Raw genomic sequence first — 55,081 nt, forward strand, 5'->3', positions numbered from 1 at the left:
GGCAGGCGGCTTAGCCGGCCCAGGTCTTGTCCAGGTCCTGGGCATAGAAGCGGATTGGCTTCTGGTAGGCCTGGATGGTTTCGTCGCCGCTGGTTCTGGCCAGCAGCTCCAGCAGGCTTTGCGTCGCCTCCTTGTGCTGGCCGCGGTTGTACAGCGCCATCGCCAGGAAAGCCTGTAGCGCCGGGTTTTCCGGGAAGTGCTGCAGGCCGAGGCGCAGGGACGCCTCCGCCTCGGCGAATTGGCCCAGCGCGCGCTGGCTGCTGCCCAGGCCCAGCCAGGCATGGGAGGCGGTGTCGCCACTCAGGCCCAGTTCCAGCGCCTGCTGATAGTGCGGGATCGCCGCCGCCTCCAGGCCGAGGTTGTCGTGGATGCAGGCAGTCAGATAATGCAGATCGGCGTGCAGCGGCTGGTGCTGGAGCAACTCCAGCGCGTGCTTGCGGGCGGTTTCATGTTCGCCGCGCTGGCGCAGTTGCTGAATCTTTTCCAGAGCGATATGCATTTTGGTTTTCCTGTTGCTGTTTGAATGACTTGGTCATTCTGCGGCAAAATCCACCAGCTCGTCACCATCATTGACCTGCTCGCCGGCTTCAAAATAGAAATCCTGTACCACGCCGTCGCCTGGCGCGGTGATGGTGTGCTCCATCTTCATCGCCTCCAGAATCAGCAGCGGCGAACCTTTGGCTACTTTTTCGCCTATGGCGGCCAAGAGCGCCACCACCCGGCCGGGCATCGGCGCCTTGAGATGGGTTTCGCCGTGGACGCCGGTTTCGGTGAAGGCGTAGGGATCAATGAACTCCACCGCCAGCCGTTCGCCGCCGGCGAACAGCACGCGCTGAGCGCCGTGGCGCACCACGCTGGCCTGGATTCTGGCGCCGTCCAGCACCGCCGCCAGCGCATTGCCGGACAGCGTCGCGCTGGCTGCCAGCGTGTGGCCGGCCACGCGCAGTTGGTAGCCGTCGCCCTGATGGCTCAGTTCCACCTCGCAGTCTTGTTGCGGATGCTGGAAGGTGAAGCGGCGGGTCAACTGGCCGTTCAGCCGCCAGCCGGCCGCCGCCGGGTAGCGCTGCTGGCCCGCCAGCGCCTCGGCCAGCGCCAGCAGCGCAAGCTGCCGGACGGAGGGGGCGGCGGGCGGCGGCAGCAGTTCGTCGTGGTGGCGGGCGATCAGGCCGGTATCGACATGGCCGCCGGCAAAGCTGCGGTGGCGGACGATGCGGCGCAGGAAGGCGATATTGGTGGCGGGGCCCACCACCTGGTACTGGCCCAGCGCCGCGTCCATCTGTCGCAGCGCCGCTTCGCGGCTTTCGCCCCAGACTATCAGCTTGGCTATCATCGGGTCGTAGAACGGCGAGATGGCGTCGCCTTGTTCCACGCCGGTGTCGATGCGCACGCTGCTTGATTCTGGCGGGGTGGCCAAGTGGACCAGGGTGCCGATGGAGGGCAAAAAGCCCTTGTCCGGGTCTTCTGCGTAGATGCGGGCCTCTATCGCGTGGCCACGTATCGCCAGCTGCTCCTGCGCGAGCGGCAGCTTGCCGCCAGCGGCCACCTGCAGTTGCCAGGCCACCAGGTCCTGGCCGGTGATCATTTCGGTCACCGGGTGTTCCACTTGCAGCCGGGTGTTCATCTCCATGAAGTAGAACTTGCCGGGCTCTCCATTTTCCTGGACGTCCATGATGAATTCGACGGTGCCGGCGCCGACATAGCCCACCGCGCGCGCGGCGGCCACTGCGGCGTCGCCCATCGCCTGGCGAGTGGCTTGCGGCAGGTGCGGGGCAGGGGCCTCCTCCAGCACTTTCTGGTGGCGGCGCTGCACCGAGCAATCGCGCTCGAACAGGTAGACGCAGCCGCCGTGGCTGTCGGCGAAAACCTGGATCTCCACATGGCGGGGCTTGGTCAGGTATTTCTCGATCAACACCTTGTCGTCGCCGAAGCTGGCGCGCGCCTCGCGCTGGCAGGAGGCCAGCGCCGCCGCGAACTCTTCCGTTTTCTCGACGATGCGCATGCCTTTGCCGCCGCCGCCGCTGCTGGCCTTGATCAGTACCGGGTAGCCGATGGCGTCGGCCTGCTTTTGCAGCAACGCCGGGTCCTGGTCGTCGCCGTGGTAGCCGGGCACCAGCGGCACGCCGGCTTTCTGCATCAGCGCCTTGGCGGCGGATTTGCTGCCCATCGCGGCGATGGCGGCGGCCGGCGGGCCGATGAAGGCGATGCCTGCGGCCTGGCAGGCGGCGGCGAAGCCCTCGTTCTCCGACAGGAAGCCGTAGCCGGGATGGATGGCCTGGGTGCCGCTGTGTTTGGCGATGTCCAGGATCAGGTCGGCGCGCAGATAGGATTCGGCGGCCGGGGCGGGGCCGAGGCGATAGGCCTCGTCGGCCAGCTTGACGAAGCGGGCGTCGGCGTCGGCGTCGGAATAGACGGCGACGGTGGCGATGCCCAGCGCCTTGGCGGTTTTGATGACTCTGCAGGCTATCTCGCCGCGGTTGGCGATCAATATCTTATTGAACATGGTGGTCTCCCGCGGCGAAACCGCTCCGACGCTGGCGCGCCGGCGAGCGATTTTGCTTCGCAGCTGCGCAGCCCTGCGGCTGCTGGTCGCCGCGGTTGGCGATCAGGATTGTATTAAACATCGCTTTATCCCTATTGTTGTTGCCAGTTCGGCGCGCGTTTTTCGAAGAACGCAGCCAAACCCTCGCGCGCCTCTTCGCCGGCGCGGATGGCGGCGATGCGGCCGGCGGTGCGTTCCAGCAACTGGTCGTCCCACGGCGAGCCCTCGCGCAGTTCGGAGAGCAGCAGCTTGGCCTCGCGCAGCGCCCCGGGCGCGCCTTTGGCAAGTTCGTCGGCGATTTCGGCCACGCGCGCGTCCAGCAGCTCGTCGCTGACCAGCTCGTGGATCAGCCCCAGCTTCAGCGCGGTGCCGGCGGTGATGCGCTCGGCCGACAGGAAGTAGCGGCGGGCCTGGCGCGGGCCGATGGCGTCGGCGACATAGGGCCCGATGGTGGCCGGGATCAGTCCCAGCCTAACTTCGGTCAGCGCGAACTTGGCGGCGTCGGTGGCGATGGCGATGTCGCACACCGCGGCCAGCCCGGTGCCGCCGGCCATCGCGGCGCCATGGATGCGGGCGATCACCGGCTTGGCGCTGCGGTAGATGGCCTTCAGCATGCCGGCCAGCTTTTGCGCGTCGGCCAGGTTTTCCTGTTCGCTGTAGCCGGCGGCGCGGCGCATCCAGTCCAGATCCGCGCCGGCGCAGAAGCTTTTGCCGCGGCCGGCCAGCACGATGACGCGCACGGCGTCGTTGCGGTTGAGCTGGCGGATCGCTTCGGTCAATTCTGCGATCAACACCTCGTTCAAGGCGTTGTGCAGCTCCGGGCGGTTCAGCCAGATGGTGGCAACCTTGCCGCTGTGTTCGATTTCAAGCGTGGAATGGCTCATGGCTCTGCCTCACATGCGGAACACGCCGAAGCGCGTCGGCTCCAGCGGAGCGGACAGCGACGCCTCCAGCGCCAGCGCCAGCGCGTCGCGGGTCTGGGCCGGGTCTATCACGCCGTCGTCCCATAGCCGCGCGCTGGCGTAGTAGGGGTGGCCCTGCTCTTCGTACTGCTGGCGCACCGGGGTCTTCAGCGCTTCTTCCTGCTCGGCCGTGAACGCGTCGCCCAGCTGTTCCTTTTTCACCTGGGCCAGCACGCCGGCGGCCTGCTCGCCGCCCATCACCGAGATGCGGCTGTTGGGCCACATCCACAAGAAACGCGGCGAATAGGCGCGGCCGCACATGCCGTAGTTGCCGGCGCCGAAGCTGCCGCCTATCAGCACGGTGAACTTGGGCACCCTGGCGCAGGCCACGGCGGTGACCAGTTTGGCGCCGTCCTTGGCGATGCCGCCGTTTTCGTACTTCTTGCCCACCATGAAGCCGGTGATGTTCTGCAGGAAGATCAGCGGGATGCCGCGCTGGCAGCACAGCTCTACAAAGTGCGCGCCCTTCAGCGCCGATTCGCTGAACAAAATGCCGTTGTTGGCGAGGATGCCGACGCGATAACCATTCAGGCGGGCAAAGCCCGTCACTAAGGTCGTCCCGTAGTTCTGCTTGAATTCGTCGAAGTCCGAATCGTCCACCAGCCGGGCGATGATCTCGCGCACGTCGAACGGTTTTTTGGCGTCGGCCGGGATCACGCCGTAGATTTCCTCAGCGGGGTAGCGCGGCGGTCTCGGTTCGGCGCGGTCCAGCTCGCCCTGTTTCTTCCAGTTGAGGTCGGCCACGATGCGGCGGGCGATGGACAGCGCGTGGGCGTCATTCTGGGCCAGGTGGTCGGCCACGCCGGAGATGCGGGTGTGGACGTCGCCGCCGCCCAGCTCTTCGGCGCTGACCACTTCGCCTGTCGCCGCCCTCACCAAGGGCGGGCCGCCCAGGAAGATGGTGCCCTGTTCCTTGACGATGACGGTCTCGTCGCTCATCGCCGGCACATAGGCGCCGCCGGCGGTGCAACTGCCCATCACCACCGCGATCTGCGGGATGCCGGCGGCCGACAGATTGGCCTGGTTGTAGAAGATGCGGCCGAAGTGCTCCTTGTCCGGAAACACCTCGTCCTGCAGCGGCAGGAAGGCGCCGCCGGAGTCCACCAGGTAGACGCAGGGCAGGCGGTTTTCGCGGGCGATCTCCTGCGCCCTCAAGTGCTTTTTCACCGTCATCGGGTAATAGGTGCCGCCCTTGACGGTGGCGTCGTTGGCGATGATCAGGCAGTCGACGCCGCTGATGCGGCCTATGCCGGCGATCATGCCGGCGCCGGGCGCGTCGTCGCCGTACATGCCGAAGGCTGCCAGTTGTGACAGTTCCAGGAAGGGGCTGCCTGCGTCCAGCAGCAGGTCGATGCGCTCGCGCGGCAGCAGCTTGCCGCGCGCGGTGTGCTTGGCGCGCGCCTTGTCGCCGCCGCCCAGCGCGGCCTGGGCGACTTTCTGTTTCAGATCGCCCACCAGCGCGCGCATCTTGTCGGCGTTGGCGAGGAAGTCGGCGGCGCGGGGCGAGAGCTTCGATTCGATGGTGGGCATGGCGGTCCTTGTTATTCGCTGTCGACAAACCACACGGCGGATATCAGGCCGTCCGCGTTGACGTCGTAAATCGCTACCGCGTGTTGGGTCTGGTTCTCATCGAGTCTCACCCATTCGTGGTCGATGACCCGGTTGCCGTGGACGATACGGTGCAGCACATCGGCGTGCAGCAGGGGCAGGTTGAAACGATGATTGCCGTAGCGCTCCGCCATCGCAGCCCGGCCTTCCAGCATCAGCTGCATCGAGGGGAGACGGTACACTTTGACGTCCTCGGTGTAGCAGGCGAGGAAGGCTGCCAGATCGCGGGCGTTGTAGGCGTCCAGTTGGGCTTGGGCGATGCGTTCGGGGGCGGTCATGTTCTTGTTGTCCTCGGTGTGGATGGGGAGTGGTTGGAAAATCCTCCGGGGCAAGGCGCGCCGCCGATAAAGTACGGCCAGGCGGCGCAACGCGGCATCGGACGATTTAGCCACCATGCTTATCGGGTTTCGGCCATTAGTTCGCGGCCTATCAGCCAGCGCCGGATCTCGCTGGTGCCGGCGCCGATCTCGTACAGCTTGGCGTCGCGCAGCAGGCGGCCGGTGGCGTATTCGTTGATGTAGCCGTTGCCGCCCAGGCACTGGATGGCGTCCAGCGCCAGCTGGGTGGCGCTTTCCGCCGCGTAAAGGATGGCGCCGGCGGCGTCCTTGCGGGTCTGGCGGCCGGTTTCGCCGCGGTCCAGCGCCTGGCCCACCGCGTAGACGTAGGCGCGGCTGGCCGACAGCTTGACGTACATGTCGGCCAGCTTGCCCTGCATCAGCTGGAAGTCGCCGATGGCCTGGCCGAACTGGCTGCGGTCGCTCAGATACGGCACCACGATGTCCAGGCTGGCCTGCATGATGCCCAAGGGACCGGCCGCCAGCACCGCGCGTTCGTAATCCAGGCCGCTCATCAGCACCTTGACGCCGTTGCCGACGCCGCCCAGCACGTTTTCTTCCGGCACGAAACAGTTGTCGAAGAAGATGGGGTAGGTGTTGGAGCCGCGCATGCCCAGCTTGTCCAGCTTGCTGCCGTGGCTGAAGCCGGCGAAGCCCTTTTCGACGATGAAGGCGGTGATGCCGCGCGCGCCCGCTTCGGCGTCGGTCTTGGCGTAGACCACCAGGGTGTCGGCGTCGCCGCCGTTGGTGATCCACATCTTGCTGCCGTTGAGCAGGTAGCCGCCGTCGGCCTTGTCGGCCTTCAGCTTCATGCTGACCACGTCGGAACCGGCATTGGGCTCGGACATCGCCAGCGCGCCGACGTGCTCGCCGGAAATCAGCTTGGGCAGATAACGGCTGCGCTGGGCCGGGTTGCCGTTCTTGTAGATCTGGTTGACGCAGAGGTTGGAATGCGCGCCGTAGGACAGGCCCACCGAGGCGCTGGCGCGGCTGATCTCTTCCATCGCGATCATGTGGGCGAGGTAGCCCATGTCGGCGCCGCCGAACTCTTCGCTGACGGTGATGCCCAACAGGCCCAGTTCGCCGAACTTGCGCCACAGGTCGGCCGGGAACAGATTGTCCTGGTCGATGGCGGCGGCGCGCGGGGCGATTTCGCTCTGGGCGAAGGCGCGCACGGTTTCGCGCAACATGTCGTAGGTTTCGCCGAAGGCAAAGCGCAGGCTGCTGTACATGATGTTTCTCCCTTGTTCTGATCGTGTGGCGCCGCGTGCGCCGCTGCATGCCACATCATCGCTTACGTTTACGTAAGCGTCAATATGGCCGGATGGCGGCAAACTGGCCTTTATCCGCGATCGACGACGTGGCGCAGGCGGCGGTCGTCGTCCAGCAGCAGCTCTTTCACCGGCAGGGGCAGCACATGCAGCGCCGCCAGCTGCCCGCGGCTGAACCAGTTGAATTCGAACGGCACGCCGTTGTCGGTGACGAGAAAAGGGGAAGCGCGTCGCGGCAAGGTGGAGTCTTCCGCCAGCCTAGCCTGGAAATACAGGCCGAGCTCATGGTTGGCTTGCCCCGCCACGGCAAAGAAGTTTTCAATCAACATGACGAGATGGCCGCAATCCACGGATTCATCCAGTTCTTCTCGCATTTCCCGCGCCACGGTGGCGGCGGCGTCTTCGCCCGGCTCGACCCGGCCGCCGGGCAGCGTCCAGAAGTCGTCGCTGGCCGCGCGATGCAGCAGCACCTTGCCCTGGTGTTCGATGATGGCGGCGGCGCGCAGGTTGAAGCGGGTGCCGGCGACGTTGAAGCAGATCATTTTAAATTCCCATGTCATTTTGCGGGGCCGCGCAGCATAGCGCGCTTGCCGCAGGCGGGCAAGGCGCCGCCGCGCCGGGTATCATGGCGACCTGACTTGTTTTTTTATGAGAAGAAACCGCCATGACGATCTGGGTAGACGCCGACGCCTGTCCCAAGGTGATAAGGGAAGTGCTGTGCCGCGCGGCGCAGCGCACGGGGAGGGAACTGGTGTTTGTCGCCAACCAGCTGCTGACGGTGCCCAAGGCGCCCAATATCCGCGCGCTGCAAGTGCCCAAGGGCTTCGACGTGGCCGACAACGAGATCGCCCGCCGCATCCAGCCGGACGATCTGTTGATCACCGGCGACATCCCGCTGGCGGCCGAGGTGCTGGCCAAGGGTGCGCAGGCCCTGAACTGGCGCGGCGACGCTTTTTCCAAGGAAACCATAGCCGCGCAGCTGACCATGCGCGATTTCATGGACAATCTGCGCGCCAGCGGCGTGCAGACCGAAGGCCCGCCGGCGCTGAGCCAGGCCGACCGCCAGGCCTTCGCCCGCCAGCTGGATATTTGGTTGGCGAAGAAGTAGGGCGCAAGCTCGGTTTTGCCGGGTGTTTCTCTCCATCCCGTGCCCGTTGCGTGGGTGATATGGAACGCTGATTCCGCCCGGCGGGCGGGTCGGGGGGCTGCGCGGCCAGCCCCCCGACACCCCCAGGCCGCCCCTGCCGTCCGCGAAACCCCGCCAAAAAAGCGCCTAGTCAGGAGCCGCCGAAACTAGCCGCGCGCTACCGTCGCGCGGCGTCGAACAAATCGGCGTCTTAAAACCTGGCTAGGTACTTTTTTACCGGCGCGTGCTGAAGGGGGTATGGCCGCGCGGGTGATCATGTGTCTAATTGGAAAGCCAATAACCTGTAACTACGATATCGCATGAGAAAAGCCCCCGAATCCGGGGGCTTTGTCTTGTCTGGGAGGGGAGAATCTCAGGCTTTGCCCAGATGCGGCTCGGCGTCGAATTCTTCTTTCTTGGCTTGGGCCGCGCCCGGCTGGCGGATGGTCAACGAGAACAGCAGGGCGACGATCAACAGCGCCAGGATCAGGTGGAAGGTGGCCAGGAAGCCGCCGAACAGCGAGGCGACGATGGAGCCGACGATGCTGCCGATGCCGAAGCCCAGGTAGATCACGCCATAGTTCTTGGTCAGGTTGTTCAGGCCGAAGAAATCGCTGACCAGCGACGGGTAGACGGTGATGGTGCCGCCGAAGCTGAAGGCGACGCAGGCGATGGCGGCGAAGAACAGGCCTGCGCTCAGCGGGGCGAACAGCAGGGTCAGCATGCCGGCCAGCGCGGCGATCTGGGCGAGGGTGATGACGCGGATACGCGGCATCTTGTCGGACAGCACGCCCAGCGCCAGGCGGCCGGACAGGTTGGCCACCGCGATCACGGCCACCGCGTTGGCGGCGGTGGCCGCCGACAGGTGGACGAAGCTCTCGCCGATGTCCTTGGCCACGCCGATCACGTACAGGCCGCTCATGCACACGGTCAGGAACATCAGCGCCAGCATCCAGTACTGCGGCTGGCGCATCGCCTCGGCCAGCGTGAAGTCGCGGCTGCCGCCGGTTTGCGCGGCGGCCGGCTGTTGGGGCGCGTCAGTCATCAGCAAGGCGCCTGCCACCACCATGGCCATCGCGATCAGGCCCCACAGCTGGAAGGTGGCTTCCAGGCTGAAATGCGACAGCAGCGCCAGGTTGATGAACTTGAAGCCCAGGCTGCCCAGGCCGTAAGCGCCGATGGCGCAGGCGGAGACCAGGCCCTTGCGTTCCGGGAACCATTTCACGCAGTTGGACAGCGACATCAGGTAGCCGGCGCCGTCGGCGAAGCCCACCAACAGGCCGGCGCACAGGTAGAGCATGATCAGGTTGCCGGCATGCGAGGTCAGGTAGAAGCCCAGGCCCAGCAGCAGGCCGGAGGCGATGGCCACCTTGCGCACGCCGAAGCGCTCCTGCAATTTGCCGGCCATCGACGACGCGACCGCCAGCGCGAGGCTGAGCAAGCCGAAAGCGAAGGCCACCTGGCTGACCGGCTCGGACAGCTTGTGCGACAGCTGGGCGTTGAACAGGCTCCAGGTGTAGACGGAACCCAGCGCGAACTGGGTGAGGATGGTTCCGATCAGGGTTTGATAGCGGATGCGGTTGAGTGCGGGGTTCATGATGCGGCTCGCTAAAGTCATTACTATTAACGTGACTATAAGCGTGCGCTAATGAATGTGGCGCAAGCCAGGCATGAAATGCAGGCGGCGCGGAATGAACTGCAATCAGAGGTGCATCAGCTGCCGGAACGCCTTGATGTTGCTGCGGCTGACCGGGATTTCCGCCTTCAGGTCGTACAGCTTGATGATGTAGGTGCTGTTGAGCCAGGGCGCGATCTCGCGGATCTTGTGGATGTTGACGCAGAAGGAGCGGTGGCAGCGGAAGAAGCTGTCGGCCGGCAGCCGGCCGACGAACTCGCTGATGCTCATCGCCATCACGTAGCGGTCGTGCGCGGTGTAGACCAGCGTGACTTTCTCGTCGGCCTCGACGTAATAGATGTCGTCGCAGGGGGCGACGATGATGCTGTCGCCCTTGGCCAGGTTGACGGTGCGGCTGGCGGCCTGGGTTTCCGGCGCGGCGACAGGAGGCGGCGGCGCGGCTTCCAGCGCCTCCAGCTTGTGCAGTACATGGGCGATGCGCTGCTCGTTGTAGGGTTTGAGGATGTAGTCGAAGGCTTCCACTTCGAAGGCTTCCACCGCGAATTCCTTGTAGGCGGTGACGAACACGATGCGCGGCGGCCGCGACGACTTGTGCAGGTTCTTGGCCAGCAGCAGGCCGTCTATCGACGGGATGTTGATGTCCAGGAACACCACGTCCACCTCGTTTTCCTGCAGGAACTTGAAGGCCTCCAGCCCGTCCTCCACGCTGGCCAGGATCTCGATGCCGCTGAATTCGCGTATCAGGTAGGCCAGTTCCTGGCGCGCCAGGTATTCGTCTTCCACTATCAGCGCCTTCAGCATGCCGCTTCCTCCGCCGGCAGGTCGAAGCATACCGCGGTGCCCGGCTCCAGCCGCGTCAGCCGCAGGCCCTCGCCGTACAGCAGCTTCACCCGCTCGTTGACATTCATCAGGCCTATGCTGCGGCTTTCCACCTTGCCTTCGGCGATGCCGTCTATCACTTCCTGGCTGATGCCGTAGCCGCTGTCGCGCACGCAGACATGGATGCGCGCGCCGTCGCGCTTCACCGCGATGCACACCTCGCCCGGCCCCTTGCGCGGCTGGATGCCGTGCAGGATGGCGTTTTCCACCAAGGGTTGCAGCAACAGGCTGGGCACCCGCACATGCACGTCGTCGACGTCGAACACCACCTTGAGCTTGTCGCCGAAGCGCGCCTGCTCGATGGCGATGTAGTCGCGCACCTGTCGCAGCTCGTCCTGGATGTCGATCAGGCCGTCGTCCAGCGCCAGGTTGTAGCGCAGGTAGTCGGCCAGCTTGGCGATCAGCTGGCGCGCCTCCGACGGCTGGATGCGAATCAGCGACGAGATGGCGTTCAGCGCGTTGAACAGGAAGTGCGGGTTGATCTTGCTTTGCAGCGCGGTGAACTCGGCCTTGCGCGTCATTTCCTGCAGCTGCTTGATGCGCGACACCTCCATCTGGGTGGAGATCAGCTGCGACAGCCCCACCGCCACTTCGCGCAAGGAGCTGGTGATGCCGTGGCTCTTGCGGTAGAAGATTTTCAGCGTGCCGGTGACGCGGCCGTTTTCGCGCAGCGGGATGATGATCACAGAGTGGAAGTCCGCCAGGTGGTACTGCTGCAGATTGTTTTCGATGATGATCTGGTCGCGCTCCACCGCCTGGCGGGTGATCTCGCCTATGGCGGAGTGGCCGTGCTGGCGGTAGTAGTCCTTGCCCAGGCCGACATAGGCCAGTACGTCGGCGGTGTCGGTGATGGCCACCGCGTCTGCGCCGATGTGCTGGCGGATCACGGTGCAGACTTCAATCAGCGCGTCGCGGTCCAGGTTCTGGAAATAGGGCAGGGTCTGGTTGGCGATGGTCAGCGCCAGCTTGGCCTGGCGCGCCGCCAAGAGTTCCTTCTCGTCGTCCAGGTCCTGCACCAGCCGCACGATCAGCCCCACGCACACGGTGCCCAGTATCATCGGGTAGGCGATGTGGCCGACGATGGCGGCGCCGACGCCGGGATCGGTCAGCAGCAGGATCAGCGCCATGGTCAGCCCTTCGCAGAACATGCCGGCCACCACGCCGTACAGCCACAGCCGGGCCTTGCCGGCGCGGTAGTGGATGAAGGTGCCGATCAGGCCGGCGGCGACGCTGGAGATCAGGCAGGGGACCGAGGTATAGCCGTGGATGTCTATCAGGTAGCGGTGGACGCCGGAGACGATGCCGGCCGGTATTCCCACCCAGGGGCCGAACAGGATGCCGCCGGACAGCACGGCGATGATGCGCACATTGACCAGCGAACCATCCACCGGAATGCCGGTGTAGGTGCTGAACAAGGCGAACAGGCAGAACAGCAGCGACACGCCGGCCAGTTCGGCCGGGCTGTGGTCCTGCTTGCGCAGCAGGTGCTGGAACGGCCGGAAGCGGCTGAGGAAGAACAGCGCCATCAGCAGCAGCGCGGCGCGCTCGAACACTGCCAGCAGCAGCATGGATTGGTTTTCTATCATGGGCGGGCTTAGGCTGCGGCGGGCTCGAGCGCGCCGCAGCGGAAAACGGGGTTTGCGAACCGTCGGCGGCTCAGGGTGTTGCCCGGTATTTTAATGCATGGGGAAGACTTGCTTGCTGTTAGGGAAGAGAAAAGACATTGGCATGATGCTTGCTACAGTTTCAGCTCCAGTTCGCCGCCGCCTTGCGCCGGATAGGCGCAGCACAGCAGGATCTCGCCGTCGGCCGGCGCGTAGGCGGGGGTTTGCAGATAGGTTGTGGCGCCCGCCAGCAAGCGGGTGCGGCAGCTGCCGCAGCTGCCGCCGCGGCAGCTGAAGTCCGGCGACAGGCCGCAGGATTCGGCCAACTCCAGCAGGCTGCCGCCGCCGGGTTGCCACTCGGCTTCGCGTTCCGCGTCGGCAAAGCGCACCCTCACTGCGTGCTCGGCCGCAGGCGGCAGGGTTTGGGCCGCCGTGCCGGCGCGAACCAGTCCGGCCGGACCGAAGGCCTCGGCGCGGATGCGCTCGTCGGCCACGCCGGCGGCCAGCAATGGGTTGTATAGCGCCTGCATGAAGCCGGCCGGGCCGCACAGGTAAAAATCGCCGGACAGATCCGCGCCGGTCCGGCGCAGCAGATCGATGTCGACATGGCCTGCGTGCTGGTAATCGACACCGGCCCGGCTGGAGGTTTCCGGCCGGCTGACGGCCTTCACGATGGTCAATTGTCCGGCGGCCTGTTGCCGCAGTTGTTCCAGCTCGGCGTCGAAAGCGCGCTCGGCCACGCTGCGGGTGGCGTACAGCAGCAGCGTGGGCGGCATCGCGTCTGGACTGGCGGCCAGTTGGTGCAGCATCGCCAGCAGCGGAGTGATGCCTATGCCGCCGGCGATGAGCGTAATCGGCCGGCCGGATGGCGTCAGCGTGAAGTCGCCGCGGGGCGGCAGGCTTTCCAGCATGTCGCCGGCCACCATCTGGTGCAGCCGGGCGGACGCCTTGCCCTGCAGCTTGACGCTGATGCGGTAGCCGCCGGTCTGCGACAGCGTGTAGTTGCGCAGCCGCAGCCCGTCTACGCCGGCCACCCGCACGCTCAGATGCTGGCCTGGCAGGAAGGGCTGGGGCGGGCTGCCGTCTGCCGGCGCGAGATGGAGCGAGCGCACCAGCGGGCTTTCCTCTACCACGCGCTCCACCCGCAACGGCTGCCATTCGCGGCGGGCGGCGCGTTCCGGCCAGGCGCCGGTGGCCAGGGCGAAGGGAGAAAATTCCAGCAGCTGCCAGCGCAAGGCCAGCGCGTTGCGGCGGCGCACCACCCGTTCCACTTTCAGCCGCCACAGCCGCTCGGCGCCAGTAAACGTCCGCGCTTCGTCGCTGTCCAGCGCCAGCTCGACGCTGCCGGTGAGCTGCAGCGTGTCGCCGCCGGCGAAGTCGACGAACAGCAGGCCGGCCTTGGGATGAAGCAGCAGATTGCCCAGGGTGTTGAAGTAGCCGTTGCCGGCGAAATCGGGGATGGTGAGCGTATCGCCATCCACGCGGACAAAGCCGGGTTTGCCGCCGCGATGGGACGCATCCATCTGCCAGCCGGGGCGTGCTTCGTCGCCGGGCGCGGCGCTGGCGACGAAGAAGGTGTCGGCGGAAGAGATGGCGGCGCGCGCATCGTCGTCCAACCGGTCCATCCATTCCACCGTGCCCAGGATGCGGCCGCTGGGCGGGCGGGAAAAGCTGAACTGGCGCTGCTGGATGTACTTGGGGCAGTTGCCGAAGGCTTGGCCGACGCCGACCGCGAAGCCGCTGTCGTCAAGTTCGTTCAGCGCGCCGTTCAGGCGGTTGCGGCGGCGGGTGTGCAGCTCGATTCCCAGCAGCCCGATGGCCGCTCCGGGCAGAAGGCAGTCGCGCAACGGGTCGGCGCGGCTGGGCAGGCTGTCCAGCCGCAGCCGCCCGGGATCGGGCGAGTGCGCGAAGCCGGGCAGGCCTTCGATAAGCCCGGCCCATGGCCGGCTGGCATCGTCGACCGCTGCCGCGATGAGGAAGGGCAGTTGGCTGAAGAAGGCGCGGTGCTGTTCCGGCATATGGTCGCGGATATTGCGCGCGCCGACGGCCGCCATCTGCGCCAAGCTGCCGGCGCGGCGTTGCATGTCCAGTTCGCCCGGGTGCCAGGGGAAGCGGGTATCAGCCATCGTGTTCTCCAGTCTGATCGGCGGGTTCGGACCGCGGGGCCGGCAATGGCCGCGGCCCGTCGCCGCGCCTGGCCTAAATGCTTGAGCTTAAGGCATCCCGGCTGTTTGCGCTCGCCGATATCCGCCGGATGCGAAAGCCTGGCGGGAGAGCCCGGATGAGGAAGGGCATGGAGCGCATGATAATCGCCTTGCGCATGTTGATTGAAATATTGATGCGCAAATTCAACTGATAAAAAGCATGAATTACCATTTATCAATTAAATGCAATCATCCTGTGCCATTTGTTTGGTGGGTAGCGATGGATTCTTTCTGCTTAAATATTTCGGAGCCTGTGATGAAAATTCGACATGCAGTGTTGGCTGGTCTGATTGGGTGGATGGTTGCGGGAGAGGGCGGCATTGCTTTGGCCGCCGAGCGTATCGACTTGGCGACGCCGGCCGGCGCGTCGTTTCCGGGCGTGCAGCAGGCCGGGCTCAAAGCGCTGCGCAGCGTCCAGTTTCCCGATGGCAAGGTGGTCACCCGTTACCAGCAGTACTATCTGGGCGTGCCGGTATGGGGCGAAGCGGTAGTGGAGGAGACGCGTGCCGGCCAGCCGGCGAAATTGAGCGGCAACTATATCGCCGGGATCCAGGCCGATCTGGCCTCGGCGCAGCCGACTGTGAAGCGCGACGCCGCGCTGGCCCAGGCCAAGGCCTTGACCGCGAATGGCTATCCTACGCGCAACGAGCAGGCCGACCTGGCGGTGCGCTTGAACGAGAGCAACGTGGCGCAGCTGGTGTATCTGGTTTCCTTTGTGGTGGAGAGCGGCAAGGGCCCCAGCCGTCCCAATTTCATCATCGATGCGCATAACGGGCAGGTGCTGCAACGCTGGGAGGGGCTGGCCCATGCGGAGGCGGGCGGGCCCGGCGGCAACGCCGGCACCGGAAAGTACTTCTATGGCAAGGACTATGGCCCGCTGATCGTCACCAGCGATTGCCGAATGGATAGCGGCGACGTGGCGACCGTCAATCTGGCGGGCGGGACCAGCGGCAGCGTGCCGTTCAAGTTTGCCTGCCCCACGAATGACTATGGGGAAGTCAACGGCGGCTATTCGCCGTTGAACGATGCGCATTTCTTCGGCAATACCGTGGTGAAAATGCACAAGGACTGGTTCGGCTCCGCGCCCCTGCGGCAAAAACTGTATGTCAAAGCGCATTATGGCCATGGATCCGAGGCGGTATTCTGGGATGGCCAGGCGTTGTATGTCGGTGATGGCTCGCGCCGGTTCTACCCGCTGGCGGTGCTGGACGTGATCGTGCACGAGGTGCACCACGGGTTCACCGAGCAGAATTCCGGTCTGGCCTACAAGGGACAGTCGGGCGGCATCAACGAGGCGTTCTCCGACATGGCCGGCGAAGCCGCGGAGTACTACCTGAGGGGACGGAACGACTGGCTGGTCGGCGCGGAAATTTTCAAGAAGGGCGGCGCGCTGCGCTATTTCGCCGACCCGAGCCGGGATGGCCGTTCGATCAGCCACGCCAAGGACTATCGCGACGGCATGGATGTCCACTATTCCAGCGGCGTGTACAACAAGGCGTTCTATCTGCTCGCCACCCGTCCGGGCTGGAACACCCGCAAGGCGTTCGAGGTGTTCGCCGACGCCAACCGTCTGTACTGGACCAGCACTTCGACGTTCAATGACGCCGCCTGCGGTGTGATGCGGGCGGCAGAGGCGCGCGGCTACCGCCGGATCGACGTCGTCCAGTCTTTCGCCGGCGTCGGGGTGGCTTGCGCCGCCTGAGTCAAGGGCCGAGGCGAACCGGAGGGTTCCAGGCGGCGGTCGAAGAGATTCGGCCGCCGTTGTTCTTCGTCCATCTATGGCCCCGCCTCGCCGTTGGGCTGGCCGAGATCAGCGCGCGGCCTGCTCCAGGCTGGCCAATAGTTCCGCCAGCCGTTTTTCCAGCGCGTCTAGGCTGCGGGGCGGCAGCGCCGCCAGGATCGCGTGTTCATTGGCGACGTGCGCTTCCAGCGCCCGCTCCACCAATTCGAATCCGGCCGCGCTCAAGCGCACCAGCGTGCTGCGCGCGTCCTGAGCGCTTGCCTCGCGCGCAATCCAGCCCTTTCCCTCCAATACTTTCAGCCTGTGGGTCATGGTGCCCGATGTGACCATCAGCGACGAGAACAGCTCGGTCGGCGCCAGGCAGTAGGGCGCGCCGCTGCGCCGCAGCGTGGCCAGCACGTCGAACTCCCAGCTGCTGAGCCCGTATTGGCAGAACACGCTGTCCAGTCTTTGCCCCAGCAGCGCGGCGCAGCGGCTGATCCGGCCTATCACCGCCATCGGGCTGGCGTCCAGATCCGGCCGCTCGCGCCGCCATTGCGCCAGGATGGTGTCCACCGCATCCGGGGTTCCTGGTTCTTCCATTGCGCTATCCTTTTCTTGAATTCAAGATAAATTTGCCTTGAATTCAAGATAAATGTTATCTTGAATTCAAGCTAAGTATCTGCCGATTATATTCGGGATGGAAAGGACTGCCCATAATGTCTTCCGCAAAATCGACAAGCAATTGGCGCGATGTGGCGCTGACTGCGCTGGCCCCCGCGGTCTGGGGTTCCACCTATATCGTGACCACCCAGCTGTTGCCGCCGGATCGGCCGTTCACCGCGGCGCTGCTGCGGGTGCTGCCGGCCGGCCTGCTGCTGGTTCTGGCCGGGCGCTGGCTACCGCGGCGCGGCGACTGGGGGAAGTTGTTGCGGTTGTCTGCGTTGAACATCGGCGCGTTTCAGGCGCTGCTGTTTGTCGCCGCTTACCGCCTGCCCGGCGGCCTGGCCGCGGTGGTGGGGGCCATCCAGCCATTGCTGGTGATGGGTTTGGCCTGGGGGCTGGATCGCAACCGTCCCGGAGGCTGGCCGCTGGCGGCCAGCCTGACAGGGATCGCCGGCATGGCTGCGCTGTTGCTGTCGCCGGGTTCGGCCTGGGACGGGCTAGGCGTGCTGGCGGCGCTGGGCGGCGCGGTTTGCATGGCTTGCGGCACCTTCCTTACCCGCCGCTGGCGGCTGGCGGCGCCGATAACAGCGCTGACCGGCTGGCAGTTGTTGTTGGGCGGCTTGATGTTGCTGCCTTTGGCCTGGCGGCTGGATGCGCCGTTGCCGGCATTGGGCGCTGTCCAGATCGCCGCTTACGGCTATCTGTCGCTGTTTGGCGCGCTGCTGGCCTATCTGCTGTGGTTCCGCGGCATTGCCCGGCTGTCGCCGGTGGCGGTGTCGTCGCTGGGGCTGCTCAGCCCGCTGACCGCGGTGCTGCTGGGCTGGCTGTTGTTGGGACAAGCCTTGTCGCCGCTGTCGCTGCTGGGCCTGGTGACGGTGCTCGCCAGCGTGCTTGTGGTGCAATGGAATATGGCGGCGGCCGTGCCGGCCAGGCAGTTCTGAACCCGGGCCCGATGCCGGCAGTTTTGCCGCCGCTTGCCGGTGCCTGGGCGGCGTAACCGGCCAGCCGGCGGTGCTGTTGCCGGGCGGGTCAGGAAGCGTTGTCCGCCAGCCAGCGCGCCATCTGCAGCACGTCCTGGAAATGGCCGTCCAGGCAGATGGCGTTCTGCTTGCGTCCTTCCAGTTTGAAGCCATGGCGTTGATACAGGCGCTGCGCGCGCAAGTTGTCGGCGTGGACGGTCAGCTCCACCCGGCGGTAACCGCGCTGCCTGGCGACTTCCAGCGTGTTCTCCAGCAGCCAGCCGCCCAGTCCCATGCCGCGGTGGCTGGGCAACAGGCCGATGCCCAGCACGCCGCCATGGCGGTAAAACGGGCTGGCGTGCGGCTGGATGTCGCACCAGCCGACCACCTGGTCGCCATCCAACAGCAGCAGGTGCGGGGCGTTCTGTTCCAACTGCCGGCTGACATAGGCGGCGGATTGCGCTTGCGAGAATTCCGGATACGCCAGATAGCGGCGTTCGCGCGCCACACTGTCGGTCAGCCGCCAGAAAACGGCGGCGTCATCGGGGATGAGGTGGCGCAGGCTGAGCGGCGCGGTATACGGGCTGGGCATGGCGGCATAGTCTTGCGGAACGGCCGGCCATTCTGCCCAACGGCAAATGACATTGCAATAGCCGGGCGCGATTCAGGCGGTGGCTTCGCCGCTGGCGATGACCTGGCGGCAATGGCGCTCCAGCGTGCCGATTTCATCCAGCACCGCGTCGATGTCTTGGCGCTGCGATTCCAGCTGGCGGCGGCGCGCCAGCAGCAGGTCCAGCAGCTTCTGCGACTGGCTGGCCTCATCGTGGGCCAACTGGTACAAGTCGATGATTTCGCGGATTTCCGCCAGCGACAGGCCGATGCGCTTGCCGCGCAAGATCAGCTTCAGGCGCGCGCGGTCGCGGCGCGAGAACAGGCGCTGGCGGCCGTCGCGCTGAGGTTCTATCAGCCCTTGCTCTTCGTAGAAGCGAATGGTGCGCAGCGTGACGTCAAATTCTTGCGCCAGATCGGAGATGGTGAAAAATTCGGCTTGGTTCATATGTTTTCCTTCAGGCGGCGATTGTAGCGTTTTTCCCACGCCAGCTGATGAAAGCTTGATTTACGTTTACGTAATCGTCAACCTGTGTTTTTCGCCACGAAACAGGGAGCCGCAGATGCAGCAGGCCAGCTATGCCCAGGGAGCCGGCAGTCCGCCGCTGTTGGAGTTGACCATAGGACGTTTCTTCGACCAGGCCTGCGCGCGTCATGGCGAGCGGCCGGCCCTGCTCGCGCGCCAGCAGGGCATTCGCTGGAGCTACGCCGAGTTGCGGCAACGGGTGGACAGCCTGGCCTGCGGCCTGTTGCGGCTGGGTCTGCAACCGGGGGAGCGGGTGGGCATCTGGTCGCAGAACCGCGCCGAATGGGTGCTGATGCAGTTCGCCAGCGCCAAAGCCGGCCTAGTGCTGGTCAACATCAATCCGGCCTACCGCCGCGCGGAGCTGGAATACGCGCTGAACAAGACGGCTTGCCGCGCGCTGGTGTTGTCGCCCAGTTTCAAGAGCAGCGACTACGTGGAAATGATGCGGCAGCTGGCGCCGGAGCTGGACCATTGCCAGCCGGGCCGGCTGCAAGCCGCGCGGGCGCCGGATTTGCGCTGGGTGGTGCGCATCGGCCAGCAGGCGCTGCCAGGCATGCTGCCGTTTTCCGCGCTGCTGGCCGAGCCGGAGAGCGGGGAGCTTGCGGCCTTGCAGGCCTTGGGCGAGACCCTGCAGTTCGACGAGGCGGTCAACATCCAGTTCACCTCCGGCACCACCGGCCAGCCCAAAGGTGCCACGCTGTCGCACCGCAACATCCTCAACAACGCCTGGTTTGTCGGCGCGGCGATGCGCCTGAGCGAGGAGGACCGGCTGTGCATTCCGGTGCCGCTCTACCATTGCTTCGGCATGGTGATGGGCACGCTGTGCTGCCTGTGCCACGGCGCGGCGATGGTGTTGCCCGCTGAAGGCTTCGATGCGCTGGCGGTGCTGGAAACGGTGGCGGAAGAGCGTTGCACCGCTTTGCACGGCGTGCCCACCATGTTCATTTCCCTGCTGGAGCACCCGCGCTTCGCCGAATTCGACCTCTCCAGCCTGCGCACCGGCATCATGGCCGGCAGCCCTTGCCCGGTGGAAGTGATGAAGCGGGTGCTGGCGCAGCTGCACATGGCCGAAGTGACGATCTGCTACGGCATGACCGAAACCAGCCCGGTCAGCCTGCAAAGCGCCGTCGACACGCCTTTGGCGCAAAAGGTGGGCACGGTGGGTTTCGTCCATCCGCATGTGGAAGTGAAGATCGTCGATGCCGAAGGCCGCGCCGTGCCGCGCGGACAAAGCGGCGAGCTGTGCGTGCGCGGCTATTCGGTGATGCTGGGCTATTGGAACGACGAGGCGATCAGCCGCGAAGCGATAGACGCCGACGGCTGGATGCACAGCGGCGATCTGGCCGAGATGCATGAGGATGGTTCGGTCAATATCGTCGGACGACTGAAGGACATGGTGATACGCGGCGGCGAGAACATCTACCCGCGCGAGATAGAAGAATTTCTCTACCGTCATCCCAAGATACTGGAGGTGCAGGCGGTCGGCGTGCCGGATGCGCGTTACGGCGAGGAACTGTGCGTGTGGATACGGCTGCGCGACGGCGAAACGGCGACGGCGGAGGAGATCCGCGCCTTTTGCCAGGGCGAGATCGCCCATTACAAGATCCCGCGCTACATCGAGTTTGTCGATGGATTTCCGATGACTGTCACCGGCAAGATCCAGAAGTACCAGATGAGGCGGCAGATGCTGGAAAAGCTGGGTCTGCCGGATGTCCAAACGGCCTGATTCCGGACAAACGGGGCAGCAAAATGCCGGCTAGAACAGCGCTTTTGGCTTACAATGCGCCCAGACCTGATTCACCTTGAGGAATACATCATGACCGTTACCGCTTTCAACGATGCCGACCTGGCCCGTCTCGAAACGCTGTTGACCCCGTTGTCCGCCAGCGGCAGCACCATGCGCCCGGACGAAGTGCAAGGTTTCTTTGCCGCGTTGGTCAGCGGGCCGGACGAGGTCGATACTGATTTCTGGCTGCCGGAAGTGTTGGGCGACGCGCCGGCTTTCGCCAATCAGGCTGATGAAGCCGAACTGAAGTCCCTGCTGCAGAAGCTGTTCGACACCACCCGCGACGTTCTGGCCGCCGGCGAAGAGCTGGACATGATCCTGTACGCGGAAGAGGACAGCGAGGAAGAGGGCGAGCCCGACTACTGGCCGTGGACAAACGCCTACCTGTACGCGCTGGACCTGGTCGATACCGACTGGTTCGAAGTGGCGGAAGAGGATGAAGGCTTTGAAAGCCTGATGATGCCGATGCTGGTGCTGGGCGGCGCTTTCGAAGAGGAGGACGGCGAAGACCTGCTGACCTTCACCGACGAGGAAGTGGAAGGCTACAAGGAAGAGCTGACCGATTCCCTGCACGCGGTGTTCGCCTACTGGCGCGCCAAGGGACAGGCTCCCTCCACCGTGCGTCGCGAAGGCGACAAGGTGGGCCGCAACGACGCGTGCCCGTGCGGCAGCGGCAAGAAGTACAAGGCCTGCTGCGGCAGCAACTGAGCGGCAAGCCTGATGGCGTGAAAGGCGGACTGGGGTCCGCCTTTTTTCATTTGCCGCCGCATCCGTGGCCGCCGATGCGCCAGTTTTCGGATGGGAGCGGATTTTTTGCCGTGAAGATGTTTTTGTCATGACATTTTGGCTGGATGGCATGCCGGCTTTGGCGCAGCTGCCTGGCTGAAACAGGAAAAAATCATGAATCCCGCTCTCGTCTTCGATTATCACAATCCCACTCGCTTACGCTTCGGTGCCGGCAAGCTGGCCCAGCTTTCCTCGCTGCTGCCGCGCGAGGCCCGCATCCTGCTGCTGTATGGCGGCGGATCGATCAAGCGCAATGGCATCTATGACCAGTTGCGGCAAGCCTTGCAAGGGCTTGACTGGGCCGAGTTCGGCGGCGTGGCGCCCAACCCTTCGCAGGAGGCGCTGGCCGGCGCGGTGGCGCAGATCCGCGAACAGCAGCGCGATTTCATCCTGGCGGTGGGCGGCGGCTCGGTCATTGACGCCGCCAAATACCTGGCCGCGGCGGCGCTGTACGACGGCGACAGTTGGGACCTGGTATCCGGCAGGACGCCGGTGACGGCGGCGCTGCCGCTGGGAGCGGTGTTGACGCTGGCGGCCACCGGCTCCGAGGGCAACGGCACCTCGGTGATTTCCCGCTTGTCCAGCCAGGAAAAGCTGTCTTTCCGTTCGCCGCTGTTGCGCCCGAGCTTCGCCATTCTCGACCCGGATACGCTGGCAACCTTGCCGGACCGGCAACTGGCCAACGGTGTGGTGGACGCCTTTGTCCATGCCTGCGAACAATATTTGACCTATCCGGTGGGCGCATTGGTGCAGGATGGCTGCGCCGAGGCCGTGCTGCGCGCGCTATACCAGCTGGCCTGCCGTTTCGATGAGCGCCATACGCCGGACTGGCGCCAGAACATGATGTGGGCGGCCAATCAGGCGCTGTCAGGCTCCATCGGCCTGGGCGTGCCGCAGGACTGGGCCAGCCATGGCATCGGCGGGTGTTGACCGCGCTGTACGGCATCGACCATGGCCGTACCCTGTCCATCGTGCAGCCGTCGTTGTTGCGCGAGTCCTGTTTGGACAAGGCCGCCAAGTTGCGGCAGGTGGGCGCGCGGGTGTTCGACGCGCCAGAGCTGGCGGCGGAAGAGGTGATAGAGCGGATAGTGGGGATGTACCGCGGGCTGGGCATGCCGGTGCGTCTGAGCGAAGCGGGAGTGTCGGACGCGGCGGCGGCGGAGAGCGTGCTGGCGCTGATGCGGCGGGCTGGCCAATTGCAGCTGGGGGAGCGGGGCATTCTGGATGAGGCGCGCATCGGCCGCATCGTGCGGGCGTTCTGCCGCTGATTGTTCTGCCGAGGCGCCGGGAGGCGGGGCTTGGCGGCGCCGTCTATGGGCAGATTTCGTCCGCGGCGGCTCAGTCCAGGCCGAAACGTTCGCGCAGCAGCTGGCCCGTCAGCTGGCACAGGGCTTGCAGATGGCCTGCCGTAGCCGGCGGGCAGGCATTCAGCTGGCGCAGCACTTGGCAGGTTTCCTGGTAGCCGCGTTCCAGTCCGGCCTGCGCCATCGGGATGAAGATTTTTTGCGCGTCCTGCGCCGCTAGCTGGGGGTGGCTGCCGCGGTAGTGCTCAAACAAGGCGACGATGCCCAGGAGCAGGTGCCGGCTGTGGCTACCGTCGGGGATGGCGCCCGCCTGCAGCTGCGCGGGGTCCACATCCAGGCCGGCCAACTGGGCGATCTGGTCCATCGTGGCGCTGTAAAGCAGCGCCGCCGCCTGCCTGCCATGGCTCAGGCTGATGTCGGCGCTGTCGTCCATCTGCTGGCCGCCGCCGCCATGGCCCTGGAAATGGGCAAGGGCATGCACGCCGCGCGCGCCGCCAGTCCCTCCCGCGCGCGGATGGACGCCGCCTATCGGCGCGACGATGATTTCGTCATTAATTGCCATTGCCCGTTTTCCCCTCGCTTACCATTCAGCCGCCGGCGCTGTCGCTGGCGGCGGATTGCGACGACTGCGTGCTGGCGGACTGGTTCTGCTGCAGGAAGGCGTCCAGGCCTTGTTCCACCAGATCGTGGGTCTGCTGGATGCCGCTGGCCACGTCGCCGTTGAAGACATTGAGGCTCTTGAGCACGCCGGTGGCCTCCTGATAGCCTTGCTCGAAGCCCTGGCGGATCAGGCCGACGAAGTTTTGCGCCTGCTGATCGGAACTCAATTCCGGATGCTGCTGCTTGTACAGGGCGAACAGGCTGGTGGCGCCGTCCAGGATGCGCTTGGAGGTGGCTTGCGGCGAGTTGTCGTCGTCGCTCTGGCCGCTTTGCTGTACCGAGATGCTCACTTGGGTGCTGCTGATCTGGAGCGAGCCGCTGTTTTGCTGTCCGTTCTGCTTGGCGGCGTCGGCGTTGAGAATCTGGTTGATATTGGTGATGGAGGCTTGGAACAGCAGGGTCTGCGATTGCTTGCCGCTGCTGATGGACACGCTCAAGGATTCCACCAGCACCGAGTTGAGTTGGTTGCGCGCGTCCTGCGGGCTGTAGCCGCTGGTCTGGTTAGCGCTGCTGCTCTGGCCGGTCTGGGACGTGTTCAAGGATGATATCGACATCACGGACTCCTGTCGGCGCGCCGTTGCTGTCTGGTGCGCTGTGGCGGGTTGAGAAGACAACGTAAGTATGATCATGATTTCGGCCGCGGCGCGGAAAACTTGGGGCTGGACGACGAAACTTAGGTAGTTTTGCGCAAGAAAAAGACACAGGCCGCCTTTCCGGGCGGAAAGGCGGCCTGCGGCGCAGCCGTGCGGCTTAGAAGGCGAAGTGTTCGTCTTCCAGCGTCATCAGCGGCTTGGCGCCGGACTTGATGCTGGCTTTCAGCGCCTCCGCTTCCGGCAGCAGCTTGGCGTAATAGAAGCGGGCGGTGCAGATCTTGGCGTTGTAGAAGGCGTCATCGCCCTGGCCGAGCTTGGCGAACGACACCTCGGCCATCCGCGCCCACAGCCAGGCGTAGGCCAGGTGGCCGATCAGGCGCAGGTAGTCGCTGGCGGCGGCGCCGGCTTCGTCGCGGTTCTGCATGCTGGCCATGCCCACGCCCATTGTGATTTCGCCGACTTCCTTCAGCAACTTGGACAGCGGCGCGACGAATTCCGCCAGCTTGTCGTCGCCTTCGCGGGCCTGGCAGAACGTATGGATCAGCTTGGTGAACTTGCGCAGCTTGGCGCCCTGGTCCAGCAGCACCTTGCGGCCCAGCAGGTCCATCGCCTGGATGCCGTTGGTGCCTTCGTAGATCTGCGAGATACGGCAGTCGCGCACCAGCTGCTCCATGCCCCATTCGCGGATGTAGCCATGGCCGCCGAACACCTGCATGCCCATATTGGCGGCGGTGTAGCCGTTGTCGGTCATGAAGGCCTTGGCCACCGGGGTGAGCAGGGCCACCAGATCGGCGGCGTCTGCGCGGGCGGAAGCCTGCGGATGCTTGTCTTCAATGTCCAGTTGCAGCGCCAGCAGGGCGGTCAGCGCACGGCCGGCCTCGGTATAGGCCTTTTGCGTCAGCAGCATGCGGCGCACGTCGGGATGGACGATGATGGGGTCGGCCGCCTTGTCCGGGAATTTGGCGCCGGCCAGCGCGCGCATCTGCAGGCGCTCGCGGGCGTAGGCCAGCGCGCCCTGGAACGAAGCTTCGCCTATGCCCAGGCCCTGCATGCCGCAGCCGAGGCGGGCGGCGTTCATCATGGTGAACATGCAGGACAGGCCTTTGTTGGGTTCGCCTATCAGCCAGCCTTTGGCGCCATCCAGGTTGATCACCGCGGTGGCGTTGGCCTTGATGCCCATTTTGTGTTCCAGGCTGCCGCAGGACACGGCGTTGCGGCTGCCGTCCTGATGGAACTTGGGCACAATGAACAACGAGATGCCCTTTACGTCCTTGGGCGCGTCCGGCAGGCGCGCCAGCACTAGGTGGATGATGTTGTCGGACAGGTCGTGCTCGCCGGCCGAGATGAAGATCTTGGTGCCGGTGATGTGGTAGCTGCCGTCGCCGTTGGGCTCGGCCTTGGACTTGAGCAGACCCAGGTCGGTGCCGCAGTGCGGCTCGGTCAGACACATGGTGCCGGTCCAGCTGCCGTCCACCAGCTTGGGCAGGTAAGCCGCTTTCTGTTCTTCCGTGCCGTGGGCGTGGATGGCGGAGTATGCGCCGTGGGACAGGCCGGGGTACATCGACCAGGCGACATTGGCCGAACACTGCATCTCCATCACCGGGAAGGCCAGGCTCTTGGGCATGCCCTGGCCGCCGTAGGCCGGGTCGCAGTCCAGCGCCGGGAAGCCGAGCTCGCAGTATTGCCGGTAGGCTTCCTTGAAGCCGGCCGGCGTGGTGACCGATTTGGTGGCGCTGTCGTACTGGCAGCCTTCCTCGTCCGCGTGTCGGTTGAGCGGCGCGAGCTCGGACTCGCAAAACTGGGCCGCCGCCTCCAGATAGGAACTGAAGATGTCTTGCGTGGCCTCTTCGTAGCCGGGCAGGGCGGGGATGACGTCCTGTACCTTGATCAACTCGTTGAGAACAAAGTCGAAGTCGCGCAGCGGTGCTTTGTAGACAGGCATTCGGTTTCTCCGGTGGGTTGGTGCGGCCTGGTGCGTGCCAGGGCGATACGTTTTATGATGACCCCTGACCTGGGGCGGGTTAATTCAAACGTTTGTTTAAATTATTCTCGGCCTTTTGACAACAAATTGCGTTGTGGCGGCGCCGAAGGTGTGGCTTTACGGCAACGTTGCGGTATGAAAATGGAATGACCTGGCTCAAGCGAAAAATGCGGCAATTCGCCGAACGGCGCCACCAGTGGTTCGCCAGGCCGGGCATGCGCCGCCTGGCGCCATATCTGGATCGGCCCGCCTACTGGTCGTTCAATCGCCGCAAGGTGGCGATGGGGGTGGCCGTCGGCCTGTATTCCGGCGTGATGCCCGGTTTCACCCAGAAGGCCACCGCGCTGGCGCTGGCGCTGCTGCTGCGGGTCAATCTGCCGGCGGCGATGGTGGTTTCTCTGTACAGCAATCCATTGACGGTGTTGCCGCTTTATTATCTAGCCTACTGTTATGGCAAATGGTTGCTGGGCGATGCCGCCGCCGCAGCGCTGGCGGCGCCTCCCAGCCTGGCGGGGCTGGGATTGACCGCTTGGCTGCTGGGAACCGCGCGCTGGCTGGCGGATATGGGCTGGCCGCTGCTGGTGGGCATGCCGGCTCTCGGCCTGACTCTGGGCGCGGCGGGCTATCTGGCTACGCGGGTGTTGTGGCGTTGGGCGGTTGTCAGCGCTTGGAACAATCGAAAGGCGAAATGTGGATCTGCTTGAAAAAAAATTGACGTCGGAGCTGGTGTATCAGGGCAGCTTCCTCAACGTGCACAAGGACCAGGTGGCCCTGCCGGACGGCAAGGAGGCGCAACGGGAATACATCGTCCATCCCGGCGCGGTGGCGATACTGGCGCTGACCCCGCAGCGCGAGCTGGTGCTCGAGCGCCAGTACCGCTACCCGGCCGGTCGCGAGTTCATCGAGATTCCGGCCGGCAAGATCGATTCCGGCGAGCCGCCGGAGGCGACCGCGAGGCGGGAGCTGCTGGAGGAAACCGGTTATCGCGCCGCCAACTGGACTTATTTGGGCACCGCCCACCCCTGCATCGGCTATTCCAATGAAAAAATCAGTTATTACCTGGCGCAAGACCTTATTCTTAGCGAAAGGCGACTGGACGAGGGCGAGTTTCTGGAAGTGCTGACCTTGCCGCTGGATACGGCAATGGACATGGCGCTGACCGGCGGGATCTGCGACAGCAAATCGATAGTCGGCCTGCATTGGCTGGCGGCTTATTTGAGCGGGAGGATGCGGGGTGTCCCGATTTGACGCGTATTACGACCGCCGGCGTGGCCGGCGCGTCAGCATGGGGTGCAAGGCTCGCATCAAGTCGCTGTTGAGCGGCCAGACCTATTACGGCGAGTGCGTGGACCTATCGGTGGACGGCATGGCCCTGCGCTCCGCCTTTGTGCCGCAATATGGCGAGAAGCTAAACGTGATCGTGCTGGTTCCCGGCGTCGGAGGGGTGCCGGGAAAGCCTTTCGAGGCCGAGGTGGAGGTCAAGCGCTGCAATGAAGTGCAGCGTGGGCACATATACGAAATCGGCGTCCGCATTCTGCTCAGAAAAAGCTGACAAGTTATTGTAATCTCAGATTTTTATATCCAATTATTCCTACCGACATTACAAGAATTTACTAAGCTTCATCAATTGTTACAAAATTCTGTATTTAAAAATCCCTATTGATTCAACAACTTTTCCGACGCAACGCAAGCAGTACTGGTGGATTCCGGTTTTTGCCGGCTTTTGTCCGGTCATTTCGTGCTGCTATGCTATACCCAAAAAAAGAACCGGAGACAAAGTCAGTACTCTAATTCAGCAAGGGGAACGGCCTAATGCGATGTGCATCGCGCCCAAGCCCCTGCTACCAGCCAGGAGAGAGTCATGCACCCGGATATCTTCAGTCACTACGCAGTGCGCTACGACAAAACCCGCGAGGAAGAGTACACGATCCAGGAGTATCTGGAACTGTGCAAGCACGACTCCGGTGCCTACGCCACTGCCGCAGAGCGCATGCTGGCCGCCATCGGCGAGCCGGAGCTGGTGGACACCCGCCACGATTCCCGCTTGTCGCGCATCTTCTCCAACAAGGTCATCAAGGTCTATCCCGCTTTCCGCGACTTCTACGGCACCGAGGAAGTCATCGAGCAGGTAGTCGCCTACTTCCGCCATGCCGCCCAGGGGCTGGAGGAGAAGAAGCAGATTCTCTACCTGCTGGGACCTGTCGGCGGCGGCAAGTCCTCCATCGCCGAAAAGCTGAAAGAGCTGATGGAGCTGGTGCCGTTCTATTGCCTGAAAGGCAGCCCGGTCAACGAGTCTCCGCTGTCGCTGTTCAATTACGATGAAGACGGCCTCATCCTGGAAGAGCAGTACCATATTCCGCGCCGCTACCTGAAGGGCATCCCCAGCCCGTGGGCAGTGAAGCGGCTGCACGAGTTCAACGGCGACATCGGCCAGTTCCGCGTGGTCAAGCGCTACCCGTCTGTGCTGAAGCAGATCGCGGTGGCCAAGACCGAGCCAGGCGACGAGAACAACCAGGACATCAGCTCGTTGGTGGGCAAGGTGGATATCCGCAAGCTGGAAAAATACGCGCAGGACGATCCCGACGCCTACAGCTACTCCGGCGGCCTGTGCCTGGCCAATCAGGGCCTGCTGGAATTCGTCGAAATGTTCAAGGCGCCGATCAAGGTGCTGCACCCGCTGCTGACGGCCACCCAGGAAGGCAACTTCAAGGGCACCGAGGGCTTCGGCGCGATTCCGTTCGAGGGCATCATCCTGGCGCACTCCAACGAGAGCGAGTGGAAGCAGTTCCGCAACAACAAGAACAACGAAGCCTTCCTCGACCGCATCTACATCGTCAAGGTGCCGTACTGCCTGCGCGTCAACGAGGAAATCAAGATCTACGACAAGCTGATCCGCAACTCCTCGCTGGGCAAGGCGCCGTGCGCGCCGGGCACGTTGAAGATGATGGGCCAGTTCGCCGTGCTGTCGCGGCTGAAGGAGCCGGAGAACTCCAGCCTGTACAGCAAGATGCAGGTGTACGACGGCGAAAACCTGAAGGACACCGACCCCAAGGCCAAGTCGCTGCAGGAGTACCGCGACTATGCCGGCGTGGACGAGGGCATGAGCGGCCTCTCCACCCGCTTCGCCTACAAGATCCTGTCCAAGGTGTTCAACTTCGATCACAGCGAGGTGGCGGCCAATCCGGTGCATCTGCTGTACGTGATCGAACAGCAGGTGGAGCGCGAGCAGTTCCCAGCGGAAACCGAGCAGAAATATCTGACCTTCCTCAAGGAGTATCTGGCGCCGAAATACGTCGAATTCATCGGCAAGGAAATCCAGACCGCGTATCTGGAAAGTTATTCCGAATATGGCCAGAACATATTCGACCGCTACGTGACCTTCGCTGATTACTGGATTCAGGATCAGGAGTACCGCGACCAGGATACCGGCGAGATATTCGACCGCACTTCGCTGAATGCGGAACTGGAAAAGATCGAGAAACCCGCCGGAATTTCCAATCCAAAGGATTTCCGCAACGAGATTGTCAACTTCGTGTTGCGGGCGCGGGCCAACAACGGCGGCAAGAATCCGACCTGGACCAGTTACGAGAAGCTGCGCACGGTGATAGAGAAGAAGATGTTCTCCAACACCGAGGAGTTGTTGCCGGTCATCTCCTTCAACGCCAAGGCCAGCGCGGAGGACGCCAAGAAGCACGAGGACTTCGTCAACCGGATGGTGGAGAAGGGCTATACCGCCAAGCAGGTGCGTCTGTTGTGCGAATGGTATCTGCGGGTGCGCAAATCGTCATAAGCCGCCGTAGCCTCCCCGGCCCGGAGGGCGGGGGAGGCGGGAGTGCCCAGCGATTCCGGCTGGGTGGCAAGGAGACACAACCGCGCGCGGTCTTGGGCAGCGGGTTCCGACCGAACCGGCTGCCTGCGATTGCGCGCTAGAGAGGTGGCTATGTCCCACATCATAGACAGACGCCTCAACGGCAAGAACAAGTCGGCGGTCAATCGTGAACGCTTTCTTCGCCGTTTCAAGGCGCAAATCAAGGAAGCCGTCTCCAAGGCGATCAAGGGGCGGAGCATTACCGATATCGAAAGCGGGGAAAAGGTCTCGATTCCGGTAAAGGACATTTCCGAACCCAATTTCCATCACGGCAAGGGCGGGGTGTGGGAAAACATCCATCCCGGCAATGAGGAATTCATCAAGGGAGACCGCGTGCCGCGGCCGCAGGGCGGGGCCGGCGGCGGTGGCAGCAAGGCCAGCCAGGATGGCGAGGGCGAAGACGATTTCGTGTTCCAGCTGTCGCGGGAAGAGTTCATGAACGTGTTCTTCGACGATCTGGCCTTGCCCAATCTGATCAAGACCCAGCTGGTGGGAATTGAAGAACTGAAAACCGTGCGCGCCGGCTACACCAACGACGGCACGCCAGCCAACATCAATATCGTCCGTTCGCTACGCGGCGCGCTGGCGCGGCGGGTGGCGATGGCGGCGCCGACGCTGTCCAGCCTGGACGACGCCGAGGAAGAACTGGACACGTTGATCGAGCTGGACGACGACAACGCGCTGGATGTGCGCGAGAAGCGCCAGCGCATCCACCAGATGCGCGAGCGCCTGGCCAGCATTCCCTTCATCGACCCTTTCGATCTGCGCTACAACAACCGGGTCAAGCAACCCAAGCCGACCAGCCAGGCGGTGATGTTCTGCATCATGGACGTGTCCGGCTCGATGGACGAGCAGAAGAAGGACATGGCCAAGCGTTTCTTCATCCTGCTGTACATGTTTCTGCAGCGAAACTACGAGAAGATCGAAGTGGTGTTCATCCGCCATCATACTAGCGCGGTGGAGGTCAACGAGCAGGACTTCTTCCATTCGCGCGAGAGCGGCGGCACGGTGGTGTCGTCGGCGCTGAACTTGATGAGCGACATCATCCACAAGCGTTATGCCAGCAGCGAATGGAACATCTATGCCGCCCAGGCGTCGGACGGCGACAACTGGGACAGTGATTCGGCCAACTGCGGCCACATCCTGGAGGAAAACCTGCTGCCGTACTGTCAGTACTTCGCCTACATCGAGATCACCGAAGGCGAGCCGCAGAACCTGTGGTACGAGTACCTTAAGGTCAAAGCGCAATGCCCGCAGTTCGCGATGCAGAAAATCCGCTCGGCGTCGGACATTTACCCGGTATTCCGGGAGCTGTTCAAGCGCCAGCCGGTCAATGGGAGGGTCAGCGCATGAAACGGGCGAGCAAAGGGGCAAGCGCCATGACGCCGATTTCCACCGGGTCTGAATGGACCTTCGATCTGATCGGCGAATACGACAGGCAGATCCGCACCATCGCGGTGGACGAGTTCAAGCTGGATGTCTATCCCAACCAGCTGGAGGTGATCACCGCCGAGCAGATGATGGATGCCTATGCCGCGGTGGGCATGCCGGTGAATTATCATCATTGGAGCTACGGCAAGCATTTCGTCTCCACCGAGAAAAGCTACAAGCGCGGCCAGATGGGCTTGGCCTACGAGATCGTCATCAACTCCAACCCCTGCATCGCCTATCTGATGGAGGAAAACTCGATGACGATGCAGGCGTTGGTGATCGCCCACGCCGCCTATGGCCACAATAGCTTCTTCAAGGGCAACTACCTGTTCCGCTCCTGGACCGACGCCGCGGCCATCATCGACTACCTGGTGTTTGCCAAGAGCTATATCAGCAAGTGCGAGGAGCGCTACGGCATAGATGAGGTGGAGGAGCTGCTGGATTCCTGCCATGCGCTGATGAATTACGGCGTCGACCGCTACAAGCGGCCGCAGAAGCTGTCGCTGGCCAAGGAGCAGGCCAAGCAGGAGGAGCGCGAACAGTATCTGCAGATGCAGGTCAACGATTTGTGGCGCACCATCCCTAAGCGCGACAAGGATGACAGCGGCAAGGCCGCGCCGCGTTTTCCGTTGGAGCCGCAGGAAAACCTGTTGTACTTCATCGAGAAATCGGCGCCATTGCTGGAGCCGTGGCAGCGCGAGGTGGTGCGCATCGTGCGCAAGGTGGCGCAGTATTTTTATCCGCAGCGGCAGACCCAGGTGATGAACGAGGGCTGGGCCACCTTCTGGCATTACACCATTCTCAATCGCCTGTACGACAAGGGCATGGTGACGGACGGCGCGATGCTGGAATTCCTGCAAAGCCACACCAATGTGGTGACGCAGCCGCCGGTGACGGCGCGCTGGTATACCGGCATCAATCCCTACGCGCTGGGCTTCTCGATGTATCGGGACATCAAGCGCATCTGCGAGCAGCCCACCGACGAGGACCGCGCCTGGTTCCCCGACTTGGCCGGCAGCGATTGGCGGGAATCGCTGGAGTTCGCGATGCGCAACTTCAAGGATGAAAGCTTCATCTCGCAGTATCTGTCGCCCAAGCTGATCCGCGATTTCCGCTTCTTCGCCATCCGCGACGACGACAAGGACGACAAGCTGGAGATATCCAGCATCCACGACGAAGAAGGCTACCGCGATATCCGCAGCAAGCTGGCCGAGCAGTACAATCTGGGTTCGCGCGAGCCCAATATCCAGGTGTGGTCGGTCAATGTGCGCGGCGACCGCAGCCTGACGCTGCGCCACACCATGCATAACCGCCGTCCGCTGGAGGAGCAGAGCGCGCAGGAAGTGCTCAAGCATGTCTGCAGGCTGTGGGGCTTCGATGTGCGCCTGGAGAGCGTGGACGGCAGCGGCGAGGTCAAGCAATTGTATGAGGTGCAGGCGGCGCGAGACCCCGCGCAGGTTTGATCGCCGCAGCGGCGGGGCATATAAATCGGGTAGCGCTTGGCTGCCCGATTTTTTATTTGTTTCCCAACCGTGACGGTTTCCCGCAGATGAAGGCGAGATTTCAGGCGGTGCCGGCCACCGGCGACATGGTGCAGCGCGAGCGGTCTTCAAAGTTGCAGTTCGGCAGGCCCCAAGCATGGGTGTAGAGCATTTGGCCGTTGGCTTCCAGCCGGATGGTGATTTCTTGGCGGAATTGCTCGCTCAGGCTGCGCGGCGCGCTGGCGAATACCACTTCCAGGGTGCCGTGGCCGCCCTCCGCCAGGCGCACGGCCGGGTGGGGCAGGATAAAGGGCAACTCCTCCATTACCGGCCACAGGCACATGGTGCCGTCGGGCAGATAGCCCAGCAAGGTGGTTTCGCGATGCAGGATTTCGCCATGGATGCCGCTGGCGCTGTAATGCAGCAGCAGGGCTCTTTGGCCTGGCAGCGCCTGCCAGTGCAGGCAGCCGGTGAAGGTTTGGTCTTCGTGGTTGATGCCTTCGCCACAAAACTGATTGGGAAGCGATTGCAAAGCGGCAAGCAGCGGCATATTCAATCTTCCAGTCGCAAATGCGAGACGGTCAGGATGGCAGGTTTGCCGCCGGAACGCAATATGGATCAGCCCGGCGGCGGCAGTGGGCCGGGCAGGGGGATGAAGGCCCGCCAGGGCTGGTCGGGATGGGTCAGCTCGGCCAGCCGGACGCCGTATACCGCCTCCAGCCGCTCGAGCTGCATCATCTCTTGATTGCCGCCGTAGCCCGCCGCCCGCCCGTTGTCGAGCAGCAGCACCTTGTCGGCGTGTCGCAGAGCCAGGTTGAGGTCGTGCACCACGGCCAGGCCGCCGATGCCCAGGCGATGGCACAGTCGCCGCACCTGGGACATCAGTTCGTCGGCTACCGCGAAATCCAGCGCGGCGGTGGGTTCGTCCAGCAGCAGGTAGCGTTCGGGCTGCGGCGACAGCAGCAACTGGCATAACGCGCGCGCCAGTTGCAGCCGCTGCCTTTCGCCGCCGGACAGCTCGGCCAGGGGGCGGCGCGCCAGCGGCTGGCCGCCGGTTAATTCCAGCGCCTGGCCGATGGCCTGGCGGATCTGGCTGGCATGCGCGCCGGCATAGCGGTAGGCGCCGGCGGCGACCAGCTCTTCGCCGACCCAGCCCGCGGGTGTGACCGGATGCTGCTCGACCACCGCGCGCCAACTGGCCAGTCCGGCGGCCGGCATGGCGCGGAGCGCCTGGCCGGCAAGGTGGATTTCTCCAGAATCGGGCTGCCACAAGCCGGACAGCAGCTTGAGCAGGCTGCTTTTGCCCGCGCCGTTGGGACCCAGCGCGATCAGCAATTCGCCGGGCTGCAAGGCCAGGCTGATGTCGGTGAGCAGACGCCTGCCGTTGCGGTCCAGCGTCAGGTGGTCTGCTTCAAGCATGGCGCGGCTCCTGTCGGCGTAGCAGCCACAGGAAGAAGGGCGCGCCCAGCAGGCTGGTGATGACTCCCACCGGCAGTTCCGCCGGGGCGAGCAGGCCGCGCGCCAGCCAGTCCGAGGCGACGGCTAGCCAGGCGCCCAGCAGGGGGCCGGCGATCAGCAGCCGGCGCGAGTCGCTGCCCAGCAACTGGCGGGCCAGGTGTGGCGCCATCAGGCCGATGAAACCTATCATGCCGCAACCGGAAACGACCAGGCCGGTGGCCAGCGCCGCCAGCATCACCACCTGCCATTCCTGCCGGCGGACTGCGAACCCCAGATGAAAGGCGGCGCTTTCGCCGAGCTGCAATGCGTTGAGGAAGCGCCACTGCCGGAACAGCGCCAGCCAGATCGGCGGGGCGGCCAGCAGCAATAGCAAGGCCAGCGGCCACTCCACGCCGGCGAAGCTGCCCATCAGCCAGAAAGTGACGACGCGCAGCGATCCGTCGGGCAGCATGGTGATCAGCAGGGTCAGCAGGCTCCCCAGCAAGGTGCTGACCGCCAGCCCGCTCAGGATCAAGCGGTTGCCGTCCTGGTCGGCACCCAGCAGCCGCACTAGCAGCAAGGCCGCAATGCCGCCGCCAAAGGCCGCGGCGGCGACGCCGTACAGACCGGCGCCCAGGCTTAGCGCCAGGGCGGAAGCCAGTGCCGCGCCGCTGTTGATCCCTATCAGGCCGGGCTCGGCCAGCGGATTGCGAAAGCGCGCCTGCATGGCGGCGCCGGCGCTGGCCAGCAGGGCGCCTGCGCTGGCCGACGCCAGCAGCCGCGGCAGGCGCAACTCCACCAGCAATTGCCATTCCAGCGCCGGCTGCGGTTGCAGCCGCCATAAACTGGCAAGCAGCAGATTGCTGTGATGTAGCAGGGACGCGATGCAAGTTAGCGCGAAGAGGACCAGCAGGGTGAAGGTCAGCGTGAGCGTGCGCATGGGGGAAGAGGGAGGGGAGCGGCCCCCTCCGTTGGATCAGCGCAGGCCAAGCACGTCCTGCATGTCGAACAGGCCGTGCGGCTTGTCGGACAGCCAGCGGGCGGCGCGTACCGCGCCATTGGCGAAGGTGGCGCGGCTGGAGGCCTTGTGGCTGATCTCCACCCGCTCGCCCAGCGCGGCGAACAGCGCGGTGTGATCGCCAACGATGTCGCCGCCGCGGACGGTGGCGAAGCCGATGGCCTTGGGATCGCGCTCGCCGGTGACGCCTTCGCGGCCGTAGACCGCGCATTGCTTGAGGTCGCGGCCCAGCGCGTCGGCGATCACCTCGCCCATGCGCAAGGCGGTGCCGGACGGCGCGTCCACCTTGAAGCGGTGGTGGGCCTCGGTGATTTCGATGTCGTAGCCTTCGTTCAACACGCGGGCGGCCATGTCCAGCAACTTGAAGGTGAGGTTGACGCCTATGCTGAAGTTGGATGCGAACACAATGGCGATCTTGTCGGCGGCGGCGCGGATGGCGGCCTTGCCGACGTCGTCGAAGCCGGTGGTGCCGACGATCATCTGCACTTTGTGCTCAACGCAGGCGATCATGTGTTCCAGCGTGCCTTCCGGGCGGGTGAAATCTATCACCACATCTGCGCCGGCCAGCGCGGCGATGAAGTCGGAGCTGATGCTGACGCCGCTCTGCCGGCCGCAGAACAGGCCGGCGTCCTGGCCGATGAAGCCGGAGTCGGAACGCTCTATCGCCGCGTGCAGGCGGGTGCCGGGCGTGCTCAGCACCGATTCGATCAGCACCCGGCCCATGCGGCCGGACGCGCCGACGATCACGATGTTCTGCACGCTCATGGCTTCTTCGCTTCCTGCGCCGGCATGGAGGCATCCAGCTGTTTGGCCGGCGGAGCGGGCTGGGCGGCGCCTTCGACTCGCTCGAGCACATCGCCTTTGAAGTAGACGGTAAGCAGCTTGTCGCTGGAACTGTCCAGCTTGCCTTGCTTGATGTCGCTATACTTGTAGTCCCAGCGGTCGGCGTGGAAAGCGTCGGTCAGCAGCGGGGTGCCCAGCAGGAAGCGCACTTGCGAGCGTGTCATGCCCGGCTTCAGCTTGGCGACAGCGTCCTGGGTCACGTAGTTGCCCTGCTGGATTTCCACCTTGTGGGTCCAGTCGAGCGGGTTCATCGAACTGCAGCCGGAGACGGCGATGACGGCGGCGAAAATCAGGGCGCGCATGATACTCCGATTGACTCAAATGTTTATGAGGCTGTAATTAGGCAAAGCCGTCAAAAGGCTTTATCATGATTCGAAATCGACCCACTTTATATCACGATGAGCAAAGCCAGTCACCTCAAAGATATCGGCCTGAAAGCCACCGGCCCGCGTCTGAAAATCCTCGACCTGTTCGAGGAGGCAGACTCCGGCCACATGTCCGCTGAAGACGTTTATCGCAAGCTGCTTGCGGAGAACATCGACATCGGTCTCGCCACCATTTACCGGGTGCTGACCCAGTTCGAGCAAGCCGGCATTCTGGTGCGTCACCACTTTGAGACCGGCAAGGCGGTGTACGAACTGAATCAGGGCGGTCACCACGACCACATGGTCTGCGTCAGCTGTGGCAAGGTGGTGGAATTCTTCGATCCCGAGATCGAGGCGCTGCAGGACCGCATCGCTGAGCAGCAGGGTTTCCGCATCGTCGACCACGCGCTGTACATGTATGGCGAGTGCCCGGACTGCCTGGCCAAGGGCGGCCGCCGCGGATGATTCCCTGGCTCGGTCCCGAGCCTGTCTTCCCGCCGGTAGAGCAGGCCCTGAGTCATCCGAACGGCTTGTTGGCCGCCGGCGGAGACTTGTCCCCCGGGCGCATCCTCAGCGCCTACTCCGAAGGCATTTTCCCCTGGTTTTCCCATGGCGAGCCTATTTTATGGTGGTCTCCGGCACCGCGGATGGTGTTGTACCCCGGGCAGTTGAAAGTCAGCCGTTCGCTGGGCAAGGCCCTGCGCAAGCTCGATTACGAAATCCGGCTGGACAGCGCTTTTGTCGAGGTGATGCAAGGCTGCTCCCAGCCGCGTCCGGGGCAGGACGGCACCTGGATCGTGCCGGAGATGGTGGCCGCCTACTGTCGGCTGCATGCGCTGGGTTATGCGCACAGTTTTGAAACCTGGATGGACGGAGAGCTGGTCGGTGGCCTTTACGGCATCGCCATCGGCCGCATGTTCTATGGCGAGTCGATGTTTGCGCGCCGGACCGACGCCTCCAAGCTGGCCTTCGTGCACATGGTGCGCCATCTGGCGGGCCAGGGCGTGGAAATGATTGACTGCCAGATGCATACCGCGCATCTGGAGAGCCTGGGCGCATGTCTGGTGCCGCGCGATGTTTTTCTTGCTACTCTGAAGGAGAAGATCCGGCAGCCGCAGCCTAGTCAAATGTGGGACTACCATTACCGCCATGAGTCATCGTGAAGCCGGCCAGGTCGCGGCGATCCATTTCTACGCCACCGCGCCTTATCCATGCAGCTATCTGTCGGGACGCCAGGCCCGTTCCCAGGTCGCCATTCCGGCCGAGGCGATAGACAGCGGCGTTTACAGCCAGTTGGTGAGGCTGGGGTTCCGCCGCAGCGGGCTGTATACCTATCGTCCCTATTGCGATGCCTGTCAGGCCTGCATCCCGGTGCGGTTGCCGGTGGAGCAGTTCCATCCCAACCGCACGCAGCGCAAGGTGTGGCGGCGCGGTGGCGGGCTGACGGCCAGATGGCTGCCGTTGGCGTTCGATGCCGAGCATTACGCGTTGTACCGGCTGTACCAGCAGACGCGTCACGCCGGCGGCGGCATGTCTGACGACGACGCGCAGCAATACTCCGAATTCATCCTGAAGAGCGGTGTGGACAGCCAACTGGCCGAGTTCCGCCTGAACGGCGAGTTGAAGATGGTGAGCCTGGTGGACCGGCTGGCGGATGGCCTGTCGGCGGTCTACACCTTTTACGACCCGGCCGACGCGCATATGAGCCTCGGCGTGTTCAATGTGCTGTGGCAGGTGGAGCAGGCGCGCCAGATGGGGTTGAGTTATGTCTACCTTGGCTACTGGATAGCGGATTGCCGCAAGATGGCCTACAAGGCCGACTACCGGCCGCTGCAGGCGCTGCAGGGCGGACGATGGCAGGGCTTGTCCGATCAGGCTTGAGCCAAGCTGGACGTAAAACAGGCCGCCCTTGGGCGGCCTGTCTATTGTGGCGCTGGCTTAGTAAGGCACGACTCGGTCGTTGCCGCCGCCGCTCAGTACTTTCACGCGCTGGTTGGGGCTGAAGGGGATGTCCGCTTCCTGCACGATGGAGATCACCCGTCCGGTATCCAGCTTGACGGTGATTTCCAGCGCATTCTTGCCCAGCGCCTCTTGGGCGGCCTTGGCGCCGTAGCCGCCGGCCAGCGCGCCGACGATGCCGCCGGCGATCTGCCCCTTGCCACCGCCGATATTGCTGCCGGCCAGGCCGCCCAGCGCGGCGCCGCCCAGGGTCAGCAGTTCATTGTTCTGGCCTTCCATCTTGACATTCTGCGCCGAGATCACGGTGCCGAACTGCACGGTCTGCGCCTGGCGCATTTGACCCTTGGAGTAGACGGCGGCGGAGTCGGAGGTTGCGCATCCGCTGAGCGCGCCGGCGCTCAGCAGGGCGATTACGGTCATGCGGCTGAGGGTTGTCTTCATTTTTTGCTCCATTCTTTCTCATGTGCGAGCTTGTAGATACTGGGCTGCCGCCTTGGCGCATTCGCCGACCAGTTCCGGCCCGCGGTAAATCAGGCCGCTGTACAGCTGCACCAGGCTGGCTCCGGCTTCCAGTTTTTCGACGGCGTCGTTGCCGGACAGGATGCCGCCCACTCCTATGATAGGCAGCGCGCCGTCAAGTTCCTTGGCCAGTTTGCGAATCAGCGCGGTGGAGCGGTTGCGCACCGGCGCGCCGGACAGGCCGCCGGCTTCATTTTCCAGCGGATGGCCGGCGATTTCGTGGCGCGACAGCGTGGTATTGGTGGCGATGACGCCGTCTAGCGCATGCTGCCGCAGCAGGCGGGCGATCTCGGCGATCTGCTCGTCGTCCAGGTCCGGCGCGATTTTCACCGCCAGCGGCACGTAGCGGCCATGACTGTCCGCCAGTTGTTGCTGGCGCTGCTTCAATGCGGCCAGCAGCTTGCCCAATTCGTCGCCCTGTTGCAGTTGGCGCAGGTTCTTGGTGTTGGGGGAGGAGATGTTGACGGCGACGTAGCTGGCGTGGGCGTAAACCTGGTCCAGGCAGCTCAGGTAGTCGTTCACCGCGCTTTCTATCGGCGTGATGGCATTCTTGCCGATATTGATGCCCAGCATGCCCTTGAATTTGCAACGGCGCACATTGTCCAGCAGCGCGGCCACGCCATGGTTGTTGAAGCCCATGCGGTTGATGATGGCTTCGTGTTCGGGCAGTCTGAACAGGCGGGGCTTGGGGTTGCCGTCCTGGGGGCGGGGGGTGATAGTGCCGATCTCGATGAAGCCGAAGCCCAGATCGGCCAGCGCGTCGATGTGGCCGCCGTTCTTGTCCAGGCCGGCGGCCAGACCGACGGCGTTGGGGAGGGTCAGGCCCATTGCCTTTACCGGCTGGCGGACTGCGGGGCCGCCGGCCAGCGATCCCAGATGCAGCCGGTGCGCGCGGTCTAGCAGCTTGAGCGTCTGCTCGTGGGCGGTTTCCGCGTCGAACTTGAACAGCAGGGGGCGCAGCAGCGGGTACAGCATGGCATTCTCCGGGCAGACAAATGCCCGGCATTATAACCGGGCATTTCGGCGGCGGCGCGAGCTATTTACAGGATCTGGCAGGCGTCGTCGAAGTTGAAGCGCGGCGAGCGTGGGAACAGCTTATCGGCTTCTCCGTAGCCCAGGTTGATCAGGAAATTGGACTTGAAGCGGCCATCCGGGAAGAAGGCGGCGTCCACCGCGGCGTTGTCGAAGCCCGACATCGGGCCGCAGTCCAGGCCCAGCGAGCGGGCGGCCAGGATCAGGTAGGCGCCTTGCAGCGTGCCGTTGCGGAAGGCGGTGGTCTGGATCAGAGCCTCGTTACCGGCAAACCAGCTCTTGGCGTCGGCATGCGGGAACAGCTTGGGCAGGTGGTCGTAGAACTGGAGGTCGTGGGCGACGATCACGCATACCGGGGCGGCCATGGTCTTGTCCACGTTGCCCGGTGCCAGGCAAGGCTTGAGTTTTTGCTTGGCGGCTTCGCCCTTGACGAAGACGAAGCGGCCCGGCGAGCAATTGGCGCTGGTGGGGCATTGCTTGAGCAGGTCGAACAGCTGACGCAGCACTTCGTCCTCTACCGGGCGCGGCTGCCAGTGGCTGTGGGTGCGGGCATTCAGGAACAGTTGTTCCAGCGTGGCATGAGAGATGGGAGTGCTCATGGTTTTACCTCGGTTGGGGTGGGGGGTGTTGTCTGGGCGGCTGCCGCATCCATCGGCGCGCCGGAGGCGTCATTGGCCTGCACCGAGATGGTGACGCGGCGGTTCCGGGCGCGGCCATCGGTGGTGGCGTTGTCGGCAACCGCCAGATTGGCACCGTGGCCGACTGCTACCATGCGGCTGGCTTCTATGCCGTTTTCCTGGAACAGCCGCACCACGCCGCCGGCGCGGGCGGCCGACAGTTCCCAATTGGATGGGAAGGAGGGGGTGCGGATCGGCACATCGTCGGTGAAGCCTTCCACCTTGATGGAGTTGTCCACGCCAGACAGCAGCTTGGCCATGCTGGACATCAGCGGCAGCGATTGTTGGTTGGGCACCGCCTGGCCGACCGCGAACAGCGCGCTGTCGCGGATGTCGATGTTGATGCCCTGGTTGCTCTGGGTGATGGTGACTTCGCCGCTCTGGACCAGTGGACCGAGCACCTTGGCCAGGTTCTGCGTCAACTGGCCCAGCTTGGCGGCCTCCTCCACGTGGTGGTCCGCCTTGATGCTCTTGGAGATGGGCTTGGTCTGCGGGATTTCTATCATGGTGTTGGCGCCGCCGTTGGGCGGGGAGGTCTGCACCGTGACCACCGTGCCGCTGCGGAAGGCGTCCATGATGGCGGACGACATCACGCGGTATTTGCCTTCGTTCAGCGACGAGATGGCGTACATCACGACGAAGAAGGCGAACAGCAGGGTGATGAAGTCGGCGTAGGAAACCAGCCAGCGTTCATGGTTTTCATGTTCTTCCTCTTGCCGCTTGCGCCTGGATGCCATGTCAGCCTCCGCTGCCTAGAACAGTTCGGTATTGAACAGCGACTTGACCCCGCCGGCGAATTGCACGCCTATGCGGCGGGCCACGCGGCTGGAGAAGTCGTCCTGCTGGGTGTAGTCGACGGTCTTGTCCGCCTTGATCACGTCGCGCGCCACCGACGGCACGGTGCCCAGGCCGTCGGCCAGCCCCAGGGGAATGGCCTTCTCGCCCAGCCATACCATGCCGCTGAACATCTGCGGATCATTCTGCAGGCGTTTGCCGCGGCCGTCGCGCACCGCCTGGATGAACTGCTGGTGGATGTCGTCCAGCAACTGCTGGCGTATCGCTTCGTGCTTGGGGTTGACCGGCGAGAACGGGTCGCCCATCGCCTTGTTTTCCCCGGCGGTTTTCAGCCGTCGCTCGATGCCCAGCTTGTCCATGGCGCCGGTGAAGCCGAAGCCGTCGGACAGTACGCCGATGGAGCCGACGATGCTGGCCTTGTCGACGAAGATCTTGTCGGCGGCGGCGGCGATGTAGTAGCAGCCTGATGCGCAGACCTCGCTGACCACCACGTAGACCGGGGTGGGCGGATGCAGCTTTTTCAGGCGGCGGATTTCATCGTAGACCATGCCGGACAGCACCGGGCTGCCGCCGGGGCTGTTGGCCTCGATGATGATGCCCTTGGTATTGCGGTCGCGGAAGGCCTGGTCCAGCGCTTCCACCAGCTTCTCGCCGCTGTCGTTGTCGCTGCTGATCACGCCGTCCAGCTTGATCACCGCGCTGTGGCCGCTGCCGCCGGCCAGGCCGGAGCCGGTTTTGTCTTCATGGCGCATGAACAGGCTGACGACAATGACGCCTATGATCATCAGCCATGCCAGGCGGAAGAAGATCTTCCACTGGCGTGCGCGGCGTTGCTCCACCAGGGCTGCGGTGGCCAGCTTTTCCAGCAATTGACGTTCCCAGTTGGGGGTGTCGCTCATGATAGGGTGTGCTCCGCGAGAATTCCAAAAGTCTAGCAAAAATCAGTCAGGCATGACATTCAGCCAGACTTGGCCGTTTTGTTCAATGACTTCCAGCTGGGTAAGCGACTGGCCGCGGCAGGGGCCCCAGCTGCAATAGCCGGTGTCCGGATGATAGCGGGCGCCGTGCATGCTGCAGATCAGGTAGTGGCCGGTCAGGTCGAACATCTTGCCGTCCTCCAGGTCCAGCTCCACCGGAATGTGGCGACAGCGGTTGAGGTAGGCGTGGACTTTGCCCTGGTAGCGGATGGCGAAGGCCGGCAGGCGGCTGCCGTCCGGCTGTTCGATTTCAAAGCGGTGGGCGGGACCGCTGTCCAGCAGGTTGGCGGCCGGGCAGATCAGGCAAGTCTTGGCAGCAGCCATGCGCCGAGCTCGGTCAACGAGTGGACGATGATCAGGGGGTGGTCGCGCTGCAGTTGCTCGCCGGCGTGCGCGCCATGGCTGATGCCGACGCCGTGGCAGCGCGCGTTGCCGGCCATCAGCAGGTCGTGGCTGGTATCGCCCACCATCAGCGTGCGGCCGCTCTTCACGCCGAAGCGCGCGGTCAGTTGCAGCAGCATGTCCGGATGCGGTTTGGAGTGGCACTCATCCACGGTGCGGGTGGCGTCGAACAATTCGGCGATGCCGGCGGCGGCCAGCGCCCGGTCGAGGCCTGCGCGGCTGCTGCCGGTGGCGATGGCGACGAAGACGCCGCTGTCGCGTATCGCCAGCAGGATTTCCCGCGTCCCTTCGAACAGCGTGACCTGATCCAGATTGGTCTGGTAGTGGCGCCGGAAGGCGTCGACCAGCGCCGGCAGCCGGTCCGATCCGACCTTCGGGCAGGCGCGCAGCAGGGCGCTGTCCAGCCGCAGGCCTATCACGTGGCTGGCGGTTTCGCGGTCGGGAACCGGAAGGTCCAGCTCTCGGCAGGCTTGCTGGATGGCCTCCACAATGTGGCCGGTGGAGTCCATCAGCGTGCCATCCCAGTCGAATACCACCAGGTCGAACTCTCGCATCAGTGCGGCTCCAGGGTTTTCAGGAACTTGGCCAGCTCCGGCGGCAGCGGCGCCTCCAGTTTCAGAGTGGCGCCGGTCAGCGGATGGGGCAGGGTCAGGCTCTTGGCATGCAGGAACATCCGCTTCAGGCCGCGTTTGGCCAACTCCTTGTTCAGCGGGAAGTCGCCGTATTTCTCGTCGCCGGCGATGGCGCAGCCGTTGGCCAGCATGTGCACCCGTATCTGGTGGGTGCGGCCGGTGCGCAGATGCGCTTCCATCAGCGTAAATTCAGTGTAGCGCTGTTGGATGGCGAAGTTGGTGTGAGCGTACTGGCCGTCCTCCGCCACCTTGACGCGGCGTTCGCCGTCGGCGGTATGGTATTTGAACAGCGGCAGCCTCACCTGCTTGACGTTTTCCGGCCAGTGGCCGAGCGCCAGCGCCAGGTAGCGCTTGTCCGGCACGTTGTCGCGCATCATGTCGTGCAGGCGGGTCAGCGCGGAGCGCTTCTTGGCCAGCATCAAGAGGCCGGAGGTCTCGCGGTCCAGGCGATGCACCAGCTCCAGATAGCGCCAGTCAGGGTGAGCCTGGCGCAGTTGCTCGATCACGCCGAAGGACACGCCGCTGCCGCCGTGCACCGCCACGCCGGCCGGCTTGTCGATCACCAGCATCGCATCGTCTTCGTACACGACGGGGAAGGTGGCTGCGGGCACGTTCTTCTCGGCGCGTTCGGCGACGCGGATCGGCGGAATGCGCAGCTGGTCGCCGGCCGCCACGCGGTAGCTGGCGTCGACGCGGCCCTTGTTCACCCGCACCTCGCCGGAGCGCAGGATGCGGTAGATATGGCTCTTGGGGACGCCCTTGAGCAGGCGTTGCAGGTAGTTGTCCAGCCGTTGGCCGGCATCTTCTGCGTCCACTTCAAGGAAGGTTACGGAATCTTTGCGAATGTCTGTCATATTGCTTATACTTGTGGCGCTGCCCAGCTGTGCCGAGCACGGCGCGGCAGCGGATCGGAAAGCAAGGTCACGGCCTGTTCTGCGTGATGCTGCTGCGGAAATCCGAAACGGCCGGCAGGGCCTGTGTCCTGACCTGATGCCGATCATCCACGGCCGCAGCCAAGGTTAACTCGCTCACCGAAAAGTAGCGATGGTAATGCATTTATACGCATAACGCACTCACGAGTATTCCGTTTCCTGATGCTAAGCCAGTCAGGGAATTTTGCAGCGAAGTTTGACCCGGCATGTCAGCCGTCCTGTCGATGTTTGTCCTGCCTGGTAGGCAGGATCGGTTATCAAGCCGATGCGCCGTTTGCGCACAGAGTTGACGGGCTGCATGTGACCCAATCAGGAAGTAGGCTTGTCAACAAACCTGTTTTTCTCGATCTTTACGTCGACACTTCTTTCGGAAAGCGCCCATCGATAGTCACTGGGCCGTCAAATACTGGCTGCATCCTTGCGTGAGTGCCGCGCAAGGAATGTAAATGAAACGTATGTTGTTCAACGCGACGCAAGCTGAAGAGCTGCGCGTCGCCATCGTCGACGGGCAGAAGCTTGTCGATCTGGATATCGAAACCGTAGGCAAGGAGCAGCGCAAGGGCAATATCTACAAGGGTGTGATCACCCGTATCGAGCCCTCGCTGGAAGCGTGCTTTGTCGATTACGGCACCGAACGCCATGGCTTCCTGCCGTTCAAGGAAGTGTCCCGCTCCTATTTCCAGGGCTATGACGGCGGTCGTCCGCGTATCCAGGACGTGTTGCGCGAAGGCATGGAGGTGGTGGTGCAGGTGGAGAAGGACGAGCGCGGCAACAAGGGCGCCGCTCTGACCACCTATATCAGCCTGGCTGGCCGCTATCTGGTGCTGATGCCCAACAATCCGCGCGGCGGCGGCGTTTCGCGCCGCATCGAGGGCGAGGAGCGCCAGGAGCTGAAAGACCTGCTGTCGCAGCTGGAAGTGTCGCACGGCATGAGCCTGATCGCCCGCACCGCCGGCATCGGCCGCAATCTGGAAGAGCTGCAGTGGGATCTGGGCTACCTGATGCAACTGTGGCGAGCCATCGATGGCGCCGCCGGCGCGCAGTCCGCGCCTTTCCTGATTTTGCAGGAAGGCAGCCTGGTGATCCGCGCCATTCGCGATTATTTCCATCCTGACATCGGCGAAGTGCTGATCGACACCGATGAGATCCACGACCAGGCCCGCCAGTTCATGAGCCATGTCATGCCCAACATGCTGTCGCGTGTGAAGCTGTACAAGGACCATGTGCCGCTGTTCTCCCGTTTCCAGATCGAACACCAGATCGAAACCGCCTTCTCGCGCAGCGTGCAGCTGCCGTCCGGCGGCGCCATCGTGATCGACCATACCGAAGCGCTGGTTTCGGTGGACGTCAACTCGGCGCGCGCCACCAAGGGCGCGGACATCGAGGAAACCGCGGTCCGCACCAACCTGGAAGCCGCGGAGGAGATCGCCCGTCAACTGCGTCTGCGCGACCTGGGCGGCCTGGTTGTGATCGACTTCATCGATATGGAAAACGCCAAGAACCAGCGCGATGTGGAAAACCGCCTGCGCGATGTTCTGAAGCATGATCGCGCCCGCGTGCAGATGGGCAAGCTGTCCCGCTTCGGCCTGCTGGAGCTGTCGCGCCAGCGTCTGCAGCCGTCGTTGGGCGAGACCAGCCATGAGCCATGTCCGCGTTGCCATGGCATCGGCTTCATCCGCGGCACCGAGTCGTCGGCGCTGCACATCCTGCGCATCATTCAGGAAGAGGCGATGAAGGAAAACACCGGCGCGGTGCATGCGCAGGTGCCGGTGGATGTGGCCACCTTCCTGCTCAACGAAAAGCGCGCCGAGATCCATTCGATCGAAGAGCGTCTGGACGTCGATGTAGTGCTGATCCCCAACATCCATCTGGAAACCCCGCATTACAAGATCGTGCGTGTGCGCCACGACGATATGGCCGAACTGGGCGAGGCGCCTAGCTACAGCCGCGTGGAAGTGCAGGAAGAGGATGTGATCACCAACTTCGGCCAGGAAAAGCCGAAGGTGGAGCGCCAGGAAGCCGCGGTCAAGGGCATCACGCCGCAGCAACCGGCTCCGACCGTTGCCGCGCCGATAGCCGCCAAGCCGGTGGTCGAGGCAGGTTTGTTCGCTGGGCTGGTGTCCTGGGTCAAGGGCCTGTTCGCCGAACCGGAGAAGGCGCCGGAACCGGAAGCCAAGAAAAAGCCGGCTCCAGCTTCCCGTGAACAGCGCGGCAACCGCCAGCGTAATCAGGAGCGCCGCACCGGCGGTCAGGCGCGTCGCGATCACGAGCAGCGCCAGGATGACGGCAGGCAGCGTCGCCAGGATGAACGCGGCGAGCGCAAGGATGTTGAGCGCAGCGAGCGTGGCGAACGCAAGGAAGCGCAAGGCCGCGAGCGCGAAGAGCGCAACGAGCAACCGCGCGAGGTACGCGAACCGCGCGAGCCGCGCGGCAACCGCCGCCGCGAACCGCGCGAGCCGCGCGAAGCGAAGGAAGTGCGCGAACAGCCGGTGCGTGAAGAGCGCGTGAGCGACAAGGCCGAGAAACTGGATAAGCCGGAACCGCGCCGCCGTCAGGCGCCGGTGGCTGCTCCGGTGGAAGCCGAGAAGCCGATGCAGGAAGAGCTGCGCTTGGATAGCGAGGCAGAACAGGCGGAACAGGCCGAGTTGCAGGAACGCGGCGAGCGCCGTCGCCGCCGCAGCCGCCGTGATCGCCGCCGCGATGCGCCGGAAGGTTCGGCGGTGGCGGCGGGCGCGGAAGCTCCGGTTGCCGATGCCGCTGGTGTGGCTGCAGTTGCCGCTGTTGCTGCGATTGCAGTGGATGCGGTTATTGAAGCCCAGCCGGTCGCCCAGCCGGAAGCCGATCAGCAAGCCAAGCCTGTTGTCGAGCAGGAGGCTGCCCCGGTAGCGGAAGAAGCTGTTGTCGTGCAAGAGCAGATCCAGCAGCCGGAGCCGGTCTTGGTTGCCGAGTCTGTGGCTGTGATTGCGGCCGAGCCGCAAGCCGAGCCGGTGGTGGTGTCTGCCACGGTGGTGGTGGAAGCTCGTGCCGAGCCGGAGTCGGCCGCGCCGATCGCCGAAGCTGTGGTGGCGGATGTCGTGACCGAGGCGCAGCCGGAAGTCTCCGACGTGGTTGCAGCAGTTGTTGAAGCGCAGCCCGCTGCGCTTGAGCAAGTGGCTGCGGTAGCCGAGCCTGTGCTTGCGCCGCGCGTGGTGGAAGTTGCGCCGGAGACGACGGAAGCGAAGCCCCAGGATTTGGGCGGGCTGGTGATGATTGCTACCAAACCGGCAGTCGAGCAGGCTCAGGCGGTGGTCGAGCCCGAGCTGCAGCAGGGGCCGCGCCGTCGCGATGTGGTGGCCGGCTCCGCAAGCGACGCCCCGGCGCCGCTGCAACTGGTGCAGGTGGAAACCCGCAACGATTGATGGATAGGGTCCAGGCAAAAGGCCGGCAACGGCTTTTTGCTGCGTATCCCATGTCGGGTGTTGACAGGTTTTTGAGAGAAGGGTATTATGCTTCTCTCTAAATGTTCCCTGATAGCTCAGTCGGTAGAGCGACGGACTGTTAATCCGCAGGTCGCAGGTTCGAGCCCTGCTCGGGGAGCCAAAAAATCAAGAAAAGCCCGTACAGCAATGTGCGGGCTTTTTGCATTTCAGCCGGCGGCGGCCGGCATGGCATTATGATGGCGCTGCGGGGCGATGCTGGGCTCGAGATGCGCCAACATGATGTCCCGCACCGCCGTGGCGGGGATCATGTCGCCAGACAGACTATCTGGTTCGGAACTGATCAGCAGCGGACCATCGCTTGGCTTGTCCGTCGGCCTGCCGTGCGATCCCTGCACCAGCGAGCCGTCCAGCGAAATCACATTCAATAAGCTGCGTTGCCCCAGCTTGCGTTTCAGCAGCGTCCAGGCAATGCGCAGCTTGGGCAACGGCAGTTTCGGGTCGAGGAACAGCTCCACCGGGTCGTAGCCGGGCTTGCGGTGGATGTCCACGGTACGGGCGAAGTCCGGGGCCTTGGCCTGGTCCAGCCAGTAATAGTAGCTGAACCAGCGGTCAACCCGGCTGATGGCGACCAGTTCGCCCGAACGGGGATGGTTGAGTCCGTACAGCTGCTTTCCCGCCTCGTCCAGCACCATCTCCACGCCGTCCAATTGCCGCAATAACGCTTTCACTTCGTCTACCAACTCCGGCCGGCGGACATAGATATGGGCGATCTGGTGGTCGGCCAGCGCAAACGCGGCCGAGGCGCCGCAATCCAGCTTGTCCTCCCCTTGCTCCTCCCTTACTTGCAGCCAGCCGGCCTGCCGCAGCGCGCGGTTGATGGCGATGTCGCCGCGCACCGGCGTGACGCCGTACTCGGATAGCGCCAGGATGCGGCTGCCGTCCTGGCGCGCGGCGGCGATCAATTCCGCGCACAGCTGATCCACTGCCGCCACTTCCCGAGGGATTTGCGGATGATCAGGTCCCAGCTTCTGCAGGCTGTAGTCGAGATGGGGCAGGTAGACCAGGGTCAGCTTGGGTTGGCGGCTGTGGTAGAGGTGTAGCGCGCAATCGGCGATCCAGCGGCTGGAGCGGATGTCGCTGGCCGGGCCCCAGAAATGGAACAGAGGAAAATCCCCCAGCCGCTGGCGCAGCTCCTGATGCAACGCCGCCGGAGCGCTGTAGAAATCGGGAATCTTGCGGCCATCGGCCTTGTAGATCGGCCGCGGCGTGACGCTCCACTCCACGTCGGCGTACATGTTGTACCACCAGAACAATTGCGCACAGCTGAAGTCCTGATGGCGCCGCCGCGCCTCATGCCATACTTTTTCGCCCTGGATCAGCGCGTTGCTCTGCCGCCAGAACAGCGGCTCGGCCAGCTCCCTGGAATACCAGCCATTGGCCACGCAACCATGCTGTCTGGGCGGTGCGCCGGTGAGAAAGGTGGCTTGAACCGGGCAGGTGAGGGCGGGGGTGATGGTAGCCAGCGGCCGCATGCAGCCGTCCCTGGCCAACTGGCTGAGCGCCGGCGCGTATTGCAGCAGCCTGGGTGTCAGTCCGACGATATTGAGCACGATGGCGCGCGGCATGGCATGGCCTATTGATCGAGGGTGTCGACTTGCGGTTGCTGGCCGCGCAGCACGGAATTGCCCTGCCATTGCCGGCGCTGGTCTACGTCGAGGCAGCTCTCGGCTTCTGCGATGTCCAGCCTGCCGCTTTGCGCGAAGAAGCGGATGGGGTTGCGCCAGACTATGGTTTCGATGTCGCGTTCGCTGATGCCGGCCTGGCGGAAGGCGTGAACGGTTTTGGGGACTTTCAGCGGATCGCTGATGCCCCAGTCGGCGGCGCTGTTGATGATGATGCGCTCGCTGCCGTATTGCTGTACCAGTGCCACCATCCTGGGCTCGCTCATTTTGGTGTTGGGGTAGATTGAGTGGCCTGCCCAACAGCCGCTGTCCAGCACCCGCGGCAGGGTTTCCTCGGTGTTGTGGTCGATCAGCACCATTTCCTCGGCAATGCCGCTGTCGCGCACCAGATCCAGGCTGCGGATGGTGCCGGCTTTCTTGTCGCGGTGCGGGGTATGCACCAGCACTGGCAACTGGTGCTTGATGGCCAGCTCCAGCTGCAGTTGGAAGTAGCGTTCTTCCGCCGCGGTTTCATCGTCGAATCCTATCTCGCCCACCGCCACCACGCCGTCCTTGTCCAGGTAGCGGTCCAGCAACGCGATCACGCCATCGGCGACATCGGCGTTGTTGGTTTCCTTCGGGTTGAGGCCCAGCGTGCAAAAGTGGCGGATGCCGAATTGGCTGGCGCGGAAGCGTTCCCAGCCCAGCAACGACAGGAAATAATCTTCGAAGGTGCCGACATGGGTGCGCGGCTGGCCCATCCAGAAGGCGGGCTCGACGATGGCGTGTATGCCTTCGCGGCGCATGGCCTGGTAGTCGTCGGTGGTGCGCGAACTCATGTGGATGTGCGGATCAAACATTTTCATGGCAGCTTCCTTTCAGGATCAGGTAAATGTCGTCGGGTAGGTCGGACTGGGTGGCTCGCCGCTCGCTGGCCAGGTCTGCCGCCATCTGGCGCAACTGGGGGGTCAGGCGTTGCTGCAGCCCGTGGATTCGCGATAGCGGGGTGCGGGTGAACAAGGCCTTGAGCACCATCTGGTTGAAGTTCAATTCCGGGAAAAAGCGCGCCGGATAGCTGTTTTCGCAGGCGATGGCTTCAAAGCATCCCTGGATGTGGCTGCGGCAGGCGTCGACGGCTAAGGTCAGGTGGCGTTCGGGATCGGGCAGCAGTGGCAAGGCGCGCAGCAGGCTTTGCTGTTCGCTGGCGTCGCCGCCCCGGTACAGGCGGAGCAACCATTGATCCGCCTGCGCGCGGTCCATTCCGGGCAGGGTCCGCAGCAGCAACAGCAGCCGGCCTATGTCGCCGGCTTGCCAATCCTGCTGCGTGACGGCTCCGGCGCGCAGTAGTTCCTCCTGCAGTTGCTGCGGCAGCTGGATCAGCGGTTTCAGACTGCGGGCGCTGGTGCTGTAAAGCTGCTGCAGCGCATCGGTGTCCGGCAGCGACGCCAGCGCGGGAGGCAATTTTTCCAGCCATTGCCGGGGCGTCTTCGCGGTGAGGGGGCCGATGGTCCGTTCGATTTGCTGCTGGATGATGTCGCTGAGCATGGCAGGCTCCAGGTCGGGCGCGCAGTCAGGTACCCGCGATGCGTTGTTGGAACTGTGTGGTGAGAAGGAAGGCGAGCGCGCCGGCCAGCGCCCATGACGGCATGTCGTGCGCCGCCATCAGCAGGGCGTCGCTCAGCGAGATGCCGGCTATCAGCCCCCCTACCGCTGTGCGGATGTCGCGCTGGCGACGGAACATCGCCAGCCAGACGCAGCGTCCCACCCAGAGCAGAAACAGGCCGAGGCAGATCAGCAACGGCCAGCTTGGCGGTCCCAGCGGCAGGCATAGCAGCGGGGCGGCCAGGCCCAGCAGGGGGAGCAGCCGCTGGATGCGGCCCTGGTTTTCATGCTTGGCGGCGTAGGTCAGGCCTATCAGATAGGCCAGAAGCACGCTGGCGCCCAGCCAGACGGGAGGGGGAAGCCGGCCCCCGGTCACCGCCAGCGCGGAGGTGATGTAGACCAGCGCGCGGCAGAGCCCCATGATCAGCGGACTGAAAGCGTTCCGCTTGTGGTGCAGATCGTACAGCAGCACGCAGCCGGCCAGCAGCAGCCCCGCAATCAAGGATGCCCGGCCCATGCAGGCGAGCAGCGATATGCCGGCGCCCAGCATGGCGAAACCGCTGGCGAATACCGCCAAGGGGCTGACCTGCCCGGAGGGAATCGGCCGTTCCGGCCGTTCGACCGCGTCGATGCGGCGGTCGAAGGCGTCGTTGAGGAACATGCCGGCAGTGTAGATCAGCGATAGCGCCAACAGCAGCAGCAACAGGGTGGCGGGCGGCGGCAGCTGGCCGGACAGCGCGGCGCCGGCGGCGACATTGCTCCATACCGTAGGCAGGTTGGATATCCGTCCCAGTCGCGATGCGACGCGCCAGTTGATCATTGTAGCTGCTCCTTCACCCATTTCAATTCGCGGCATATCGCATCGACCAGGTTGCCGTCCCGGAATGCCGGCGGCAGCACGTGCCAGCTGTAGGTTTCCACTTCCAGGTGGCTGGTCAGCGCTTGGCGGCGATGGCGTGCCAGCACTTGCCGCACGCAGTCCTGGGTGCTGGAGAAGTCGCCCAACTGCCGGGTCCACAGCGGCACGTGGAAATGGATGCGCCATTCGGCGCCATAGGCTTGTTCCAGGTATTCCAGCGCGGCAGGCAGGTCGTCGAAGCGTCTCAGCCCGGATGGCGTGCGCTGCACCACCTGGTGCAGATAGTGGTCTTCGGCGAACGAGCGGAGTTGGGCGCGATGGGAGGGTTGGACCCTGTCCAGCTTGAGGCCGGCGCTCAGTTGCAGCTTCACCAGGGCGATGCCGGCGGAGCTCAACTGCTGCAGGCTGGCTTCGATGTCTTCAAACTCCACGGCGGCGTGGCAGCAGTCCAGACAAACGCCGAGATGGCGCCGCAGCAACGTTTCCGCATGATTCGGCGGGCATTGGCATAGCTCCGCCAGACGGCGCAGCGCCTGCGGGGTGAGCAGATGCCGTTGGAAGAAGCCGATGGCGTCGGCGGTGGTTTCCAGCAGGCATTCCGGTTCCGGCTCCAGCGCCAGGCGGATGCAGCGGCCGCTTTCCATATGCAGTCGATGCAGGATGGCAGCGTGTTGCAGCAGTTGTTCGGCTATGGGCTGCGCGTCCTGGGCCGGATGGTCCAGATGCGCGGCATAGGCGCCGGGCAGCGTGCTGATGCTGCCGTCGATGTCCGGCGGCAATAGCCGGCAGAGCAGCCGCGCCAGCCGGTTGCTGTATGCCAGGCGTTCCGGGTGGCGCCAGTCTGGCAGATAGACCCGGCGTTTGGTGCCCGCGCCATGAAATTGGCCATAGGGGAAGCCGTTGAGGGTGAAGACGTACAGCTGGTGGCGCGATAGAAACTGGATGAATTCCGGCAGCCGCTCCGGCTGATCTTCCAATTGCCGCGCGGCCAGCTCTGACAGGCGCAGGCCCACGCCGAAGGGCATGCCGGGCGAGGCCTGCGCCCTGATTTCCGGCAGGTATTTGCCCAGCGCCGCGCGCGTCTCCTCCCAGCTGTCTCCGGGATGGATATTGGTGCAGTAGCACAGGTGGCCCAGGTCGGCCGCCGGCGTTTCGGCGGTGGCGAGCCTCATGCGCAGGCCTCTGGGATGCCGTGCTTGAGCCAGCTTATGCTGCTTGCCAGCAGCGGCTTGTCGATCTGATGAACCTCCACGCCATGGCCCAGATCCTGCAGCAGGGTGATGGTCAGTTCGCCGCCCAGATGTTCGCGGAATTCGTCCAGGCCGCTCAGCAGCTGGTATTGGCCCTGGCCGTCGCGCAATTCTAGCAGCGGGGTCCAGAGCGTGAAGCCCAGTTTTTCCAGCAATAGGCATAGCTGATTGGCGGCTTGGACCGGCAGCAGCCCGCACAGGACCGCGTAACAGGTGTCCAGCGCCATGCCGATGGCTACCGCCTCGCCGTGGCTGAGCTGGTATTTGCTCATGGACTCCAGCTTGTGGGCCGCCCAGTGGCCGAAATCCAGCGGCCTGGCGCTGCCGAATTCGAATGGGTCGCCGGCGCCGGCGATGTGCCGCAGATGCAGCTCCGCGCAGCGGCGTATCATCCATTGGCAGGCTTCGTCTTCGCCCTGGCGCAAGGCCATGGCGTGTTCCTGCAGCCAGCGGAAGAAGTCTATGTCGCGGATGGCAGCCACCTTCACCGCCTCGGCCATGCCGGAAATCCGGGCGCGCACGGGGAGGGTGAGGATGAAGTCGTAGTCATTTATCACGGCATGGGGCGGCGTGAAGCTGCCCAGGAAGTTTTTGCTGCCGAAGGCGTTGACAGCGGTTTTGACGCCTACGCCAGAGTCGTTCTGCGCCAGCACCGTGGTGGGGACGCGGATGGTGCGGATGCCGCGGTGGGCGGTGGCGGCGGCGAAGCCCGCCATATCCAGCAGCGCGCCACCGCCGACGATGACGACGTAGCTGTGGCGGTCGATATGCTCGTCATGCAGCCATTGTTGCAACGCCTCCAGCATGGCGGGGTGGTTCTTGACCAGTTCGCCGCCGGGCAGCACGCGCGGCGGGGCGGCTAGTTGCAGTCGGTCGCGGTGATGGTCTGCGTAGCGTTCGAAGTCGGTTGCCAGGTCTGGGTGGTGCCGGGCGACGCCTTGGTCGATGATCACGACAAAGCGGTGCCGGATGTGGGGTTCGTGCCGGCAGATGGCGTGGCGCAGCGTGTGGTTGTCCGCTTGCAGCAGCTTGCGGGTGAACAGCACCGGATATTCGAAGGAAACGCTGAAACGCTGATGCACCGCGTCGCAGGGAAGGTCCTCGGTCTGCTGGCTATTGTCCAGTTCTGGCATATGGCGCGCGCTCCGGAGTGGAAGGGACAGGCTGGGGCTTAGTCGTAGCCCATGCCGTTCTGCACATTGCGATAGACGAAGGCCAGTCCGATCGGAGGCTTGTTGGTTTGGCCGCTTTCATTGCCAAGCAGCATAGAGGGGTTCATCAGGCTGGCCGACAGCACCTTCAGATCGAACATCAGGCCGATGGCGGCGTCCATCTGCCCCGGTTCACCGTTGAAGGCGCGGTGCAAGCTGTTGAGCAGGCTGCTGTAGCTGTAGGCGAAACGCTCTATCAGCGTGCGCTCCTGGCTGTTTTCCGGGTAGTCCTCCGGCTTGGGTGTGGGAGGCATCGGCCATACGCCTTCCGGATTGAACGGGATGGGCTTGCCGCCGAAACAGTAGCCGTCGCCTTCGGGACAGGGCGTGATGCCGCGCTGATGGACGATGGACTCGAACTTGTAGTAGTGGGCCAGGTCCTGCAGCTTCTCTGGCGCATTGGGGTCCTGGTAGGGCATGGAGTGGGTGCCTTCGCCCTGGGTGATGATCACGTCTATCGCCGCCTGGGCGCTGTCCACGTCGGTGATAGGAAACAGCACCTTGGGCGGGAAGTAGCCCAGCACTTGTTGTTCCAGCTGGCCGAATTGCAACTGATCCCGCAGCTCGTCCAGCTTGAGCTTGATGCTGTCGTAGAACTCGCCGATGGTGTGGAACTGCGGCCCCGCCTGGCCTGCCGCGTATAGGCGCCGCAACTCGTGGATCGGTATCGGATCGGTTGGCTCCTCTATCGCCATGAAAGTGTCGCGCGCCAGTTCCAGGCTGAAGGCCTCGATGCCGACGATCAGGTCGTTACCGATGCTCATTGGCAGCGGGCCGGGGTATTTGGGGATGAAGCCCGGCGTATTGATGCGTGGATGGCCGCCTATGGCGATCAGGATGTTGGCGGAGATGGTCATGTGCAGCATCTCTTCCATCACGATGCCGTGGATCAGCTGGGAGATTTCGCGATTGGTGGTCGGTTTCAGCGACAGCATCGCCGTCAGATAGGGCGGGATG

General features: G+C 64.1%; 54 protein-coding genes and 1 tRNA gene (1 of these 55 running past the window's edge). 18 read left to right on the forward strand and 37 right to left on the reverse strand.

Going from position 1 to position 55,081, the window contains the following annotated elements:
• Positions 1-10: 10 nt before the first annotated feature.
• The 7 genes from BI347_RS14320 to BI347_RS14350 form a co-directional block, all read right to left on the reverse strand.
• A complete protein-coding gene (locus BI347_RS14320; protein ID WP_071113781.1) occupies positions 11-499 on the reverse strand; it encodes a tetratricopeptide repeat protein in 489 nt (162 codons plus the stop codon).
• 33 nt (positions 500-532) lie between these two features.
• On the reverse strand, positions 533-2,500 hold the full coding sequence (locus tag BI347_RS14325) for an acetyl/propionyl/methylcrotonyl-CoA carboxylase subunit alpha (RefSeq protein ID WP_083338888.1): 1,968 nt from the start codon (positions 2,498-2,500) through the stop codon (positions 533-535).
• Between the two features lie 131 nt (positions 2,501-2,631).
• Positions 2,632-3,423: an enoyl-CoA hydratase/isomerase family protein gene (locus tag BI347_RS14330; RefSeq protein WP_071113779.1), complete on the reverse strand. Its 792-nt coding sequence runs from the start codon at positions 3,421-3,423 to the stop codon at positions 2,632-2,634.
• Between the two features lie 9 nt (positions 3,424-3,432).
• Complete coding sequence (locus BI347_RS14335; protein WP_071116157.1) at positions 3,433-5,031, reverse strand: carboxyl transferase domain-containing protein; 1,599 nt, start codon at positions 5,029-5,031, stop codon at positions 3,433-3,435.
• Between the two features lie 11 nt (positions 5,032-5,042).
• Positions 5,043-5,387: a nuclear transport factor 2 family protein gene (locus tag BI347_RS14340; protein WP_071113777.1), complete on the reverse strand. Its 345-nt coding sequence runs from the start codon at positions 5,385-5,387 to the stop codon at positions 5,043-5,045.
• Positions 5,388-5,506: 119 nt separating this feature from the next.
• On the reverse strand, positions 5,507-6,676 hold the full coding sequence (locus BI347_RS14345) for an isovaleryl-CoA dehydrogenase (RefSeq protein ID WP_071113776.1): 1,170 nt from the start codon (positions 6,674-6,676) through the stop codon (positions 5,507-5,509).
• A 110-nt stretch (positions 6,677-6,786) separates the two neighbouring features.
• Positions 6,787-7,257: an NUDIX hydrolase gene (locus BI347_RS14350; protein ID WP_071113775.1), complete on the reverse strand. Its 471-nt coding sequence runs from the start codon at positions 7,255-7,257 to the stop codon at positions 6,787-6,789.
• Positions 7,258-7,379: 122 nt separating this feature from the next.
• Here BI347_RS14350 and BI347_RS14355 point away from each other — a divergent pair, with 122 nt between their 5' ends.
• Positions 7,380-7,823 carry a YaiI/YqxD family protein gene (locus BI347_RS14355; RefSeq protein WP_071113774.1) on the forward strand — a complete coding sequence of 148 codons (444 nt, stop codon included), beginning with the start codon at positions 7,380-7,382 and terminating at the stop codon, positions 7,821-7,823.
• A gap of 391 nt (positions 7,824-8,214) precedes the next feature.
• Here the strand turns inward: BI347_RS14355 and BI347_RS14360 are convergent, their stop codons facing one another.
• The 4 genes from BI347_RS14360 to BI347_RS14375 all read right to left on the reverse strand — a co-directional run bounded on the left by BI347_RS14360 (position 8,215) and on the right by BI347_RS14375 (position 14,086).
• A complete protein-coding gene (locus BI347_RS14360; protein WP_071116158.1) occupies positions 8,215-9,438 on the reverse strand; it encodes an L-lactate MFS transporter in 1,224 nt (407 codons plus the stop codon).
• A gap of 105 nt (positions 9,439-9,543) precedes the next feature.
• Complete coding sequence (locus BI347_RS14365) at positions 9,544-10,278, reverse strand: LytR/AlgR family response regulator transcription factor (protein WP_071116159.1); 735 nt, start codon at positions 10,276-10,278, stop codon at positions 9,544-9,546.
• The gene (locus BI347_RS14370; protein ID WP_239690890.1) at positions 10,272-11,924 is read right to left on the reverse strand and encodes a LytS/YhcK type 5TM receptor domain-containing protein; all 1,653 of its coding nucleotides are present in this window, start codon (positions 11,922-11,924) and stop codon (positions 10,272-10,274) included. The genes BI347_RS14365 and BI347_RS14370 overlap by 7 nt, the downstream gene beginning before the upstream one ends.
• 170 nt (positions 11,925-12,094) lie before the next feature.
• Entirely contained in the window at positions 12,095-14,086 is a 1,992-nt protein-coding gene (locus BI347_RS14375; protein ID WP_071116161.1) for a pyridoxamine 5'-phosphate oxidase family protein, read from the reverse strand.
• 334 nt (positions 14,087-14,420) lie between these two features.
• On the opposite strand from BI347_RS14375, the gene BI347_RS14380 reads away from it, so the two are divergent.
• Positions 14,421-15,866 (forward strand): M4 family metallopeptidase, encoded by a 1,446-nt coding sequence (locus tag BI347_RS14380; protein WP_071116162.1) that lies wholly within the window; start codon positions 14,421-14,423, stop codon positions 15,864-15,866.
• 108 nt (positions 15,867-15,974) lie between these two features.
• Here BI347_RS14380 and BI347_RS14385 read toward each other — a convergent pair whose 3' ends face one another.
• On the reverse strand, positions 15,975-16,487 hold the full coding sequence (locus BI347_RS14385; RefSeq protein WP_071112438.1) for a MarR family winged helix-turn-helix transcriptional regulator: 513 nt from the start codon (positions 16,485-16,487) through the stop codon (positions 15,975-15,977).
• Positions 16,488-16,603: 116 nt separating this feature from the next.
• Between BI347_RS14385 and BI347_RS14390 the strand changes: the two genes are divergently transcribed.
• On the forward strand, positions 16,604-17,491 hold the full coding sequence (locus BI347_RS14390; RefSeq protein ID WP_071112437.1) for an EamA family transporter: 888 nt from the start codon (positions 16,604-16,606) through the stop codon (positions 17,489-17,491).
• Positions 17,492-17,579: 88 nt separating this feature from the next.
• Here BI347_RS14390 and BI347_RS14395 read toward each other — a convergent pair whose 3' ends face one another.
• Together BI347_RS14395 and BI347_RS14400 are read right to left on the reverse strand one after the other, a co-directional pair.
• Positions 17,580-18,101, reverse strand: coding sequence for a GNAT family N-acetyltransferase (locus tag BI347_RS14395; protein ID WP_071116163.1), 522 nt, complete (start codon positions 18,099-18,101; stop codon positions 17,580-17,582).
• Between the two features lie 72 nt (positions 18,102-18,173).
• Positions 18,174-18,566, reverse strand: coding sequence for a MerR family transcriptional regulator (locus BI347_RS14400; RefSeq protein WP_071112436.1), 393 nt, complete (start codon positions 18,564-18,566; stop codon positions 18,174-18,176).
• A gap of 115 nt (positions 18,567-18,681) precedes the next feature.
• Here BI347_RS14400 and BI347_RS14405 point away from each other — a divergent pair, with 115 nt between their 5' ends.
• The 4 genes from BI347_RS14405 to BI347_RS24830 all read left to right on the forward strand — a co-directional run bounded on the left by BI347_RS14405 (position 18,682) and on the right by BI347_RS24830 (position 22,484).
• Complete coding sequence (locus tag BI347_RS14405; protein ID WP_071112435.1) at positions 18,682-20,370, forward strand: AMP-binding protein; 1,689 nt, start codon at positions 18,682-18,684, stop codon at positions 20,368-20,370.
• 90 nt (positions 20,371-20,460) lie between these two features.
• Positions 20,461-21,138: a YecA/YgfB family protein gene (locus BI347_RS14410; protein WP_071112434.1), complete on the forward strand. Its 678-nt coding sequence runs from the start codon at positions 20,461-20,463 to the stop codon at positions 21,136-21,138.
• A gap of 192 nt (positions 21,139-21,330) precedes the next feature.
• Positions 21,331-22,146, forward strand: coding sequence for an iron-containing alcohol dehydrogenase (locus BI347_RS14415; RefSeq protein WP_275638042.1), 816 nt, complete (start codon positions 21,331-21,333; stop codon positions 22,144-22,146).
• On the forward strand, positions 22,140-22,484 hold the full coding sequence (locus BI347_RS24830) for a dehydroquinate synthase/iron-containing alcohol dehydrogenase family protein (RefSeq protein WP_275638044.1): 345 nt from the start codon (positions 22,140-22,142) through the stop codon (positions 22,482-22,484). Before BI347_RS14415 ends, BI347_RS24830 begins: the two co-directional genes overlap by 7 nt.
• 70 nt (positions 22,485-22,554) lie before the next feature.
• Here the strand turns inward: BI347_RS24830 and BI347_RS14420 are convergent, their stop codons facing one another.
• From BI347_RS14420 to BI347_RS14430, 3 genes are all read right to left on the reverse strand, one after another.
• Positions 22,555-23,082, reverse strand: coding sequence for a DUF5610 domain-containing protein (locus BI347_RS14420; RefSeq protein WP_071112433.1), 528 nt, complete (start codon positions 23,080-23,082; stop codon positions 22,555-22,557).
• Positions 23,083-23,107: 25 nt separating this feature from the next.
• Positions 23,108-23,734 carry a DUF5610 domain-containing protein gene (locus tag BI347_RS14425; RefSeq protein WP_071116164.1) on the reverse strand — a complete coding sequence of 209 codons (627 nt, stop codon included), beginning with the start codon at positions 23,732-23,734 and terminating at the stop codon, positions 23,108-23,110.
• 196 nt (positions 23,735-23,930) lie between these two features.
• On the reverse strand, positions 23,931-25,715 hold the full coding sequence (locus BI347_RS14430) for an acyl-CoA dehydrogenase C-terminal domain-containing protein (RefSeq protein WP_071112431.1): 1,785 nt from the start codon (positions 25,713-25,715) through the stop codon (positions 23,931-23,933).
• A gap of 185 nt (positions 25,716-25,900) precedes the next feature.
• Between BI347_RS14430 and BI347_RS14435 the strand changes: the two genes are divergently transcribed.
• The 6 genes from BI347_RS14435 to BI347_RS14460 all read left to right on the forward strand — a co-directional run bounded on the left by BI347_RS14435 (position 25,901) and on the right by BI347_RS14460 (position 32,516).
• Positions 25,901-26,458: a DUF2062 domain-containing protein gene (locus BI347_RS14435; protein ID WP_071112430.1), complete on the forward strand. Its 558-nt coding sequence runs from the start codon at positions 25,901-25,903 to the stop codon at positions 26,456-26,458.
• Positions 26,459-26,465: 7 nt separating this feature from the next.
• On the forward strand, positions 26,466-27,002 hold the full coding sequence (locus BI347_RS14440) for an NUDIX domain-containing protein (RefSeq protein WP_239690891.1): 537 nt from the start codon (positions 26,466-26,468) through the stop codon (positions 27,000-27,002).
• Positions 26,989-27,306 carry a PilZ domain-containing protein gene (locus BI347_RS14445; RefSeq protein ID WP_239690892.1) on the forward strand — a complete coding sequence of 106 codons (318 nt, stop codon included), beginning with the start codon at positions 26,989-26,991 and terminating at the stop codon, positions 27,304-27,306. Before BI347_RS14440 ends, BI347_RS14445 begins: the two co-directional genes overlap by 14 nt.
• A gap of 309 nt (positions 27,307-27,615) precedes the next feature.
• Entirely contained in the window at positions 27,616-29,544 is a 1,929-nt protein-coding gene (locus tag BI347_RS14450; protein WP_071112428.1) for a PrkA family serine protein kinase, read from the forward strand.
• 150 nt (positions 29,545-29,694) lie between these two features.
• A complete protein-coding gene (locus BI347_RS14455; RefSeq protein WP_071112427.1) occupies positions 29,695-30,975 on the forward strand; it encodes a YeaH/YhbH family protein in 1,281 nt (426 codons plus the stop codon).
• A gap of 26 nt (positions 30,976-31,001) precedes the next feature.
• Positions 31,002-32,516, forward strand: coding sequence for a SpoVR family protein (locus tag BI347_RS14460; protein WP_071112426.1), 1,515 nt, complete (start codon positions 31,002-31,004; stop codon positions 32,514-32,516).
• Positions 32,517-32,616: 100 nt separating this feature from the next.
• Here the strand turns inward: BI347_RS14460 and BI347_RS23295 are convergent, their stop codons facing one another.
• The 5 genes from BI347_RS23295 to BI347_RS14485 form a co-directional block, all read right to left on the reverse strand.
• Complete coding sequence (locus BI347_RS23295; RefSeq protein WP_071112425.1) at positions 32,617-33,084, reverse strand: hypothetical protein; 468 nt, start codon at positions 33,082-33,084, stop codon at positions 32,617-32,619.
• Positions 33,085-33,152: 68 nt separating this feature from the next.
• A complete protein-coding gene (locus BI347_RS14470) occupies positions 33,153-33,953 on the reverse strand; it encodes an ATP-binding cassette domain-containing protein (protein WP_071116166.1) in 801 nt (266 codons plus the stop codon).
• Positions 33,946-34,911 (reverse strand): FecCD family ABC transporter permease, encoded by a 966-nt coding sequence (locus tag BI347_RS14475; protein WP_071112423.1) that lies wholly within the window; start codon positions 34,909-34,911, stop codon positions 33,946-33,948. Before BI347_RS14475 ends, BI347_RS14470 begins: the two co-directional genes overlap by 8 nt.
• 36 nt (positions 34,912-34,947) lie before the next feature.
• Positions 34,948-35,754 carry a 4-hydroxy-tetrahydrodipicolinate reductase gene (gene dapB / locus BI347_RS14480; protein WP_193431047.1) on the reverse strand — a complete coding sequence of 269 codons (807 nt, stop codon included), beginning with the start codon at positions 35,752-35,754 and terminating at the stop codon, positions 34,948-34,950.
• Positions 35,751-36,134 carry an outer membrane protein assembly factor BamE gene (locus BI347_RS14485; protein WP_071112422.1) on the reverse strand — a complete coding sequence of 128 codons (384 nt, stop codon included), beginning with the start codon at positions 36,132-36,134 and terminating at the stop codon, positions 35,751-35,753. The genes dapB and BI347_RS14485 overlap by 4 nt, the downstream gene beginning before the upstream one ends.
• Before the next feature lie 96 nt (positions 36,135-36,230).
• Between BI347_RS14485 and fur the strand changes: the two genes are divergently transcribed.
• From fur to BI347_RS14500, 3 genes are read left to right on the forward strand one after another with little or no spacing between them, the layout of a single operon-like run.
• Positions 36,231-36,662 carry a ferric iron uptake transcriptional regulator gene (gene fur / locus BI347_RS14490; RefSeq protein WP_071112421.1) on the forward strand — a complete coding sequence of 144 codons (432 nt, stop codon included), beginning with the start codon at positions 36,231-36,233 and terminating at the stop codon, positions 36,660-36,662.
• The gene (gene aat, locus BI347_RS14495; RefSeq protein ID WP_071116167.1) at positions 36,659-37,360 is read left to right on the forward strand and encodes a leucyl/phenylalanyl-tRNA--protein transferase; all 702 of its coding nucleotides are present in this window, start codon (positions 36,659-36,661) and stop codon (positions 37,358-37,360) included. Before fur ends, aat begins: the two co-directional genes overlap by 4 nt.
• The gene (locus BI347_RS14500; RefSeq protein WP_071112419.1) at positions 37,347-38,078 is read left to right on the forward strand and encodes an arginyltransferase; all 732 of its coding nucleotides are present in this window, start codon (positions 37,347-37,349) and stop codon (positions 38,076-38,078) included. Before aat ends, BI347_RS14500 begins: the two co-directional genes overlap by 14 nt.
• Positions 38,079-38,135: 57 nt before the next feature.
• On the opposite strand, the gene BI347_RS14505 is transcribed toward BI347_RS14500, so the two are convergent.
• The 8 genes from BI347_RS14505 to BI347_RS14540 all read right to left on the reverse strand — a co-directional run bounded on the left by BI347_RS14505 (position 38,136) and on the right by BI347_RS14540 (position 44,044).
• A complete protein-coding gene (locus BI347_RS14505) occupies positions 38,136-38,597 on the reverse strand; it encodes an outer membrane lipoprotein (RefSeq protein ID WP_071116430.1) in 462 nt (153 codons plus the stop codon).
• Between the two features lie 18 nt (positions 38,598-38,615).
• Complete coding sequence (locus tag BI347_RS14510) at positions 38,616-39,650, reverse strand: quinone-dependent dihydroorotate dehydrogenase (RefSeq protein WP_071116168.1); 1,035 nt, start codon at positions 39,648-39,650, stop codon at positions 38,616-38,618.
• 65 nt (positions 39,651-39,715) lie between these two features.
• Positions 39,716-40,306, reverse strand: a complete 591-nt coding sequence (locus BI347_RS14515; protein WP_071112417.1) for a malonic semialdehyde reductase — start codon at positions 40,304-40,306, stop codon at positions 39,716-39,718.
• A complete protein-coding gene (gene motD, locus BI347_RS14520) occupies positions 40,303-41,121 on the reverse strand; it encodes a flagellar motor protein MotD (RefSeq protein WP_071116169.1) in 819 nt (272 codons plus the stop codon). Before motD ends, BI347_RS14515 begins: the two co-directional genes overlap by 4 nt.
• Before the next feature lie 15 nt (positions 41,122-41,136).
• Complete coding sequence (locus tag BI347_RS14525) at positions 41,137-42,078, reverse strand: S49 family peptidase (protein ID WP_071116170.1); 942 nt, start codon at positions 42,076-42,078, stop codon at positions 41,137-41,139.
• A gap of 42 nt (positions 42,079-42,120) precedes the next feature.
• A complete protein-coding gene (locus tag BI347_RS14530) occupies positions 42,121-42,480 on the reverse strand; it encodes a Rieske (2Fe-2S) protein (RefSeq protein WP_071112414.1) in 360 nt (119 codons plus the stop codon).
• The gene (locus BI347_RS14535; protein WP_071116171.1) at positions 42,456-43,112 is read right to left on the reverse strand and encodes an HAD family hydrolase; all 657 of its coding nucleotides are present in this window, start codon (positions 43,110-43,112) and stop codon (positions 42,456-42,458) included. Before BI347_RS14535 ends, BI347_RS14530 begins: the two co-directional genes overlap by 25 nt.
• Positions 43,112-44,044: an RluA family pseudouridine synthase gene (locus tag BI347_RS14540; protein WP_071112412.1), complete on the reverse strand. Its 933-nt coding sequence runs from the start codon at positions 44,042-44,044 to the stop codon at positions 43,112-43,114. Before BI347_RS14540 ends, BI347_RS14535 begins: the two co-directional genes overlap by 1 nt.
• 524 nt (positions 44,045-44,568) lie before the next feature.
• Between BI347_RS14540 and BI347_RS14545 the strand changes: the two genes are divergently transcribed.
• Positions 44,569-47,520: an Rne/Rng family ribonuclease gene (locus BI347_RS14545; RefSeq protein WP_071116172.1), complete on the forward strand. Its 2,952-nt coding sequence runs from the start codon at positions 44,569-44,571 to the stop codon at positions 47,518-47,520.
• A 105-nt stretch (positions 47,521-47,625) separates the two neighbouring features.
• Positions 47,626-47,701: transfer RNA gene (locus tag BI347_RS14550), tRNA-Asn, on the forward strand.
• 46 nt (positions 47,702-47,747) lie between these two features.
• On the opposite strand, the gene BI347_RS14555 is transcribed toward BI347_RS14550, so the two are convergent.
• The 7 genes in view from BI347_RS14555 to BI347_RS14585 are tightly spaced (at most 38 nt apart) and all read right to left on the reverse strand, a layout consistent with a single transcriptional unit that may run on beyond the window.
• Positions 47,748-49,166, reverse strand: coding sequence for an alkaline phosphatase family protein (locus BI347_RS14555; RefSeq protein WP_071116173.1), 1,419 nt, complete (start codon positions 49,164-49,166; stop codon positions 47,748-47,750).
• A gap of 8 nt (positions 49,167-49,174) precedes the next feature.
• Positions 49,175-50,068, reverse strand: a complete 894-nt coding sequence (locus tag BI347_RS14560; RefSeq protein ID WP_071116174.1) for a TatD family hydrolase — start codon at positions 50,066-50,068, stop codon at positions 49,175-49,177.
• Positions 50,055-50,747, reverse strand: coding sequence for an EboA domain-containing protein (locus tag BI347_RS14565; RefSeq protein WP_071116175.1), 693 nt, complete (start codon positions 50,745-50,747; stop codon positions 50,055-50,057). The genes BI347_RS14560 and BI347_RS14565 overlap by 14 nt, the downstream gene beginning before the upstream one ends.
• A 25-nt stretch (positions 50,748-50,772) precedes the next feature.
• Positions 50,773-51,624: a UbiA family prenyltransferase gene (locus tag BI347_RS14570; protein WP_083338892.1), complete on the reverse strand. Its 852-nt coding sequence runs from the start codon at positions 51,622-51,624 to the stop codon at positions 50,773-50,775.
• Positions 51,621-52,835 carry a metabolite traffic protein EboE gene (gene eboE / locus BI347_RS14575; RefSeq protein ID WP_071112368.1) on the reverse strand — a complete coding sequence of 405 codons (1,215 nt, stop codon included), beginning with the start codon at positions 52,833-52,835 and terminating at the stop codon, positions 51,621-51,623. Before eboE ends, BI347_RS14570 begins: the two co-directional genes overlap by 4 nt.
• Positions 52,832-54,046, reverse strand: a complete 1,215-nt coding sequence (locus BI347_RS14580) for a 3-dehydroquinate synthase (protein WP_071112367.1) — start codon at positions 54,044-54,046, stop codon at positions 52,832-52,834. Before BI347_RS14580 ends, eboE begins: the two co-directional genes overlap by 4 nt.
• A 38-nt stretch (positions 54,047-54,084) precedes the next feature.
• Positions 54,085-55,081 carry the 3' portion of a ferritin-like domain-containing protein gene (locus tag BI347_RS14585; protein WP_071112366.1) on the reverse strand. It continues 104 nt past the right edge of the window, so the window shows 997 of its 1,101 coding nt (coding positions 105-1,101); its start codon lies beyond the right edge, outside the window — the gene reads right to left on this strand; it ends in the stop codon at positions 54,085-54,087.

The sequence above is a fragment of the Chromobacterium sphagni genome (assembly GCF_001855575.1).
In the GTDB taxonomy this organism is placed as follows: Bacteria; Pseudomonadota; Gammaproteobacteria; order Burkholderiales; family Chromobacteriaceae; genus Chromobacterium; species Chromobacterium sphagni.

Bases quoted from the DNA above. Each gene is read 5' to 3' on its own strand.
- BI347_RS14340 (WP_071113777.1), bottom strand. From the start codon at position 5,387: ATGACCGCCCCCGAACGCATCGCCCAAGCCCAACTGGACGCCTACAAC.
- fur (WP_071112421.1), top strand. From the start codon at position 36,231: ATGAGCAAAGCCAGTCACCTCAAAGATATCGGCCTGAAAGCCACCGGC.
- BI347_RS14470 (WP_071116166.1), bottom strand. From the start codon at position 33,953: ATGCTTGAAGCAGACCACCTGACGCTGGACCGCAACGGCAGGCGTCTG.
- BI347_RS14360 (WP_071116158.1), bottom strand. From the start codon at position 9,438: ATGAACCCCGCACTCAACCGCATCCGCTATCAAACCCTGATCGGAACC.
- BI347_RS14345 (WP_071113776.1), bottom strand. From the start codon at position 6,676: ATGTACAGCAGCCTGCGCTTTGCCTTCGGCGAAACCTACGACATGTTG.
- BI347_RS14475 (WP_071112423.1), bottom strand. From the start codon at position 34,911: ATGCGCACGCTCACGCTGACCTTCACCCTGCTGGTCCTCTTCGCGCTA.
- BI347_RS14580 (WP_071112367.1), bottom strand. From the start codon at position 54,046: ATGCCAGAACTGGACAATAGCCAGCAGACCGAGGACCTTCCCTGCGAC.
- BI347_RS14565 (WP_071116175.1), bottom strand. From the start codon at position 50,747: ATGCTCAGCGACATCATCCAGCAGCAAATCGAACGGACCATCGGCCCC.
- BI347_RS14400 (WP_071112436.1), bottom strand. From the start codon at position 18,566: ATGAACCAAGCCGAATTTTTCACCATCTCCGATCTGGCGCAAGAATTT.
- BI347_RS14545 (WP_071116172.1), top strand. From the start codon at position 44,569: ATGAAACGTATGTTGTTCAACGCGACGCAAGCTGAAGAGCTGCGCGTC.
- BI347_RS14535 (WP_071116171.1), bottom strand. From the start codon at position 43,112: ATGCGAGAGTTCGACCTGGTGGTATTCGACTGGGATGGCACGCTGATG.
- BI347_RS14500 (WP_071112419.1), top strand. From the start codon at position 37,347: ATGAGTCATCGTGAAGCCGGCCAGGTCGCGGCGATCCATTTCTACGCC.
- BI347_RS14570 (WP_083338892.1), bottom strand. From the start codon at position 51,624: ATGATCAACTGGCGCGTCGCATCGCGACTGGGACGGATATCCAACCTG.
- BI347_RS14460 (WP_071112426.1), top strand. From the start codon at position 31,002: ATGACGCCGATTTCCACCGGGTCTGAATGGACCTTCGATCTGATCGGC.
- BI347_RS14540 (WP_071112412.1), bottom strand. From the start codon at position 44,044: ATGACAGACATTCGCAAAGATTCCGTAACCTTCCTTGAAGTGGACGCA.
- BI347_RS14505 (WP_071116430.1), bottom strand. From the start codon at position 38,597: ATGAAGACAACCCTCAGCCGCATGACCGTAATCGCCCTGCTGAGCGCC.
- BI347_RS14395 (WP_071116163.1), bottom strand. From the start codon at position 18,101: ATGCCCAGCCCGTATACCGCGCCGCTCAGCCTGCGCCACCTCATCCCC.
- BI347_RS14380 (WP_071116162.1), top strand. From the start codon at position 14,421: ATGAAAATTCGACATGCAGTGTTGGCTGGTCTGATTGGGTGGATGGTT.
- BI347_RS14370 (WP_239690890.1), bottom strand. From the start codon at position 11,924: ATGCTGCTGCTGGCAGTGTTCGAGCGCGCCGCGCTGCTGCTGATGGCG.
- motD (WP_071116169.1), bottom strand. From the start codon at position 41,121: ATGGCATCCAGGCGCAAGCGGCAAGAGGAAGAACATGAAAACCATGAA.
- BI347_RS14430 (WP_071112431.1), bottom strand. From the start codon at position 25,715: ATGCCTGTCTACAAAGCACCGCTGCGCGACTTCGACTTTGTTCTCAAC.
- BI347_RS14415 (WP_275638042.1), top strand. From the start codon at position 21,331: ATGAATCCCGCTCTCGTCTTCGATTATCACAATCCCACTCGCTTACGC.
- BI347_RS14385 (WP_071112438.1), bottom strand. From the start codon at position 16,487: ATGGAAGAACCAGGAACCCCGGATGCGGTGGACACCATCCTGGCGCAA.
- BI347_RS14425 (WP_071116164.1), bottom strand. From the start codon at position 23,734: ATGTCGATATCATCCTTGAACACGTCCCAGACCGGCCAGAGCAGCAGC.
- aat (WP_071116167.1), top strand. From the start codon at position 36,659: ATGATTCCCTGGCTCGGTCCCGAGCCTGTCTTCCCGCCGGTAGAGCAG.
- BI347_RS14420 (WP_071112433.1), bottom strand. From the start codon at position 23,082: ATGGCAATTAATGACGAAATCATCGTCGCGCCGATAGGCGGCGTCCAT.
- BI347_RS23295 (WP_071112425.1), bottom strand. From the start codon at position 33,084: ATGCCGCTGCTTGCCGCTTTGCAATCGCTTCCCAATCAGTTTTGTGGC.
- BI347_RS14510 (WP_071116168.1), bottom strand. From the start codon at position 39,650: ATGCTGTACCCGCTGCTGCGCCCCCTGCTGTTCAAGTTCGACGCGGAA.
- BI347_RS14560 (WP_071116174.1), bottom strand. From the start codon at position 50,068: ATGAAAATGTTTGATCCGCACATCCACATGAGTTCGCGCACCACCGAC.
- BI347_RS14450 (WP_071112428.1), top strand. From the start codon at position 27,616: ATGCACCCGGATATCTTCAGTCACTACGCAGTGCGCTACGACAAAACC.
- BI347_RS14515 (WP_071112417.1), bottom strand. From the start codon at position 40,306: ATGAGCACTCCCATCTCTCATGCCACGCTGGAACAACTGTTCCTGAAT.
- BI347_RS14410 (WP_071112434.1), top strand. From the start codon at position 20,461: ATGACCGTTACCGCTTTCAACGATGCCGACCTGGCCCGTCTCGAAACG.
- BI347_RS14530 (WP_071112414.1), bottom strand. From the start codon at position 42,480: ATGGCTGCTGCCAAGACTTGCCTGATCTGCCCGGCCGCCAACCTGCTG.
- BI347_RS14330 (WP_071113779.1), bottom strand. From the start codon at position 3,423: ATGAGCCATTCCACGCTTGAAATCGAACACAGCGGCAAGGTTGCCACC.
- BI347_RS14375 (WP_071116161.1), bottom strand. From the start codon at position 14,086: ATGGCTGATACCCGCTTCCCCTGGCACCCGGGCGAACTGGACATGCAA.
- BI347_RS14405 (WP_071112435.1), top strand. From the start codon at position 18,682: ATGCAGCAGGCCAGCTATGCCCAGGGAGCCGGCAGTCCGCCGCTGTTG.
- BI347_RS14325 (WP_083338888.1), bottom strand. From the start codon at position 2,500: ATGTTCAATAAGATATTGATCGCCAACCGCGGCGAGATAGCCTGCAGA.
- eboE (WP_071112368.1), bottom strand. From the start codon at position 52,835: ATGAGGCTCGCCACCGCCGAAACGCCGGCGGCCGACCTGGGCCACCTG.
- BI347_RS14335 (WP_071116157.1), bottom strand. From the start codon at position 5,031: ATGCCCACCATCGAATCGAAGCTCTCGCCCCGCGCCGCCGACTTCCTC.
- BI347_RS14455 (WP_071112427.1), top strand. From the start codon at position 29,695: ATGTCCCACATCATAGACAGACGCCTCAACGGCAAGAACAAGTCGGCG.
- BI347_RS14390 (WP_071112437.1), top strand. From the start codon at position 16,604: ATGTCTTCCGCAAAATCGACAAGCAATTGGCGCGATGTGGCGCTGACT.
- BI347_RS14485 (WP_071112422.1), bottom strand. From the start codon at position 36,134: ATGCGCGCCCTGATTTTCGCCGCCGTCATCGCCGTCTCCGGCTGCAGT.
- BI347_RS14355 (WP_071113774.1), top strand. From the start codon at position 7,380: ATGACGATCTGGGTAGACGCCGACGCCTGTCCCAAGGTGATAAGGGAA.
- dapB (WP_193431047.1), bottom strand. From the start codon at position 35,754: ATGAGCGTGCAGAACATCGTGATCGTCGGCGCGTCCGGCCGCATGGGC.
- BI347_RS14555 (WP_071116173.1), bottom strand. From the start codon at position 49,166: ATGCCGCGCGCCATCGTGCTCAATATCGTCGGACTGACACCCAGGCTG.
- BI347_RS14525 (WP_071116170.1), bottom strand. From the start codon at position 42,078: ATGAGCGACACCCCCAACTGGGAACGTCAATTGCTGGAAAAGCTGGCC.
- BI347_RS14320 (WP_071113781.1), bottom strand. From the start codon at position 499: ATGCATATCGCTCTGGAAAAGATTCAGCAACTGCGCCAGCGCGGCGAA.
- BI347_RS14350 (WP_071113775.1), bottom strand. From the start codon at position 7,257: ATGATCTGCTTCAACGTCGCCGGCACCCGCTTCAACCTGCGCGCCGCC.
- BI347_RS14435 (WP_071112430.1), top strand. From the start codon at position 25,901: ATGACCTGGCTCAAGCGAAAAATGCGGCAATTCGCCGAACGGCGCCAC.
- BI347_RS14365 (WP_071116159.1), bottom strand. From the start codon at position 10,278: ATGCTGAAGGCGCTGATAGTGGAAGACGAATACCTGGCGCGCCAGGAA.